The organism is Hymenobacter sp. B1770, assembly GCF_049896385.1.
In the GTDB taxonomy this organism is placed as follows: Bacteria; Bacteroidota; Bacteroidia; order Cytophagales; family Hymenobacteraceae; genus Hymenobacter.
The window spans coordinates 228,953-284,850 of sequence record NZ_JAFCUF010000006.1; the positions used below are offsets into that span (position 1 = coordinate 228,953).

Below are 55,898 nucleotides of genomic sequence, written 5' to 3' on the forward strand. Positions count from 1 at the left end.
TCAAACTGCGGCCCTTCTATTGAATTGCGTTTGCTGCAGCCGGAAACCAAAATAAGGCCTAGGCCCAATGAATATAAAAGTCGCTTCATTTAGAGAAAAAGAGCTGTGGGTAGAACAGGTAAATGTATAAGAGCCTGTTTGGGATACTAAGCCGGGGTAAATAAAAACGAGCCAGTAAGTTGCGGCGGGAGTTCCTAGGCTCCCGGACGCTTTATGGTTGACGGCTATCAACCCCTTACTGACCCGCAGTGGCAAGTTATGCAGCCGCTCTTGCCCGTGCACGGCAACCGGCGCCTGTGCCTGCGGCGCGTGCTTGACGCCGTGCGCTACGTCTGCCGCACCGGCTGCCAATGGCGCGCCCTGCCGGCTACTTTCCCGGCCTGGACGGCCGTGTACTACTATTTCCGGCGCTGGCAGCCCGCCGTGTGGGCGCACCTCAACGAGGCGCTGAACCGGGCCGACCGCCTGGCGGCCGACCGGGCCGCGACGCCCTCGCTCGTGTGCGTCGACAGCCAAAGCGTGAAGCTGGCCCCGCGCATTTTCGAGCACCGGGGCACGGACGGCGGCAAGCACGTCAACGGCCGCAAACGGCAGCTTGTCACCGACGCGGAAGGCCGCGTATTTGCCTGCTACGTGCACGCGGCCAACGGCCACGACGGCACAGCGGCCACGCAGGGCCTGCTGCCGCGACGCCCCGACTGGGGCCACAGCGCCTGGTCACGGTGCTCACCGACAACGGCTGCCGGGGCGGCTTTGCCGCCCACCTGCAGGCCCTGGGCCTGCGCCACGAACTGGCCAGCCGGCCGCCGAGTGCGCGCGGCTTCGTGCCCGTGGCCAAGCGCTGGGTCGTCGAGCGCACGTTTGCGTGGCTGGCCTGTTTTCGGCGCCTGGCCGTCGACTACGAGTTTACCCCGGCCAGCCACCAAGCGTGGTTGCTGATTGCCAACTCAACCATGTGCCTCAACCGATTATGCCCAGCTTAAATCCCAAACACCCTCTTAGCGCACTGGGCAGTTTACCTATGTTCTCTTGTGTGGTGCCACTCGAAAAATTAGACATTATTTAATGTTGAATTAGTAAAGGGCATGCAGGATTTACTTGGTTATGTAACCTTAGCCGGCAAATGCTGCGTTGCTCTATAGATGCGCTTGTTAATCCAGAATAGATTGGACGTGCAAATTAGGTCTCAATCTGGACAGGCAGGACCAAGTATTTCATCTTAAGAACCAGCCTTGACTGGTTCAGCATCAGCCATCGGAGCGGGAGCATCGGCTTTTTCCCGAAATAGAATCTTGTCAATGCGGCTCTTGTCGACGTCAATGACTTCGAATTGGTGGCCCTGCCAGGTAAATTGTTCACCGGCTTTGGGAATGGCGCTCAGGATGTGCAGCACAAAGCCGCCCAGAGTGTGGAAACCCACGAGGCCTTCCTCCCCGGCGGTCGAAATAGCAAAACGCTCCACAAACTCTGCAAAGGGCAGCTGTGCATCGATGAGGTAGCTGCCGTCTTCGCGCTGCACGATGGCCGGCTCGTTTTCGTCGGGCAGGGGCACGTCGCCCACCAGGGCATCAAACAGGTCGTTGATGGTGACCATGCCCATGACGTCGCCGAACTCATCGACTACAATGCCCTGGTGCATTCGGGCCTCTTTGAACTGCTCCAGTGCCTGGTAGGCTTTGCTATTAGTGGGCAAGTACAGCGGGTCTTTCTTTAGCTCGGGCAACCGAGCCAACTGCTCATCGAGGCTGGGCTTTAGCAAGTCGGCCAGAAAGACGACGCCCTGTATATCGTCCAGGGTGCCTTGGCAAAGCGGGTACATCGACGAAACCCGCGACAACACCTTTTGCTTGTTGGTGGCCACGTCATCGTTCAGGTTCAGCCACACAATGTCGTGCCGGGCGGTCATGAGCGAGCCCAGGCGCCGCTCGCCCAGGTTAAAGACGTTGTTGACAATGTTGTTCTCGACTTCCGGAATCGTGCCTTCGGAGGCTCCTTCCCGCACCATCGACCGGATTTCGTCTAGCGTCACTTTGTTGTCTTCAGTGGCTTTGATAGGCAGGATGCGCATTAGCAGGTTGCTGGACGACTCCAGCAGCCAAATGAAAGGGGCGGCCAAGCGGGCCAGCATCGACATGGGCCCGGCCATCGCCTTGGAGATGCCTTCGGGATTGGTGAGGCCAATGCGCTTGGGCAGCAGCTCGCCTACCACCACCGAGAGGTAGGTAATCAGCCCGACGGTGAGTACGACGGCAATGCTGTGGCTGTAGGGGCGCAGCAGCTCGATGCCAGCAACCCAGCGCTGCACGGTGGTAGTGAGGCCCGCCCCGCTGAATACCCCCATCAGGATGCCAATAAGCGTAATTCCGATTTGAACCGCGGACAGGAATCGGTTGGGCTCGTTGCTCAGGTCCAGGGCCGCCTGCGCCCGGGCATTGCCCTGCTGGGCTTCCGTTTCCAGCTTACTCTTCCGGGAGGAAACCAGCGCAATTTCCGACATGGAAAACACGCCGTTCAGAATGGCCAATAGCAAGATGATGAGAATTTCCATGCCGCAGCTCAGTGAATGCTGCAGCCCTATACGAGCCGAAGAAAGGCTGGTACAGAAACGCAGGGCAACTTTTAGGTCTGTTTGGACTTTTTCCAACTATTGTTCTGACTACTGTTCAGGTTGCACTTTGCTGGGGTATTGCGGCAGTAGGGATGATGCGGGAGCTTTTGCGCAGCAGCTGGCTTTGCGCCGCCTGCTCATTTTGCTGCGGAGCGTCCCGCCTTAGGTCTGGGCAACTAGCGCGAGTTTAGCGCAGCGTAACTCGCGCTAGTTGCCATATAGCTTGCTGAAAATCATTTAAACGCCGTCCTAGCTGCACCGTAAAGACTTAACGTCATTACACCGACCGCTATGGAAAACCAGCCCCTTGCCGCCGCGCCTCACACCGGCCAGCCTCTCAACCGCGTAGATGGCCGCCTGAAAGTTACCGGCCAGGCCCGCTACGCGGCCGAGCACCCGGTAGCTGGCTGCGTGCACGGTGTGCTGGTGACCAGCGCCATTGCCCGGGGCCGCATCCGGCGCCTCGACACCGCAGCGGCCGAGCGGGCGCCGGGCGTGCTGGCCATCGTGTCGCACCTGAACTCGCCCAAGGTGCCCGGCTACCAAACGGCCGAAACCAACCACAACCCGCGGGTGGAAGGACAGGAGTTTCGCCTGTTCTTCGACGACCAGATTCATTTCAGCAACCAGCCCATTGCCCTAGCCATTGCCGATACGCTGGAGCGCGCCCAGCACGCCGCCACGCTGGTGCGGGCCGAATACGAGCGGGCCCCCCACCAAACCAACCTGGCCGCCAGCCTCGGCACCAACCTGGTGCCCGCCAAAGAGAAAGACCACGCCCGCGGCCAGGCTAATGCCTACCGCACCGCGCCGGTGAAAGTGGAGCAAGAATACCGCACGCCGGTGCACGTGCACAACCCCCTGGAAACCCACGCCGCCATTGCCCTCTGGCAGGGCGACCGGCTGACCGTGTACAACAAAACCCAAGCCCCCAAACTGGCCCAGGAAGACCTGATGCGCATGTTTCAGTTGCCCGAGGCCAACGTGCGCATTCACTCGCCGTTTGTGGGCGGGGCGTTTGGGGGCTCGTCGCGCGTCTGGCCGCCCGAGATGGCCGCCATTCTGGGTGCCAAAGTGGTGGGGCGCCCCGTGAAGGTGATGGGCCGGCGCGACCAGGAGTTCAACATGGTGGGCTACCGGCCGCAGTCCATCCAGAAGGTGGGCCTGGGCGCCCTGCCCGACGGCACGCTGGTGGGAGTGACTCACGAAGCCTTCGGCATGACTTCGCGCCATGAGCAGTTTGCCGAGCGCATCGTGCACCCCACCAAAACGGCCTACCGCACGCCCAACATCAACACCACCTACCGCCTGGTGCCGCTCGACCTGAGCACGCCCTGCTGGACCCGCGGCCCTGGCGAAACCACCGGCTCTTTCGCCCTCGAATCGGCGATGGACGAGCTGGCCTATGCCTTGAACATGGACCCGCTGGCCCTGCGCCAGAAAAACTACGCCGATACCGACCCCGAAAAAGACCAGCCCTGGAGCAGCAAGCACCTACGCGCCTGCTACGAGCGCGGCGCCGCCCTCTTCGGCTGGAGCAAGCGCACGCCCGCGCCCCGCTCCATGCGGGACGGCGAGTACCTCGTGGGCTGGGGCATGGGCTCGGGCATCTACAAATCCGAGCGGCGGCCCGCCACCGCCCGCGCTCAGCTGCGAGCCGACGGCACCCTGCTGGTGCAAAGCGCCACCGCCGATACGGGCCCCGGCACCGGCACCATTATGACCCAAATTGCCGCCGATGCCAGCGGCGTGGCCCCCGCCAACATCCGCTTCGAGCTGGGCGACTCGGCGCTGCCGCCCGCGCCCATTCAGGCGGGCTCGCACACCACGGCCTCGGTGGGCTCAGCCGTGCACGATGCCTGCGCGGCCTTGAAACAGCAGTTATTGGCCCTGGCCCGGCGAATGCCCAAGTCGGCCCTGAGTAGGGCGAAGGCGGCGGATATGGTGACAGATAATGGCAGCCTGCAGGTAGCCGGCCGCGCCGCCAGCCGCATCACCTACGCCGAGGTGCTGAAGCACCACCAGATGCCTTTGCTGGAAGTCACCAAAGAATCGAAGGGCGGGCCCGAGATGGAGAAGCACTCGGGCAAGTCGTTTTGCGCCAGTTTTGTGGAGGTGCAGGTGCACCCGCTCACCGGTGCGGTGCGCGTGAGCCGGGTGGTGTCGGTGGTAGATGCCGGCAAGCTCATGAACCTAAAAACTGCCCGCAGCCAAGTGTACGGCGCCGTGACCTGGGGCATAGGAATGGCCCTGATGGAAGACGCCCGCCTCGACCACCGCTACGGCCGCTTCGTGAACCATGACCTAGCTGAGTACCACATTCCCGTCAATGCCGACCTGCCGGATATCACCGTCGAGTTCATCGACCGGCCCGACCCGCTGCTCGACCCCATGGGCGCCAAAGGCCTGGGCGAAATCGGCATGATAGGTTTTGCCGCCGCCGTGGCCAATGCCGTGTACCACGCCACGGGCAAACGCATCCGCGAATTGCCCATTACGCCGGATAAGCTGGTGGGGGAGAAGGTGGGAAATAGCAGCCGTAGCTGAGTTCGGCACCGCGAAGACGCACAGCCCGCGTTGCGATTCGTTGCATACCCCTGGCGTATTCGCCATGAAAAGCAACCTTGCTCCCTGATGTATGTTGCCAATGTGCAAAAAAGGTGTTCATGCTTCGCTACGCGCTGTATGACCATACATTAGGCAATACAGCCACCTCGTCTTACAGTTGAGGTTAGTGCCATTGCATCAGACTTCGCGAGGGTTCAATTATTGTGAAAACATAACAATTTGTTATGAATTTAGCAACTATCAGCATATATTCATGTAAAGTGCAGCGGTTGTGCTCACTCATGCGTATGGCGTAAGGATATGAATTATCATATTAAATGAAGCCACTACTATTCCCGAAATCTATGGAGAATCTGTACCAACTTGATAAGCCTTTGACCAGAGCGGCCATTAACAAGGAAGCAGTGCCCGTTGCCCTGTCTCCACTGAAGATTACCAAGTGGTTGTTAGCAATAACATCCCTGCTTTTGTTAGCCAACATTGCAGCAATGGTTTTGAAGCATACGACAGCTAATCAAACCAAAATTTTCTGGTATTTTGATAAATTCTTTAACTTCAATTACGAAAGCAATTTCCCTAGTTTTTTCTCTTCTGTTCTTTTGATAGGAGCTGCGGGATTACTGCTCCTTCTGTACGTTATATGCAAGCATCAAGGAAATAATTACGCGAAGTCCCGGTAGTTCCTGTTGAGCTTGGTATTTGTGTTTCTGGCCATTGATGAAAACACCCAGATTCATGAAGTAGTGGCCGAGGTCGTACGTCCAAAATTGGCTTCTGATTTGTCCGGGCTCCTGTATTGGGCGTGGGTTGTGCCTTATTTTATTGCATTTGTAATAATTGTTGCTTACTTCCTGCCATTCGTAATCCGGCTGCCGAAAAAAACGCGTAGTCTGATTATTTTAGCTGGATTTATGTTCGTTTTTGGAGCCGTTGGCTTGGAGTTAGCTGAAGGTTATTTCTACAAGAAATACGGGTTAGAGCACATTTATAATGAGCTGCTGTATTGTGTAGAGGAGTTGTTGGAAATGACGGGCGTAATTCTTTTTATTTACGCTTTGCTGAATCACATGGCTTCGATGAACACGCCTTTATTGATTGAAAAAGAAGCGAAAACAATTGCATAAAGCTCCCTGCAATTATTGCTTATTCTTTCTTGGTCTCCTGCCATATTAAGGCCATGAGGGTTCAAGCCGCATACAACAAATGGGCGTCTACTTACGACGCTGTTCCCAATAAAACCCGCGACCTCGAGGCCAGGGCCTTGCAGCAGGTACTGGCGCCGCTGTCCTTCGCAAGCGTGCTGGAAATTGGCTGCGGGACCGGCAAAAACACCGACTGGTTAGCGACCCGGGCAACCAAGGTAACCGCAGTGGATTTCTCAGCGGCCATGTTGGAAGCTGCCAAGGCGAAGGTTGTGAATCACAACATTGCCTTTCAGCAGGCAGATATCACCACCGAGTGGGACTTTGTAACTTCTCCGGCTGACTTGATTACGTGTAGCCTGATTCTGGAGCATGTTCCGAACTTGGATTTGGTGTTTCAGCAAGCCAGTCGGGCGCTGCGCTCAGGCGGCTTTTTCTACGTGGGCGAATTGCATCCTTTCAAACAATACCTGGGCAGCCAGGCCCGATTTGAAACGGAGACCGGACGGGTTAAAATAGAAGCCTTTATTCACCACGCTTCGGAGTACATGGCTGCGGCTAGGAGCAATGGGCTAGCGTGCGTTGAATTCCGGGAGTTGTTCGATGATGAGGGCCAGGCCACTACTCCCCCCCCGAATACTGGCCTTGCTTTTTCAGAAGCGTGGTTAATGCACCCAAGGCGAGCCCGTGCAAAACTGAACAGGACTAAATCTCCGGGCGAGTAACCGCTTTCTTCGCGTTAGCCAAGCGGATAACGCACGTTCGTAGTACGCCTGCTACTGAACAAAACCTGCCAACTTACTCTCACATATCGCGACAGACGGTTATGTTTAGACGCTTTTTGGCGGCGCTTAACACTATTGTTTAAGCGAAACAGGCAAAGCACTTCCCCAATGCTCATCATTCAAAGCTGGCGCTGGTACGGCCCCAACGACCCGGTCAGCCTCTCCGACATCCGCCAAGCCGGCGCTACTGATGTCGTCTCGGCCCTGCATCACATCCCCAATGGCGTGGTGTGGCCCGTATCCGAAATCCAGCAGCGCCAGGCCGAGGTAGCCGCTGCTGGCCTCACCTGGAGCGTGGTGGAAAGCGTGCCCGTGCACGAGCAAATCAAGACCCGCACCGGCCATTACCAGCAACACATCGCCAACTACCAGCAGTCGCTGCGCAACCTGGCTGCTTGCGGCATCCGCACCGTCACCTACAATTTTATGCCCGTCCTCGACTGGACCCGCACCGACCTGGCCTACGAGGTAGAAGACGGCTCCAAGGCCCTGCGCTTCGAAAGAGCTGCCTTTGTGGCCTTCGACACGCACCTGCTCAAACGCCCGAACGCGGCGGCAGACTACACCGCTCAGGAACTCGCCCAGGCCGAAGCTCGCCTGGCTGGTATGAGCGACGCGGACCAGCGGCAACTCCAGCGCAACATCATTGCCGGCCTGCCCGGCAGCGAAGAAAGCTTCACCCTAGAGCAGTTTCAGCAGGCTCTTGATGCCTACCAGGGCATCGACGCGGCCAAGCTGCGCGAGCACCTGATTCTGTTTCTGCAGGCTATTATGCCGGTGGCGGAAGAAGTAGGCATCAACCTGGCCATTCACCCCGACGACCCACCTTACCCCATTCTGGGCCTGCCCCGCGTGGTGAGCACGGCCGAAGACGTGGCAGCTTTGGTTGCGGCCGTGCCCTCGCTGAGCAACGGCCTGTGCTTCTGCACGGGCTCTTTCGGTGTGCGCGCCGACAACGACCTGCCCGGCATGGTGCGTCAGTTTGCCGACCGCATCCATTTCATTCATCTGCGCAGCACCCAGCGCGATGCCAACGGCAACTTCTACGAAGCCAATCACCTGGAGGGTGATGTGGACATGTACAGCGTGATGCGCGAGCTCATCGCCGTCATGCGCCAGCGCCAGGTCAGCCTGCCCATGCGCCCCGACCACGGCCACCAAATGCTCGACGACCTGCACAAGCGCACCAATCCGGGCTATTCTGCCATCGGCCGCTTGCGTGGGCTAGCCGAGCTGCGCGGGCTGGAATTGGGTATTACGCGAAGCCTGCAACCCGCTTAGCTCGCCACTTCCTGCGACGTGCAAAAACAGAAAAGCCGCTACCAATTGGTAGCGGCTTTTCTGTTTTTGCACGTCGCAGGAAGGCCTACTTGTTAGCTTTCCTAGCTGATTTGGCAGCTTCTTTATCGGCTTTGGTGCCCTTCACTTTGACTTTGTCGCCTTTGATTTTGACTTTCTCAACGCCGTCGCCCTGGCCAAAGCCCCGGCCGGGGCCACCGCCGCGCTGCATGCGGTCGGCTTGCGTGGCGGTGTACTTGGTGTACTGGTCGGTGGTCAGCACTTCCTTGAACTGGTTGTCGTACTTGGTGCGGTTGGCTTCCATTTGCGTGCGCATCTGGTCGCGGTTGGTGGCGCCGCGGCCTTGGCCCCGCATGGCTTGCCGCTCTTGGCTGCGGGCCAGCAAAATTTGCTGCACGCGGGTGGTTTGGTCTGCACTTAGTCCCAACTCCTGCGCCATGCGCTGGCTTTGGCGGCTGGCCATCTCTTCGGGCGTGCCCTGGCTGCGGCCGTAGCCGCGGCCATCTTGCGAGCCGTTGGCGGGAGCGGTTTGGGTGGTGGTTTGGGCGGCGGCAGTTCCTACGGTGAGGGCGAAAGCGGCCATCAGGGGCATCAAAAAGGATTTCATGATTCGAGAGAGATAATGGGTGGTTGAGATAATTTGGCCTTTCCGGCGCTGAACAAATCGACTCGTTCTGCCGGAGTATTTGCAAACCATCGGCCCGAAATCAGCCCAACAGCTTAAAGCCGGACGGGTAGGGTGGAAGCACCGACCAACGGCCTGAATCCACAGACGGGACCGACAATTTGGCTGCTGGCTTTCCCCCTTTTTATCCCCAAGATTGGCCCATATGCCCTGCCAAGCCGTGGTAAAGGCCCTGTTCAATGCCTACCTTAGGCATCCTAACCCACAGCAATGCTTTTCTCGATGAATAAACTAGTGCTTCTTGCCCTGGCCGGTGCCTGGGCCAGCGGGACGCCCGCCGCGGCGCAATCCACTGAAAAAACAGACGCGGCTGCGCTTGCCAAAATCCGGGACGAGGGCATGAACCGCTCCAAGGTGATGGAAACCGCTTTCTACCTCACCGACGTGAGTGGCCCGCGCCTCGCCAATTCCGACGGCCTGAAGCGCGCCAACGAGTGGGCCAAAAAGCAGCTTACTCAGTACGGCCTCGCCAATGCCAACATTGAGCCCTGGGGCGACTTCGGCCGCGGCTGGGACATCGAGAAGTCGTACGTGGCCATGACCGCGCCCTACTACCACACCATGGTGGGCGCCCCCAAAGCTTGGACGCCCAGTACGCCCGGCACCCTCCGCCTGCCCGTGGTGGTGATGAAATCCGCCACCACCGAAGCCGACCTCGACAAATACAAAGGCCAGGTGCGCGGCAAAATCGTGGTGATGGACGTGCCCGCCCCGCCCAAGCCCAGCACCGACCCCGACCTGCGCCGCTATTCCGACGAGGACCTGCAAAAGATGGCTGACCCCGCCGCGCCGCGCCCGGCTGCCAACATGCCCGATGCCGCCGCCATGGCCGCCCGCCGCGCCCAGGCCGAACTCCGCACCAAAACCGCCGATATGCTCATAAGCGAAGGCGCGGCTGCAGTGCTCAGCGCCCGGGGCGGCATCTACGGCACCTTCAACACCACCAACGGCGCGTCATACGCCGCCGACGCCAAGCCGGTGCTGCCCGAGATTGAAATGACCATCGAAGACCAGTTGCGCCTGATTCGCCTGGTAAACGCCGGAATTCCGGTAGAAGTGGAGATGGAAACCAAAACCCGTTTCCAGGCCCAGGACCTGAAGGGCTATAACGTCATTGCCGAAATCCCTGGCACCGACCGCAAGCTGAAAAGCGAAGTCGTGATGCTCGGTGGCCACATCGACTCTTGGCACGCTGCCACCGGCGCCACCGACAACGCCGCCGGCTGCGCCGTGATGATGGAAGCCGTCCGCATTCTCAAAGCCACTGGCATGAAGCCGCGCCGCACCATTCGCATTGCGCTGTGGGGCGAAGAGGAGCAAGGCCTGCACGGCTCGCGCAACTACGTGAAAAACAACTTTGGTGACCCCGCAACTATGAAGCTGCTGCCCGCCCACGAGAAACTGACGGCCTACTTTAACCTCGACAACGGCGGCGGCAAAATCCGGGGCATCTACGCTCAGGGCAACGAAGCCATTGCGCCCATTTTCAGCGAGTGGCTAAAGCCCTTCAACGACCTCGGGGCCACCACCGTCACGCTGCGCAACACCGGCAGCACCGACCACATCGCCTTCGACGCTGTGGGCCTGCCCGGCTTCCAGTTCATTCAGGATGGCCTCGACTACTTCCCCCAAACCCACCACACCAACCAGGATACCTACGACCGTCTCATTCCCGAAGACCTCAAGCAGGCTTCCGTAGTAGTGGCCTCGTTTGTGTACAACGCCGCCATGCGCGACCAAAAGCTGCCCCGCAAGGCGCTGCCCACACCACCCAAGGCCCAGTAAAAAACGCTCCACGTCTGAAACGTGAAAAGCCCCGCTGACCATTGGTCAGCGGGGCTTTTTCTTGAAGCTATGCTCGCCGCGAAGAGAGCTTGCAGAACGTTGTGTAGGGACGCGACACTTCGCGTCTCGGCGTTGAACGACTTGTATTAGGAAGGTGACTGTAAGTGCAGTTTTTATGGCGCGAACGCCGAGAAGCGACGTGTCGCGTCTCTACACCGTTCCTGTTGGTCCTCATGCCCGGTGTAGTTAAACTACTTCGCTACTCCACCAGCCCCAGAGTGCGGGTTAATTTATTCTTCGGAATGGTGATAATGATGCTTTGGTCTTGCTTTTCGGAGCGAGCCCGGCGCCGGTCCACCAAGTCCTGGATTTTGTCTTTTTTAGAATCTGTCGTAGTTAAAACCTTGGCCACATCCATAATCAGCGAAACGGCGCGCGGCACCGGTACGCTCACTTCCTGATAATCAGGGTCGGGTGGGGGAGCTTGACTGGGGGCAGGGCCCCCCTGTGCCAAGCTACTGGTGACTTTGAGCAACAGCGCAGCAAGTAAAACGGGTAGTTTCTTACTTGACATGAATACCGAGTGTTTGCGACAAAGATGCCGCTAAACCGTCGGTTTACCTTAGTTTTTCCTTGAAAAGTCGAAGGGTGCGGTCCCAGGCCAGCTTCGCGACTTCGGCGTTGTAGCGCGCCGGCGATGTGTCGTTGTTGAAGGCATGGTTCGCGCCTTCGTACACATACAGCTCGTATTTGGTGCCAGCGGCTTTCAATGCCGCTTCGTAAGCTGGAATGCCGGCGTTCACCCGCTCGTCGAGGCCGCCGTAGTGCAGCATCACCGCGGCTTTGATTTTAGATACGTCTTCGGGTTTGGGCTGCGAGCCGTAATAAGCCACGGCAGCGTCCAGCTTGGGGTCGTTCACGGCCAACTGGTTGGCCATGGCACCGCCCCAGCAGAAGCCCACGGCGCCGGTGCGGCCATTGCAGTCGGGCCGGGCGCGCAGGTACTCCAGGGCCTTTAGGTAATTATTCAGGTTTTTGGCCTTATCGAGTTGGCCAATGAGCTCGCGGCCCTTGTCCTCATCGGTAGGGGTGCCGCCGAAGGGCGACAGTGCGTCCACTCCCAGGGCCAAGTATCCCGCCTGCGCCACGCGGCGCGTCACGTCCTTGATGTGCGGCGTGAGCCCCCGGTTTTCGTGAATAACCACCACGGCGCCGCGCTTCCTGCGGCCCTTGGGACGCACCAGGTAGCCGCGCATGGCCGCGCCATCACCAATCCAGGTCACCTCCTCGGCTTCCAGATTATCGGCCTCGGGCGCGATGGTGGCCGCCTGGGCATAGCCCGGCTCCAGCACTGAAAGGGCCGCCAGTGCCAGGCCCGTGCCGCCGGCTAGCTTCGCCAGCCGGTCCAGAAACTCCTTGCGGGTAAGCGGAGCGTGGGTGTATTCATCGAAGAGGTTGATGATGCGTTGGTCCATGAGGCTAAATGTACTGGGTTAGGGTTGAACGTAAGTCCTTCAGCTGCGCCTAGTCCTGGGCCGGAATAGCGTTAGAAGATGGCGCCGCTGCTTGAGCCGATAAAGCTCGGAGGGCGGCCAACACGCGTTCGGCATCAACTTGGGCCACAAACAGATGGTCATGATAGTAAGCAGCCACCACGTTGCAGCTGATGCCTTCCTGAGTAAGGGCAGTGGCAACGGCAGCCGTCAGGCCCACCGCGGCCAGGGAAGAATGCACGTTCAGCGTAATCCAAGCCGACACATAATCATAAGCCAAACCGTGAGCATCGGCCACCTCGCGGGCCATAATCAACGTGAGGCCATCGGATTCCCGAAACGAGCCGAGTGTTTCCGCTACCGGAATAGCCGAATCAGTAGCGACCGTGCAGAAGACAAATTCACCGGCATTGAGCACTGGGTGCATATTGGTCAGCAACTGCCCCAAGTTGGTTTCGCCAGTCATGTTTACTCCGCCTCCCGGTTCACGGTATCGGGGCTGAAGGCCGGCACGCAAATCGACCAGTACGCGCACTCCTCTTCAAAAGGATTGGAGTAGCGCACCCGTGCCCCGCCTTTGATGAGCAGCGCCTGCCCGGCCTGCAGTTCAACTACGTCGCCATCGATTTCGAACCGCTTGCGGCCGCGCACCACAATTGTGAACTCATCGAAGCTAGGGGTTTGGTGGGGCTCGCTCCAATGGGGAGGTGCCACCATGTGAGCCAGGCTATAGGCCGAGGTGCCAGTGCTGGCCCCGCCCACGTGCTCTTCAATGAGCTTGCCGTCGGTGGTCGGAACTACAAAAGGAGTAGGGTTGAGAACGTAGCGTTTTTCAGACATTGTTAGAAGTGCGGTAAAGTAGGAGAAAGAACAAAATACTTCCCTCCTCAGCTGAGGAGGGGATGTTGGAGCCGCAGGCTCGGACTGGGGTGGTTAAACTCGTTGAACAACACCCGAACGACTAGCGTCGGGCTCTTTCTGCCATCGTTGGCTCCGCCGTCCTTCGGTTCAACGACTCAACCACTTCAATTTTGCCTGCGGCAAAATATCTTATCTTTGAAAAGGAGGGGAACTGGTCGTGCCAGTAGCGGTTACGGCTTCAGCTTCTCCAGTAGCTCAAAAGCGCGCGAATTGTATTTCCAGACAAAGAAATACGGCGTCTGCACTGCTCCAAACTGGACCCTAATCCGCTCAACGGCTGGCAGCATGCTCCCCTCAAAATCAAAGCAGTCCAGCCCCAGCACTTCGCTGGCGTAGCGAATGGCCTCCCAAATAAGCAGGATGCCCGCCCCGCTGTCGCGCAGGGCTGGGTCGTCGCCCGAGAGGTGATAGTAGGCCGCTTGTTTGTCCCAAATAAGATAGGCTGCCGAGTGAATCCGGTCCTGCGCGTCCACGGCAAAGAACATTTGCCGGGCTCCATTGGCGGCAAGAGCCGCATCGTGCTGCTCAAACTGGACCCAGGAGTACGGCATGGGCAAGCTCTGGCGGTCAAAACTCATTTTATTGAGCTTGTAGAACTCCTCGGGCGAACGGTTGTGCACCACCCGCACCAGCTGCTGCGCCTTCTGAATGTTGCGGCGAATGTTGCGGTTGATACCCGCCTCTACCCGCGCCAGCTCTTGTAGGCCGCTGAGGCGGTAGGTATAGTAAGTGGTCTGCCGGTACTTATTCCAGTAAAAAGGCAGCCAATTCGTGAAGGTGGGGTAAAAGTTCTGCTTGAAGGCCGCAAATTCGGGCAACTGCTTTAGCAGCTCCTCCAGCAGCAAATGCTCCTTTTTCAGCACCCCCCGATACCCGGGCAGCAGGTAAGGCCCCAGCATCTTCACAAAGGGCGGCATGGTTACGTAGCGAAACGGGCCCTTCTGCTTGTAGAAGTAAGGCAGCGCCGCCACCACCCGGTCTTGCTCATGGGCCAGCACCACGTCCCAGTGGCCGCCGGCAGCGCAGGCATCGAGGTACCACGCCTGAGCGAACACCGGCACATCGGGCGCGATGCGGCAGAAGTCGCGGTAGCGGGCTTTGGCGGGCAATGAGGCGGGCACTTACTTCGGCTTGGCTTCCGGGCAGGGGCCTTTGGTATAGGTGCGTACGCCAGCGTTGTCGGCGACACAGGCGTTGGAGTAGGTCTTGCCATTGCACCCGCACACCGGCTCGTACTGCATGGTGCAGATGGCTTCGGGATTGATTTTACTCGGGTCGATGCACGCAGCACTGGCCGATGCCGTATCCGTGGGAGGGGCCTGGCGCTGGCAGCCCAGGGCCAGCAGCAAAGCGGCAAATACAAGGCGGGGCGTTTTCATAAGCAGGAAGGATTCGGCGAATCTACGCCGAGGCCTCTAAAGTAGCGTTGGTCAACGGCCAAGCAAACGCCGCTGCTTCGGTATGTTACGGAAAATTTACCGCTAAGCTCAACCCCTGGCGTTGCCCGCCGTATAGCTTGCCAGACCAAACGCGGGTCTAAATCAAAAATGCTATTTTTGAATTTCCTCCAGCGCCTCCTCTAGAACATCTTTCACCCCCATTCACCCTTCATTACCCATTACCATGTCGTACCACGAAGAAGACAACAACGCCGGCAAAATTTTGTTAGCCGCTATCGCCGGTGCCGGCGCTGGCATCATTGCCGGTATGCTATTGGCTCCCGACAAAGGTTCGGCCACCCGCGAGAGCTGGAAAGGCGTTGCTACTAAATACAGCGGCCAGCTCGGCGAGCAAGCCACCAAGCTCGGTTCCGACCTAGAAGCTAAATTTAAAGAATACGCTGGCAAGCTCGAAGACCTCGGTCTCACCGGCGCTGGCAGCACCCTGAGCCTGAAAGGCGACTGGAACGACATCAAAGGTCGTTTGAAGCAGCAATATGCCCAGCTCACCGACGAGGACCTGACCTATGCAGAAGGCCAAGGCGACGAGCTAGTAGGCCGCTTGCAAGGCAAGCTCGGCAAAGGCAAATCGGAAATCACGAAAATGCTGAACGATATGTAAGTTGGCTTTTAGCCCACTTGCTGCAAAGCCCCGCACCGCAAGGTGTGGGGCTTTTTTGTTGATATTTTCCGGCACGAGTCAGCAGGATACGTGTTTTATTGCTGCAGGCTAACAACTAGCTCATTTTACCGTTAGATAAAAAACTGCGAACAACCCCATTTTACTCCATGTCATGAAAGACGACAACGGCAAAGTTATTTTCTCGCTCATCGCCGGTGCTACCGCTGGCATTGTGGCCGGCCTGCTGCTGGCTCCCGAAACCGGCGACCAAACCCGCGCCCAGCTGCGGGAATCTGCTTCGAAGTGGGGCGGCGACCTCAGCAAGCTCGTAAAAGACACCCTAGCTAAGGTGCAGGGCCAAGGCCAGGCCGAAGTGCCCGGCCACACCAACCCCAGCGCCGCCGTGAGCGAAGACAAAGAAGCCGCCGACCGCCTCCTGCAAGGCCTTAGTGGTAACACTTCCGCGGGCCACGACTTCAGCGACGACCCTGACTACGACGGTTTTGGCGATGAGCCCCGTCACCAGCCCCGGGGCTAGAACCGAACCGGGAAGAAACATAATTTTGGCATTTTTATCGCAAGCGTAACCTGCCCGCTTTCGTCCCGTAAAATCACACATAATCGCCTTGAAAGAAGGCCGAAACGTGTTTCCAGTAAAATTGCCGACTGTAGGAGCTTCTGTTGAATTAGGTTAAAAAATTCAGTAGTAAAATCAGACGTGTCCATCGCAAGCTTCTGGCAACAACAGCGGTTTGAAGGGTAAGACGATTGTAAAAGAAAAGCCCCGCACGACATTTCGTGTGGGGCTTTTCGATTTAAAGGTTTAAGCGTTCTAAGTTCAACTCAGTTTATACGCTTGTTACACGTCTGTCATCCTGAGCCTGCGAAGGACCTTATCACGTTATGGCAAGTCGTTCAAACATGATAAGGTCCTTCGCAGGCTTAGGATGACAGAGGATTGAGTATTAAGCTACTACTTCTCGCCCTCCTTCTCCTGCTTAGCCTGCTGCACGTTTTCCGGCTTCATCTGCGGGAAGAACAGCACATCCTGAATAGAGTGCGAGTTGGTCATAATCATGCTTAGGCGGTCGATGCCGATGCCCAGGCCGGCCGTGGGCGGCATGCCGTATTCCAGGGCGCGCAGGAAGTCCTCGTCGAGCACCATGGCTTCAGTGTCGCCGCGCTTGCCTAGCTCCAGCTGGTCTTCGAAGCGTTTGCGCTGGTCGATGGGGTCATTGAGCTCCGAGAAAGCGTTGCAGATTTCCTTGCCGTTGCAGATGGCCTCAAACCGCTCTACCATGCCGGGACGGTCGCGGTGCTTCTTAGCCAGCGGCGACATCTCTACTGGGTAATCGGTGATGAAGGTGGGCTGAATCAGCTTGGGCTCCACGTGCTCACCAAAGATTTCGTCGATGATTTTGGCTTTGCCCATGCTGGGGTCCAGGTGCACGTTCAGCTCGTGGGCGGTTTCGCGCAGCTGCGCCTCATCCATCTCGCCTATGGCCTTCCCCGTGTACTTCTCAATGGCCTCGAACATGGTGTAGCGCTGCCAGGGGCGCTGGAAGTTGATGAGGTTGTTGCCCACCTGCACTTCCGTCTGGCCGTGCAGCGTGGTAGCCACGCGCTCCACCATTTCTTCCACCAGGTCCATCATCCAGGCGTAGTCCTTGTAGGCCACGTAGAGCTCCATCTGGGTGAACTCGGGGTTGTGGAAGCGCGACATGCCTTCGTTGCGGAAGTCCTTGCTGAACTCGTACACGCCATCGAAGCCGCCCACGATGAGGCGCTTCAAATACAACTCGTTGGCAATGCGCAAGTACAGCTCCATGTCGAGCGTGTTGTGGTGCGTCTTGAAGGGCCGGGCTGCCGCGCCGCCGTACAATGGCTGCAGAATCGGCGTCTCCACTTCCAGATAGCCTTTGTCGTTGAGGAAATTCCGCATCGACTGCACCAGCTGGGTGCGCTTGATGAAGGTGTCGCGCACGCTGGGGTTCACCACTAGGTCCACGTAGCGCTGGCGGTAGCGCTGCTCGGGGTCGGTGAAGGCGTCGTAGGTCACTTTCTCCCCGGTGGCCTCGTCTACTTTCTCCTTCACGATAGGCAGCGGGCGCAGCGCCTTGGCCAGCAGCTTCAGCTCCGTGACGTGGATGGACGTTTCGCCCACCTGCGTCTTAAATACGCGGCCTTTCACGCCAATAAAGTCGCCCAAGTCGAGCAGCTTCTTGAACACAACGTTGTACAGGGTCTTGTCTTCGCCCGAGCAGATTTCGTCGCGGTTCACATACAGCTGAATGCGGCCCGAAGTGTCCATCAGCTCAGCAAAGGAGGCCTTGCCCATCACCCGCGACGACATCAGCCGGCCAGCCAGCGTCACTTCCTGGAAGTTGTTCAGCTCGGGGTGGTAGTTGTCGTGAATCTCCTTGGCATAAAACGTCACGTCGAACAGTTCCGACGGGTACGCTTCAATGCCCAGCTTTTCCAGTTCTTCGAGTTTTTGGCGGCGCTGTATTTCCTGTTCGCTGAGGTGCTGCATAAAGATTGGACCACAGATTTAACAGACTTCAACGGACGAGTAGGAATTATTGGTGGTTCCGGTCCGCGAGTTGTGTTGTCTGGTGGTGTAAGCCGCGAGGGCGTGTTGATAGTTGAATGAACCGCAAAAGTACGGCACGAAAAAAGCCGCCCCGAAACCGGAACGGCTTTGTAACAAAAATAACGATTCAATGATAGGAGGGGCCCTAAATAATCCGTCCCAATCCATTGAATCCCTCAGCTTAGGCAGCCATGCGGTACTGCGGAGCATCGGCGGCAATAGCAGGGGCCGTGGGCGGCGTGGGCGCCAGCACCGGCTCAACGCGGGTGTGCAGGCGGTCCTCCACAAAGCCTGCCTGCAAATGCACAGGCAGCTCGGCCACCAGCTGGCGGTAGCGCTCCAAGCTCAGGGCCTTGGCCACGTAGGTCTCGTGCACCCCGTTGAGGTAGCTCACGATGTTGAGCAGCGAGGCATGGAACAGACGGAAGTCGATGTCGGCCTCCACGTAGCGCTCAATCTCGCGGCTGGTCTGCGAAATGCGCAGGCGGCCCAGCAGGTCGAAGATGGTGGTGTAGCCCAGGCGCCAAGTAATCTGCTGCCAATGAGCTGCCGTCCACTTGTCGAGGGGGCGGCCCGTCTTCTGGCTGCGGATGGCCGTATTCGGGTTAGCCTGCACTTGCGCGCGGGTCCACTGTGCCTTCATCTTGCGCGTGGTGCGCAGGAACTGGCCAATTTGAGCTTGGGCATCAATTTCCTTGCTGGCAATGTGCAGCCCGGCCTTGTAGCCCGCCAGTGGCAAGCGGTGAATGCTAAAGTCGCCGTAAGAACCGGCCGCGTAGAATGACACCGGACGCGGGTAGGCATTCTTCACCACCAAGCGGCCCACCTCGCGGCGCACCAACTGGCTGTTGTTGCTACGCACCCCTGTGGTATACAGGAACGCCTGTAGGCCCGATAGAATGGCGTGGTACGCTTGCGGGAACGTCCAGTGCAGGGCGTTACGCAGGAAGTTATCGTCGCCCAACTCGGCCGTAGCACGCAGGGCATACTCCGTACTCCAGCTGGTGTGCAGGAGCTTAGTGAGCGCAGCCACGTCGGCGTCGTTCAGCTCGGCCGTGTGGCTGCGGAAAAAGGGTAAGTTCTGGAGACCGCCGAGCACGTCGTCGTTCTCTTGAATGTGATAGTTAATAGCAAAGAAGTAGTTAAGGAAAACCTGCGCCGGAATAGACTTGCGCCAAGTTTCGTCAGCTAGCTTCTGCTGCTGCTCGTCGCCGCTGGATTCCACCTGCGGGTTGAACGGGATAATGCGGGTTTCCTCTGTAGTCTTCATGATTAGTAAACAGCTCAAGGCATGTTTTTAGTTGCCTAATTACTAACTTTCTTGTCAATTTTTACTAACAATAACTGTATTGTAAATCAACTGTTTATAATGCTAATTGTGAAAAACAACAATCATTCTAATCGGAGTCTATTTACTAATTTAGTTGTCATGCCAAAAAAGTGCCAAAAAAAGTCCCCGCACCTACTGGTGCGGGGACTTTTTGTAACAAGTTCGGCTTGAAAGCTCAATCAGCCAGAAGCTGACTGCAAAGCCTTAAGCAACCTATTTTATCTCATCTTGAATCACTGCCACGGCCTCACCGATTGTAATGTCCTTCTTGAGGGCCTTGGTGTAGCGCGAGGCGCGGTTCACTTTCACGGTGTCGCCGCCCACGGCGCGCACATCGGCGGCCAGGGGAGAGAAAGCGAGACCAGTAGCCGTTTTCTGGGCCGCCTCATAGCGGTCCGAAATGGCCTTGGCCTGCTGCTGCTCTGCGCGGTAGGTACTGAGCTTAAGCGAAACAGTGGTTTCGTCCTTGCGCTTGCGCATGCTTTTCACCATTTCCTCCATCACTTTAAAGCTGGGGTTGTTGGCCACGCGGGCCTTGCTGTTAGCGCGCAGCTTGTCGATGGCCGGCGGGTTGTTCCAGGGGCGGAAGCGAGCCGGCTGAATTTCGTCCCACTTCAAGGGGTAGTCCATCTCCTTTTCGCCTTGGTCGAGGTAGGAATACAGGTCCGGAATTACGATGTCTGACATCACGCCCTTGAATTGGGTCGAGCCGCCGTTTACGCGGTAGAATTTCTGAGTAGTGAGTTTGAGCGAACCGATGGGCTTCACGCTGTTCAACTCAGCCGGCAGCGCTTCGTCGAGGTCGAAGATGCGCTGCACAGTGCCTTTGCCGTAGGTGCTGGTCGAGCCCATCACCACGCCGCGGCGGTAGTCCTGCACAGCAGCAGCCAAAATCTCGGAGGCCGAGGCGCTGTATTTGTTCACCAGCACCACCAGCGGGCCGTTGTACTGCACGCGGGGGTCGTTGTCGGTAAGCACCTGCGTGCGGCCCTGGCCGTCGCGCACCTGCACCATGGGGCCGCTTTCCATAAACAGGCCAGCCATCGACACGGCATCGGTAAGCGAGCCGCCACCGTTGAAGCGTAGGTCGAAAATCACACCCTTTACGCCTTCGGCGTTGAGCTTGGCCAGCTCCTTCTTCACATCATCCGACGAGCTGCGGCCACCGTTGTCGTTGAAGTCGGCATAGAACCCAGGCAGGCGCAGGTAGCCAATTTTCTGGCCCTTATCGGTAATAATAGAAGACTGCGCGTACTTCTCATCGACCACTACCACGTCGCGGATGATGGGAATCACCTTCGTGCTGCCGTCGGGTTTTTTTACCGTGAGGCGTACCTCTGAGCCTTTTTTGCCGCGGATTAGGGTCACAGCCTTGGCCGTACGCCAGCCTTCAATACTGACGGGCTCCGCCATACCCTGTGCAACCCGAATAATGGCATCGCCCTTTTTAAGGTCGCCCTGGCGCGACGAAGCCGAGCCGGGAATGATTTCATCAACGTAAATCAGGCCGTCCTTCTCGCGCAGCGTGGCGCCGATGCCCTCGAAGCGGCCGGTCATTTCGTAATCGAAATCTTCCTTGGCTTTGGGCGCGAAGTACTCGGTGTGGGGGTCGTAGGTGTTGGCAATGGTGTTGGCATAGGTGGCCAGCCGTTCATTAGCGTCGGTCTCGCTCAGGTCGGTAAACTGGTCGTCGTAGTACTTCAGCACGCGCTTGCGAGCCTCGGCCTCCATTTGAGCGGGCGTGCGCACGGGCTCAGCGGCCGTGGGGGCCTCAGGGTTAGCGGCACTAGGGGCAGCGGTGGCCGCGCTGAGCTTGGCCTCTTTAGCTTTTTCCTGCGCCTCTATCATTTCCGACATCCGGCTGAGGGTTTCGTACTTCAGCAGCTTGCGCCACATTTCGCGCTGGGCCACCTTATTGACTGGAAATGGCGCTTTTTCAAAGTCGGTCTGGAATGTTTCCTCCACCGTGAAGTCAAAAGGCTTGGCCAGAATCTCCCGGTAGAGGCTCTGCATTTCCTTAGTGCGTTCCGTAATCAGCTTGGTGCTGAGGTCCAGAAATTCGCTGGAACCCCGTTTTACTTGGTCGTCAATTTCGGTCTGGTAACGGCGGAGCTGGTCCACGTCGGTGGCCAGCAGGAACTGCTTGCGGTAATCGAGGTGCTTCAGATAAAGGTCAAAGACACGCTTGGAGAAGTTATCGTCAATCTTTTCGGGCTGGTAATGGGCCTGGGTAAGGCCCTGTAGCATGGTGCCAATCAGCACCTGGCCTTTGCTCGGCACTGCCGAGTCAGCCCGGCGCATGAGCCGATAGGATGCCAGAACAAACACGGCTGCCACCAAAAAGGCATACAAGCCGACTTTCAAGCGTGGGAAAGACATTAGCAAGAATATAAAACAGGTATAAAAATCAAATGTACGGAGCGCGGCAAGCACTTCAAGGAGCTTAATCCTTACGTTAAAAACGCCCCAGGGGGTGAAATAAGTGCCCGAATATGTGAGCCGTTGCTACTCTCGTTATACAGACCAGTTTGGGGAGGGAGAAGTTGCAATAAAAAAGCCTTCCCCGAATGAGGAAGGCTTTTTTCAGTTATAAGGCCGAAGCCTGGGAACAAGACTAGTACTTGTAAATTTTGTCGCCGTTGTGGCGACGGAACTCCTCTTCGAAGTAGCGAGCATCTTCTTCGTTGCGGGGCTTCACGCCCATCACGATGCCGCCTTCTTTGATGCCTTTTTCGTACTCGGCAGCGTGCTCCTCAGGGATGCCCGAGCCTACCAAGGCGCCTACAAGGCCACCCGTGAGGCCACCAGCACCGGCACCAGCCAAAGCGGCGGCCAGCGGGCCAGCGATAACAAGGCCCAAGCCGGGCAGCGCAACCGAAGTGCCAATGGCTGCGATGGCGCCAATTATAGCACCAGCCGTGCCGCCAATGGCCGAACCTACACCAGCACCTTCCATGGCTTTATCGCCAAGCTCAGTGTGGGCGCTATCGTCACCAAAGTGGGTTTTGCGGGTATCATCCGACATGAGTACGTTCACGTCGTCTTTAGAGTAGCCACGCGAAGAGAGCGACTGGTAAGCGCGTTCAGCGCTGTCACGGTCGCGGAACATACCGCTCATGTTCGTGCCACGGCTCGAGTCATAAGGCTGGCCGGTGGCGGCGTGGGCAGCATGGTCGGCGGTATTTTGGATGCCATCAATGCCGCGGCCTACTACTGCACCGGGGGTGCCAGCCATAGCAGCACCTTTAGAAGTTGCGCTGAAGTCGTCGCCTTCAACCGAGTTTACAGGATTGTTGCCGAGCGAAGCGCCGGAATTCGTAGATGTACCCAAGCCGCTGTCGTTGCCGGTGCCAGCGTTGTAGCTGGTGCCTTCGTTACTAGAGCCGACGCTGTTGCCCAGACCGGTGCCTGTGGCACGGGTGCCGAAGTTTGCGCCTGCGCCAGTACCGGTATTCTGCGGGTTGTTTGGATCGTTGGTATTCATGGTGAAAGAAGTGGTAAAGTGGAAAGGATAGCCAACCTAGCGGTTAGTTGAGTTCCTTAACGGGACCACCGCAGTAGAGGTTACATCCTATTTGTTTTCCAGCTTTTCACTCCGCACCCGAAACATTAGCTAAAAGCTATAATTTGAGCCTATGGCACTCTGAAGGTCAGAGGAGCCGGATTAAGCAAAGTTCTGAAAATTGGCTTCGTCGCGCCAGAACTCCCGGCATTCGCTAATGAGGTCTTTCAGAAACTCTTCGTTTTGCTTAAGGGAGCGCCACTCGCCCATGCCCATCTTCTCGCACAGCTTATAAAAGTTATCACCTTGGCCTTTGGAACCTTGCACTTTGACGAGGCAGCTGAGGGGCGGACGGCCCTCTTCGTACTCACTCATGGAGATTTCAGCCAGCATCTCGTTTAGACGAGACTTTTCGTGTGAAATTTCCAGATTTAGCCCCAGTTCAGCTTCCTGCACCAAGGTGAGGTAGCTTACTGTTCCGGATTGTTGACGGGAATAGCGAATTAAATAAGTGCGTATGCGACCAATCATAGCGGGGCATCAAATGAACGAAAACCGTTTTGGGGGCTGAAAAGTAGTGAAATTAAACGGGAAGGCACCGTTAGAAGGCGCTGCACCGACCGGATAATTCATTCCCTCTTGGTAGATGCCGTGCCAGAATCGTTCCTAAATCGAAAAGGGCGGCGGCTAGGGCTTGTTTGTTGATTAATTAGCCTTTAAAAGAGGATGTCAAATCCTTGGTAATTGACAAAGAAATTATCATAAACCAAGAGAAGGATAATGCCTTGCTGACCGCAAGCATTATCCTTTTTTGAATACTTGGTTAACTTTTTGTCTATACCCGAAGCAAGTTCGAATTACCGACCTTGGCGGCGCCGGATTTCTTTCTGAATGAGCAGAAACTCACGGCTGCTCTGGCCGGCAATGGCGGTATTTTCGTCGGCTCGGCGCAGGAGGTAGGGCATCACAGCGGCTACAGGCCCGTAGGGGAGGTACTTGGCGGTGTTGTAGCCGGCATTGGCGAGGTTGTAGGTGAGGTTATCGCTCATGCCGTAAAGCTGGGCAAACCATACCCGGGGGTCGTTGGGGGCCAGGCCGGCTTGCTGCATGAGCTGGGTGAGCAGCAGCGAACTGGCTTCGTTGTGCGTTCCGGCGCAAATGCTGATGCGGTCGATGTGGTCGATGCAGTAGTGCAGCGACTCGTCGTACAGTGCATCGGTGGCGTTCTTGGTGGGGTTGATGGGGTTTTCGTGGCCGCGCTGCTTGGCTACCCGGGCCTCTTTCTCCATGTAAGCACCGCGCACGAGCTTGGCTCCTATAAAGTAGCCAGCTTCCACGGCGGTGTCGTGGGCGGCTTTGAGCGCGTCGAGTCGGTCGTGGCGGTAGAGTTGGTAGGTATTCCAGACGATGGCCGTTTCGCGGTTGTACTTGGCCATCATCTCGTAGGTCAGCAGGTCGATGGTGTGCTGAAACCAGCTTTCCTCGGCATCGACAAACAGGCGCACGCCGTGCTGGTGGGCCCGGGCACATAGAGCATCGACGCGGGCCACGGCGCGGGCGTGCGAGGCTTCTTCCTCGGCGGTGAGGAGCTTGCCGGCCTGGATTTTCTCGAGAATGGCCACGTTGGCCACGCCCGTGACTTTGAATACCGAAAAGGGTATGTGCCTGGAGCGGTGGGCCTCGTCGATGGTGGCCAGGATTTCGTCGCGGGTGTGGTCGTAGCTGCGGTCGCTGCCTTCGCCTTCCACCGAATAGTCGAGGATGGTGCCGATGTTGTATTTGCCCAGCTCTTCGGTAACGGAGCGGCATTCGGCAATGGTTTCGCCGCCGCAGAACTGCTCGAAGATGGAGTGCTTGATGAGGAACTTGGTGCCGGGCAGGCCCCACTTCAGGGCCGATTTCATCAGACCGCTGCCGGTTTTCACCAGCGTTCCGTTGTTCATGGCCGCAAACAAGGCGTAGACTTTACGAAGTTGGGCGTCGGACTTGGAAGCAAAAGCCACGCGGGTGTCTTCGAAGGAAATGGGCGGGGCCTGAGTGGGGGAAGCGGGCGACATAAGAAACAGCTGGTGGGTGGGAATGGGGCGAAACCAATAAGGCGGGCGAAGGTAACCGGTAAACAACGTTTCGAGGAAACGAGTTACGTTTGCTGCGCTTTTCGGCACGAGCCAGGAACGCGCCCTCATTTGTTGCCTATCAAAAAATGCTCCCAGTTACTGATACGTTCTTTACCAGAATGTTGGCCACGAAAGGTCAGCCCCTTCTCATTGCGGGCCCGTGCTCAGCCGAAACCGAGGAGCAGGTAATGGCTACGGCCCACGGCCTGAAGGCCCTGGGAAAAATCGATTTGTTTCGGGCGGGTATCTGGAAGCCCCGCACCCGGCCGGGGTCTTTTGAAGGCATGGGAGCCGCTGCGCTGCCTTGGCTGCAGCGTGTGAAGGCCGAAACCGGCATTCCCACCACCGTTGAGGTGGCCACTCCGCGCCACGTAGAACAGGCCCTGCGCCACGGCATCGACGTGCTTTGGATTGGGGCGCGGACGACGGTGAACCCGTTTGCGGTGCAGGAACTGGCCGATGCCCTGGCCGGTACCGGCGTGCCCGTGATGGTGAAGAACCCCGTGAACCCCGACGTTGCCCTCTGGGCCGGAGCGCTGGAGCGTATGGAGCGGGCCGGCATTACCGACTTGGCGGCCATCCACCGCGGGTTCAGCACGTTTGCGCCCAGCCGCTACCGCAACGCGCCCACCTGGATTCTGCCCATCGAGCTGAAAACCCGCTTTCCGCACATTCCGCTTATCTGCGACCCCAGCCACATTGGCGGCCGCCGCGACCTGCTGCTACCCATCGCCCAAAAAGCTCTGGACCTGGACTACGATGGCCTCATCATCGAATCGCACCCCGACCCCGACCACGCCCTAAGCGACGCCGAACAGCAGGTGACGCCCGTGCGCCTGGGCGAAATTCTCGATGCGCTGCAGTACCGTCGCAAGGCTTCCGAGAGCTCGGAAGAATTCTTGAACCACGCCGAGGAGCTACGCCAGAAAATGGACGTGGCCGACCGCGAAATAGTGGAGGCCCTGGCCCGCCGCATGGCGTTGGTAGAAGAGCTGGCCGAATACAAAAAGGAAAACAACGTAAAGATTCTCCAGCTCGACCGCTGGCAGGAGATTTTCAAAACACGCCAGGAATGGGCTTCTCGGCTGCACATTAACGAGAAATTTGTGGGCGAACTCTACAAGTTGATTCACATCGAGAGCATTCGCAAGCAAACCGAAGTGCTCAATGGCCGCCCCGTGGATGGGCCTACACATTTGGGGCCCGGCTTGTAGGCCGAGCGTTTTAGGGCACGCGTTGGTAGGTGTCAACCGGAGAGTCGGAGATACAACGGTTGCGGTAGTCCAGCACTAGCTTTTGATTATTGAGCGCGAAGGGAACATTTCTTAGCGACTGATTAACAACGTCAGTGAAGGCTAGTACCGGAATCAGGGCGGTGGTGCCACACGCTGCCGCCGTAGCCTGCGCATAGGTTCCCTGCCTAACAATCAGGCCATCCCTCACAAACGTGAAGCTGGTGGCTGTAAAGGCGACCGTCTCATCGTACACTTGCCCGGCAGGGCAATAGCATTCCTCGCGGCTGGTAAGTTTCCAGGTGCCGACCAGCCCAGTGGCAAGGTCTGCGTCCTTTTTGCAGCTTATCAGCCCAAGGGTCACTACTGCAAGCAATAGGAAGTGGGTAAGAAGTCGTTTCATGGGAACTCTGGTGGCTGGAACCTGGGGAAACAGCAGATTATTGCTTCGTACTCGTGCGCTTGTAGGTTTCTCGCGGGGCATCGCAGGCAATGCCGTAGTCCAGCACCAGCGTATTGCCAGCTACCGTCACAACCACATCTGTCGGCGGATTATTGAGAGTGGCGTAAGTCAGGCGAGCCACGGGTATAAGGGTTGAGCCCCCGCAGGTTTTGCCTTCAGTAAAGGCGTAAGTGCCGCTCGCTGATAGCTGACCTTCCTTGTAAAAGGAAAATTCGCTGTTGGTAAATGTCGCCGTCTCGTTGGGTACCGGGGCCGGCACGCAGAAGCACTCCCGGTTGGTGAGTTTCCAGGTGCCTGCCAAGCCGGATAAAGAGTCCGATTCTTTTTCGCAGCCGGTGAGCATGCTGCCCGACGCCAACAGGCTAAGCAGATAGGGACGGAGGGAGCGTGGCATGATTAGAAACGAAAAAATGGAATTAGCGGCGCGTATAGTAGTAGCCGAGGCCATTGGCATAATCTTCCACGATGACCAGCTCAGTCGGGCTGATTCGCTCGATAAACTCTTTTTCCTGCCCGCTCCGGCGGCCGTAAGCCAGGAAGGTTTGGGGGCAGCGATTAACGTAGGAATTCGCTTGAAACAGAGAGTACGTTGATGAGGCCGTGGCTACTCCATTGCGTATGAACGTGGCCTTGTTGCTGGTGAAGACAAGCTCATGCTTTTCGGCAGGCGCGGCGGGCTGGAGGCCGCCCGTTGGCCCGCCGTCAGTTTGGGTGAGCTCCCAATGCCCGACCAGCAGCTCTGCTTTGGCAGCTTCGGGTGAAACCGGCGCTTTGGAACAGGCCCCTAAATAAAGCCCCGCAACGAGTAGAAAAAGGTGGCGTGCCCGAGGGTATGAGCGTGGCATGACGGCAGAGCTTGAAGTACAAATACAGCTTTTATAGTCGCATGACCTGCCACACCGCTAGAAGGTTGCTCGGGAAAATAGCCACCCGCAAAAATTTCTGCTGACTTTTGTGCCATGGATAGTTCTGTTTTAATCGGGCCCGAAGCCCTGCCGGCGCTCGCCGAGCTGCTGTATCGCCCGGCCGTGACCCGCGTGTTTGTGCTGGCCGATAGTAACACTTCCCGCCTGTGTTTGCCCCTGCTGGAGAAACACCTGCCCGCGGATTATTGCCTCATTCAGATTCCGGCCGGCGAAGAATATAAAACACTGGAAAGCAGTGCCATCGTATGGGCTACGCTCACCGAGGAGCGCGCCGACCGCCACGCCGTGCTGGTGAATATTGGCGGGGGCGTGGTTACCGACCTGGGCGGCTTTGCGGCGGCGCTATACAAGCGCGGCATTCGCTTTGTGCAGGTGCCCACCACACTGCTGGCACAGGTAGATGCCAGTGTGGGTGGCAAAACCGGCGTCGATTTTCAGGGCTACAAAAACCAGCTGGGCGTGTTTCAGGCGCCGGCTGCTGTGTTTATCGAGCCGCAGTTTCTGCAAACGCTCGACCCGCGGCAGCTAAAGTCGGGCTATGCCGAAGTGCTCAAGCATTGGCTAATTGCCGATGCCGACGCCTTCAATCAGCATCGGCGCCTGGGCTGGCTCACCGACGACTGGACCAGCATCATCCGCGAGTCGGTGGCGCTCAAGCAGCGCATCGTGGCCCAGGACCCTCTGGAAAGCGGCCCGCGCAAGCTGCTTAACTTCGGCCATACCGTGGGCCACGCGCTGGAAAGCCACCTGCTGACCCAGCCCGGCCGCGAAGCCCTGCACGGCGAGGCCGTAGCCGCGGGCTTGGTCTGCGAAAGCTGGCTGTCGGTGCAGCGCGGCCTGCTGAGCGCCGACGAGTTAGACAAAATCGAAACGTTCGTGTTCTCGGTATTCGACAAACTGACGTTTGTGAGTCTGGAGACCGCAGCCATTGCCGAGCTAGCGCTGCAGGACAAGAAAAATTCGGGCAGCACCATCAATTGCACCTTGCTCAACGGCATTGGCAACGGTGTATTTGACCAGCCCGTGACCGTAGACGAAATTGCCGAATCATTGCGGTACTACCACCGGTTGTAGCGCGCTTTCAGTTGCGCCCGTCAGTAAATTTCACCGCTAATTCACTAAGGCGTCAGCTCAAGTAGGCGCTATACTTCTTTATGCACTTATCCTGGCTTGGTGGCCCGCTCCGCGGCACCGCCCAACTTCCAGCTTCCAAAAGCGAAGCCAACCGCGCCCTTATTCTGCAGGCCCTGGCCGGTGGCGGCACGCTAGGCAACCTCTCCGACGCCCACGATACCCAGCTCATGCGTCGCCTGCTGGCCGCTGCGCCCGGCACCGACGCACTCGATGCCGAGGATGCCGGCACCGTCATGCGCTTCCTCACAGCTTACCTCAGCGTTACGAACTGGCGCGGCCAACTCACGGGCACCGCCCGGATGCAGGAGCGCCCCATTGCCGTACTGGTCGATGCGCTGCGCCAAGCCGGTGCGAGCATCAGTTACCTCAACCACGAGGGCTATCCGCCGCTGGAACTGGCTGGTTTTGCCGCTGCCCCCGACGTGGCCGAACCCACGACGCTAGCCGTGCGCGGCGATATTAGCAGCCAGTATATCTCGGCGCTGCTGATGGTGGGCCCGCGGCTACCGGGTGGGCTGCGCTTGCAGCTCACCGGCCACGTTGGCTCGCGCCCCTACATCAACATGACGGTGGCGCTCATGCAGCTGTTCGGGGCTGATTATACGGCCGAAGCCGACACCTACGTGGTGCGCCCCAGCGCTTATCGACCCACTGACTACACGGTGGAATCTGACTGGTCGGCGGCCAGCTACTGGTACTCGCTGGTAGCCTTGGCGCCTGCCGGCTCTGAAATTACGTTGCCGTGGTTGCGAGAGCAGTCGTTGCAGGGCGACCAGGCCATTGTGGGCATGATGACCCATTTTGGCGTGGAAACCACGTTTTTGCCAGATGGCATTCACCTCAGGCAGCAGTTGGTTGGCGAAGCATCAAAGTCATTGGCCTTTGACTTTACTGACTGCCCGGACTTGGCGCAAACCGTTGCCGTGGTAGCTGCCGCTCGGGGCCTGCCCGTGGAAATGACCGGTCTGGAAAGCCTGCGCATTAAGGAAACTGACCGCATTGCGGCGCTGCAAACGGAGCTGGCCAAGTTTGGCGGCGACCTGCGCGACCTGGGCGAGGGACGCTTCCGGGCTGAGTCAAGCGGATTCATAGTCAACAACCAATCGGTTGCTACCTACCATGACCACCGCATGGCCATGGCTTTCGCCCCGCTGGCGATGCTGGGGGACCTCACCATTGAGTCGCCCGGGGTAGTGAAAAAATCTTATCCTCAGTTTTGGAAAGAGCTGGCCAATAGCGGTTTTCTGATTAGCGAAGCTGTGTGAAATAAGCAGCCGACTCCCGTAGTCGGCTGCCATACCAGCTGAATAGTTCGCCGTCGACCACTTCAATCCTCGCGCTGGGGCAGAGCTGCTGAAATTCAGCAATGTGTTTCTCTCCAAACGGGTACGGCTCGGATGATAGAAAAATGCGCTGGGGGCCAGCAGCGGCCACTTGCTCGGCGCTTACTTCCGGGTAGCGCGTCAGGCCGGCGAAGACATTGCTGAAGCCGGCGCGGTGCAGCAGGTCATTGATAAATGTGCCGGTGGCGGCTACCATGTAGGGCTTCCTCCAGATAAAGTAGGCCACGGGTACTGTTGCTTCAGGAGAGGCTAGCATCGAAAAACAGGCTTCAATTTCCGCCGCTAGTGCCACCGCCTTGTCTTTAGCCCCAACAATGAAGCCAACCCTCCGAATCATGTCGAGGGCTTCTGGCAGCGTGCTAATGTCGCTCAACCACACGGGGTACTGAGTTGCCAGTTCCTCAATGCCGGCTTGATAATTCTCCTCTTTGTTACCGATAATTAGGTCCGGTTTTAACGCCGCTATTTTCTCGAAATCAAAGTTCTTGGTGCCCCCAATGACTGTAGCTCCTTTCCGGGCTTCGGCAGGATGAATGCAAAACTTGGTTAACCCAACCACTTTGTCACCTAGCCCTAAATCAAACAACAGCTCAGTTTGCGAGGGCACCAAGGACACAATACGCTGCGGGGGAAAAGGCACCGCCACGCGCCGCCCCATTTGGTCGGTTACGGTAAGCGGCAGGACCGAAATCGGAGGCAAGTCCATGGAGAGTTATCACAGGTTGGTCTTATAACACTAAAGGCCCCTCTCACCTCCGGGTTAAGTAGTCCGGTGTAAGAAGGGCCTGATAGTAATCAGACCAGTAAGTTTCGAAAGGAACCCTAGTTAAAATAGCGGAAGTCGTGTCCGTCTTCTATGCGGAGCAACGTTTCGTAAATCAGGCGAATTACGTTGTCTACGTCGTCGCGGTGCACGGTTTCTACAGTGGTGTGCATGTACTTCAGCGGCAGCGAAATCAGGGCCGAGGCCACGCCCGCGCCGGAATAGGCGAAGGCATCGGTGTCGGTGCCGGTAGCCCGGGTCGCGGAGGCGCGCTGGAACGGTATGTCGCGCATCTTGGCCGTGTCGATGATGAGCTCGCGCAGGTTGTTTTGCACAGCCGGGCCGTAGGTGACCACCGGACCTTTGCCGCAGGCAATGTCGCCGGAAGTCTTTTTCTCATACATCGGCGCCTGGCTGTCATGCGTCACGTCCGTCACGATGGCCACGTCGGGCTTGATGCGTTCGGCCACCATTTCGGCTCCTCGCAGGCCGACTTCCTCCTGCACGGCATTTGCGATATACAAGCCAAAGGGCAGTTTTTGGTCGTTCTCTTTCAGCATGCGGGCTACTTCGGCAATCATGAAGCCGCCCATGCGGTTGTCAAGCGCCCGGCCTACGTATAACTTCTCGTTCATCACCGAAAACTCGTCTTCGAACGTGACGACGGAGCCAACGTGGATGCCAAGCTCTTCTACCTCGTCTCGGTTGCTGGCGCCGCAGTCCAGAAACACGGTTTCAATGGTGGGCGCTTTGTCCTGGTCAGGCTTGCGCACGTGGATGGCCGGCCAGCCAAACACGGCCTTCACAATGCCTTTCTCGCCGAAAATATTAACGCGTTTGCTGGGTGCTACCAAGGGGTCGGAGCCGCCGTTCTTGCGCACGTAGATGTAGCCTTCCTTGGTGATATAATTCACGAAGTAAGAAATCTCATCGGCGTGGGCTTCGATGACGACCTTGTATTTCGCATCTGGATTAATCACGCCTACTACAGTGCCGTAAGTATCCACGAAATACTCGTCGATATATGGCTTGATGTATTCCAGCCACAGCTTTTGGCCTTCTTTCTCAAAGCCGGTAGGGGAGGGGTTGTTGAGGTAGGTCTGGAGGAATTCGAAGGACTCGGGACGCATAGTAACTGTCATTCTGAGCGCAGCGAAGAATCATAATCACGTCTGCGCTGCGGGAAATAGTAAGTTGAACGAAGGCAGCCGTGAGAAGATGCTTCCTGCGTCAGCATAACAAACGATTTTAGAGCGGAATGTTGCCGTGCTTTTTGCGCGGCAGTACGTCCACTTTGTTTTCAAGCATTTTGAAAGCACGAATGAGCTTCTGCCGGGTTTGTGAGGGCAGAATTACTTCATCTACGAAGCCCCGGTGTGCGGCGCGGTAGGGAGTAGCAAATTTTTCCTGATACTCGTCTACTTTCTCCTGCAATTTGGCCGCAGGGTCGTCGGCAGTGGCGATTTCGCGCTTGAAAATAATTTCGGCGGCGCCCTTGGCACCCATCACAGCGATTTCGGCGGTGGGCCAAGCATAGTTCATATCGGCGCCGATGTGCTTGGAGTTCATCACGTCGTAGGCCCCGCCATACGCTTTGCGGGTAATGACCGTGATGCGCGGCACGGTGGCTTCGCAGAAAGCGTACAGCAGCTTGGCACCATTGGTGATGATGCCGCGCCACTCCTGGTCGGTGCCGGGCAGGAAGCCGGGTACGTCTTCAAGCACCAGCAGCGGAATGTTGAAGCAGTCACAGAAACGCACGAAGCGCGCCGCTTTGGTGCTGGCGTTAATGTCGAGTACGCCCGCCAAAACGGCCGGCTGGTTGCCCACAATGCCGATGCTGCGACCTGCCAAACGGGCAAAGCCCACAACAATGTTTTCGGCAAAGTTCTGATGAACCTCGAGGAAAGAGTTGGTGTCGATGATGCCTTCGATTACCTCGCGGATATCGTAGGGCTGGTTGGCATTGTCCGGAATCAACCGGTCGAGCGCGGGACGACTTTCGTCGCCGCTGGCTTCGTAAGGCTGAGCAGGGGCCGTTTCTTCGCAGTTCTGCGGCATGTAGCTCAGCAGCTGCTTGATGTGCGTGATACAGGCCACTTCATTGGCGCAGCTAAAGTGCGTAACCCCACTTTTGGCCGAGTGAGTGCTGGCACCGCCGAGCTCCTCACTCGTAACTTCCTCATGGGTCACAGTCTTCACCACGTTGGGGCCAGTCACGAACATGTAGCTCGTGTGTTCCACCATCAGAATAAAGTCGGTGATGGCCGGCGAGTACACCGCGCCGCCCGCGCATGGCCCCATGATGGCCGACAGCTGCGGCACCACGCCCGAGGCGAGGGTGTTTTTGTAGAAGATGTCGGCGTAGCCGCCGAGGCTCACCACGCCTTCCTGAATACGGGCTCCGCCCGAGTCGTTCAGGCCAATAACGGGCGCGCCGTTCTTCATGGCCAAGTCCATGATTTTAACGATTTTCTCGGCGTGCGTTTCGCTCAACGAGCCGCCAAAAACCGTGAAGTCCTGGGAGAAAACGTACACCAAGCGGCCATTTACGGTGCCGTAGCCCGTTACTACGCCATCGCCGAGGTAGTGCTCTTTGTCGAGGCCGAAGTCCTTGGCCCGGTGCATCACAAACTTGCCAATTTCTTCAAACGAGCCTTCGTCCATCAGCAGGTCGATGCGTTCGCGGGCGGTGAGCTTGCCTTTTTTGTGTTGGGAATCGATGCGGGCCTGGCCGCCGCCGAGCAGAGCTTCTTCGTTTTTGCGGGCCAGCAGTTCGGTTTTAGACAGGTGGGCGTGAGCGTGCGGGTCGGGCATAAGTGAGGGTAAGCGCGCTGGTGGGAATGAAGCGCAGAGTGGGAGGCCAAAGGTAGGTTACGGGTAGATTATGGCCGCGTTATTCTGAAAGGGTAATAATCAAAAGAACAAACGTCCAGCTGATAAACACGGAACGTCATGCGGAGCTTGCCGAAGCATCTTTACCGCGTGACTAAAAGATTTACTCTCGTGGTAGAGATGCTTCGGCAAGCTCCGCATGACGTTCTTGGATAGTAACAGGCATTTGTGCCGATAGAACTGCTTACAGGTTCTTGCCCAGCAGCATAAGCATAAACGCGTACTGCCGTGCCGTGTCGTCGATGGACTTAAAGCGGCCCGACGCCCCGCCATGCCCGGCGCTCATGTCGGTGTGCAGCAGCAATTGGTTTTTATCGGTTTTTAGGGCGCGCAGCTTGGCCACCCACTTCGCCGGCTCGTAGTACTGTACCTGCGAGTCGTAGAGGCCGGTCGTAACCAGAATGTTGGGGTAAGCCTGGGCCTTCACGTTGTCGTAGGGCGAATACGAGAGCATGTAGTTAAAGTAATCTTCATCGGCAGGGTTGCCCCACTGGTCGTATTCGCTGGTGGTGAGAGGGATGGTAGGGTCTGACATGGTCGTGACCACATCGACGAACGGCACGGCGGCAATCACACCCTTGTAAAGGTCGGGGCGCATGTTCAGCACGGCGCCCATGAGCAGGCCGCCCGCGCTGCCGCCCATGGCAAAGAGCTTATCGGTGGCGGTGTACTGCTGCTTGGTTTTGTTGCCAGCTAACGTGGCTTCCTGAGGCTTGGTGAGGTAGAGTGAGCAGTCGATAAAGTCATTGAAGCTGTTCTTCTTGTTCAGCATGCGGCCGTTTTCAAACCACTGGCGGCCCATTTCCTGCCCCCCGCGGATGTTGCACAGTGCGTAGATGAAACCTTGGTTCAGTAGGCTCAGGCGAGCGGCGCTGAAGGTGGGGTCCTGCGAAGAGCCGTAGGAGCCGTAAGCGTATTGCAGCAGCGGCGCTGTGCCGTCTAGCTTGGTGCCTTTCTTGTATACCAAGGACATGGGGATGAATACATTATCGCGCGACTTTACGAAAATGCGCTCCGTCACGTAGTCGCGCTTGTTGAAGCCTCCCAGCACCGGTTGTTCCTTCAGCAGCGTGCTGGTGCGCGTGCCCATGTCGTACTCAAATATGGACGCCGGCGTCGTCAGCGAGGTATAGTTGTAGCGAAGCAAGGGAGTGTCCTGCTCCACATTGGTGCCGATGGTGGCCGTGTAGGCCGGCTCCTCAAACGGTAGGTAATGCTCCTGCTTGTCTTTGAAGCTCACTACATGTAGTTGGCGCAGACCGCCCTTGCGCTCATTCAGTACCAAGTACTCGCGGAACAGTGTGAAGTTGTCAAGAAAAATCTCGGGGTGGCGGGTAATGGCGTCACGCCAGGCGGTCTTAGCAGTGTTGGTTATGGGCGTCACCATCAGCCGGTAGTTGGGCGCCTCCCAGTTGGTGCGCACGTAGAATTTGTCGCCCAGGTGCTCTACATGGTAGAGGTGGTCTTTCTCCCGGCGTAAAAACGTGTTAAACTTAGCCTTTGGGGTCACGGCATCGACGTAGCGGTATTCTGATGACAGCGAACTGGCCAACTCGATGGCAACGAACTTCCGCGACTTCGAGCGGCTCACTCGCACGTTGAACGTGTTGTCGTGCTCCTCATACACCACGGCATCAGTTTTGGGGTCGGTGCCCACTGTGTGCCGGTACACTTGGTATGGCAGCAGGGTGGCCACATCTTTTTTGGTGTAGAAGACCGTTTTGTTGTCGGCGGCCCACACCACTTCACCCCCGGTATTGGCAATGCGCTCCGGAAAGAGTTGGCCAGTGAGCAGGTTCTTAAACCTTAGCGTGTAGAGGCGCCGGCTCACCGTATCGGCCGTAAAAGCCAGAAACTGGTTGTTGTCGCTCACGGCCCAGTCGCCAATCTGGAAGTAGGGGCGGCCCGTGCCCATCTCATCCCCATTCAGCAGCACTTCTTCCGATTCAATGGTGCTGCCCTTCTTGCGGCAATAAATGGGGTACTCGCTGCCGAACTCGAAGCGGGTGTAGTAGTAATAACCATTGTCTCGATACGGTACCGACGCATCTTCTTGCTTTATGCGGCCTTTGATTTCAGCCACAAGCTTCTTTTTCGTAGCCTGCGCGCCAGCCATCTGCTTATCAAAATAAGCATTTTCCGCGTTGAGGTACTTTAGCACTTCAGCATTGGTGGGTTGGTTTAGCCAGTAGTAGTTGTCGGTGCGCGTGACGCCAAAATTTATGAATACTTTGGGCTTTATTGGCGCTACCGGAGCCAATTGCGCCAATGCGCCACCACTAAACAGGGCCATACTAACTCCAGCCAAGATTGCCTTGTGCAGAAAATTCATGATAAGAATTAGAATTGTTTCAAATCGATTAAAATTGGTCAAAACCAAGACTCAAGGTAATAGATAGGCAACAAAAAAGCCAGCTCCATTCCTGGAACCGGCTTACGGGATGAGGCAGATGACTCTACTACAGATAATATCCAACCGCCGAAATCTCTCCAGTTTTCCGGTTTATTTCTGCATGTCCTTTTTTCGCTGTGAATAGGAAAAGCACTTCGGAACTCAGGGCCAGTTTTTGAATTTCGGTCTGGCCAATAAGCTTTTGAAAAGCTTTTGCTATGTCGGCCTTCCATTGCAGCTGGCCATTCTGATAGGCTGAGAGCGATTTGCCATCGGCAGCAACCCAGTACACGGTGCCTCCGGCTCCGCTTACTCCACGCACCTGCGGGGTAAAAGTGTGAATGCCTTTTGATGTTCCGTAGGCCTTGTCAGTTTCTTGGTCGGCTTCAAGAAGGGCTTTGTTGTATGGGGACGCTTTTTCTAATTGTTGGGCAAGTCCAACAATCGGAATCAAGAGCGGCAAGGTAAGTTTGAGTGACCAGGAATATGCAGTTTTGATAAGCCGTAGGGTGATGATATCGGATATAATAAAAACGGCTGATTCCTTTATGGAAACCAGCCGTTTTCGTTACCTCTTACCTAATTACTTCTTCGAGTCCGTGTCAGGCGCTTCGGGTTTGTCGGCCGGGCGCTCGTCACTCGCAAGGTTCTGGGCTTCGCCGCTCTTGCTCACAGCAAAAGTCAGCTCTTCTGCACCTTCGGCGTAGTCGGCGGTGATGACGTCGCCATGCACCACTTGCGCTTTCAGGATTTCCTCAGCAATCGGGTCTTCGATATACTTCTGGATGGCGCGGTTCAGCGGGCGAGCACCATATTTCGGGTCGTAGCCTTTATCTGCCACATAATCCTTGGCAGCGTCGGTCAGCTCGACACGGTAGCCCAGGGCCTGCACCCGCGAGAGGAGCTTGCTGAGGCTGATGTCGATGATGCGGTGAATGTCCTTCTTGTCGAGCGAGTTGAAGACAATGACGTCATCCAAACGGTTCAGGAACTCGGGCGAGAAGGTTTTCTTCAGGGCGTTGGTGATGGTGCCCTTGGTCAACTCGTCCATGTTCTCCTGCCGGGCCTTGGTGCCGAAGCCGATGCCGGCGCCGAAATCCTGCAGGTCACGTGCCCCAATGTTCGAGGTCATGATGATGATGGTGTTCCGGAAGTCCACCTTGCGGCCGAGGCCGTCGGTCAAGATACCGTCGTCCAGTACCTGCAGAAGCAGGTTGTACACGTCTGGGTGAGCCTTCTCAATCTCGTCGAGCAGGATAACGGAGTACGGCTTGCGGCGAATTTTCTCCGTCAGCTGGCCGCCCTCTTCGTAGCCCACGTAGCCGGGAGGCGCGCCCACCAGGCGCGATACGCTGAACTTCTCCATGTACTCCGACATGTCGACGCGCACTAGCGCATCTTCCTTGTCGAAGAGATAAGTGGCAAGCACCTTAGCCAACTCCGTCTTACCCACACCCGTCGGGCCGAGGAACACGAACGAGCCAATGGGCTTCTTGGGGTCCTTCAAGCCTACGCGGGTGCGCTGAATAGCTTTTACCAACTGCTTGATGGCTTTGTCCTGGCCAATCACTTTGCCCTGCAGCTCCTCGTTCATATTGAGCAGCTTCTGGCTTTCGTTCTGGGCCACGCGCGAAACGGGAATGCCGGTCATCATGGCGATAACCTCGGCCACGTTCTCCTCTTTCACCGTGTAGCGCTTCTTCTTGGTTTCCTCTTCCCAGCTCTTCTTAGCGGTTTCGAGTTGGTCCAGTAGCTTCTTCTCAGTGTCGCGGAGCTTGGCGGCTTCCTCGTATTTCTGCGATTTTACCACGCGGTTCTTCTCGCCTTTAATGTTCTCAATCTGCTCTTCGAGCGTGAGAATATCCTCGGGCACCACGATGTTGTTGATGTGAACGCGGGCACCGGCCTCGTCGAGAATGTCGATGGCCTTGTCCGGCAGGAAACGGTCAGACATGTAGCGGTCCGATAGCATCACGCACTGCTCAATAGCTTTATCGGTGTACACCACGTGGTGGTGGTCCTGATACTTGTCCTTGATGTTGTGCAGGATTTCGATGGTTTCCTCGGGCGTGGTGGGGTCTACCATCACCATCTGGAAACGACGGGCCAAGGCGCCGTCTTTCTCGATGTACTGACGGTACTCGTCCAGCGTTGTGGCGCCGATGCATTGAATCTCGCCGCGGGCCAAAGCTGGCTTGAACATGTTGGAAGCGTCGAGCGAGCCCGAAGCACCGCCGGCGCCCACGATGGTGTGCAGCTCGTCAATGAACAGAATCACGTCGGGCGACTTCTCCAGCTCGTTCATCACGGCCTTCATGCGCTCCTCAAACTGGCCGCGGTACTTGGTGCCAGCCACCAGCGAAGCCAAATCGAGAGTCACTACGCGCTTGTTGAACAGCACGCGGCTTACTTTCTTCTGAATGATGCGCAGGGCGAGGCCTTCAGCGATAGCCGTTTTACCTACACCGGGCTCACCAATGAGAATGGGGTTGTTCTTTTTGCGGCGGCTCAGGATTTGGGCCACACGCTCAATTTCTTTTTCGCGGCCTACAATAGGGTCGAGCTTGTCGTCTTCGGCCAGCTTGGTGAGGTCGCGGCCGAAGTTATCAAGCACCGGGGTGCGCGATTTTTCGCCGGGCTTCTTGGCAGCTGCACTACCGGCGCTGCCGCGCCCACCGGGGCCCGACGAGCCGAACAGCTTGTCGTTATCGTCGTCGTCGGTATCTGGGCCGGCTTTGGGGCTCGGCGAGGCGTTACCGTGGTAGTCCAGCGAGTCGCGCACAGTTTCGTAGTTCACGTTAAACTTGGAAAGAATTTGAGAAGATATGTTGTCTTCGTCCCGCAGAATAGACAACAGCAGGTGTTCGGTGCCGATGATTTCGGATTTGAAGATTTTAGCCTCCAAATAGGTTATTTTCAACACTTTCTCGGTCTGCTTCGTGAGCGGAATCGAGCCGGTGATGCTGGTGCCCTGGGTCGCGGTGTTGCGCGTGGCCTGCTCCAACGAGAACTTAAGCTCGTCGATGCTCACGCCCAGCTTGCGCAGCAGGCCAAGGGCCGTACCCTCTGCCTCGCGAATCATGCCGAGCAGCAAGTGCTCGGTACCAATATAGTCGTGGCCGAGACGGATGGCCTCTTCCCGACTGAGGGAAATAACCTCTTTGACGCGGTTTGAGAATTTAGCTTCCATGCCAATAAACGTAGTAAAAAATTCAAATAGCCCCGCGTCGGGAATAATACACGCAAAACGGGTTGGGCCGATGTAGCTTGAAAACAAGCAGTCTCGGGCGAAGGTTCGGGCCGGCTACGGCACGTAAGCACTTAATCTAACGTCAGCGGAAAAATACAGGTTGCTGAAAAAAGGCAGTTTACTGTAAAAAAGCGCCGGCAGCCGGGCCCTGCGAGAAAAGCAGGTCCAGAACACTCAGCCCAGGCTCAAAACCTGGGCCAAACACCTGGGGGTAGGGCCGCACCAGCAGAGGGGCTGTCGGACTGTCAGGTTCCGCCGTTTTCAAGTTGGTTTTGGGTGTCAACCAGTCGCGCTGGTCGGCGATGACTGATTGGCTATCAGTAAGACCAAATTTCTCCGAAGAAGGTTGCGCGGAGTAGTTGAGAAGGTACTCGTCGGTGAGGTGGAGGGGCAGGGTCAGTCGGAAACAGCGCAGCAATAACTGAAGGAATTGCAGGTTCAGGTCGAAGAGCAAGTTAGGCTTACGTACATAAATATCATGCAAGTAGTCCGCATAATACTCAAAATACGGGCTGTTGCCGTAAGCGGTTTGCAAGGTGCGCCAATGCCGGTGAATCCAATTCTGACAGTAATCAATCTCAATGGCCGAAATGCTGACTTTCTCGGCCCGGTTGCCGTCGATGACCGGCACCGTGAGCGGCTGCACACCCTGTGCCGTGCGGATAAGGCAGCGGTTGCGGTAGGTTTGCTTGCGGTAGTGCTCGTGGGCTTCCAGCAAAATGCCATCGGCACGAAGCAGCTCGGCGAAAAGCGCGGCAGGGGGGTGGTAGTGAAGCTCGGTTAATAGTATCACGGAGTGTATAAGATGGCGCAGGGGGCTACGCGTGGCGGGCAGTTTGGGCTGAAAGTTGCAACTGTTTGGGTAAGCAGGTTGCTTTGGGTGGGTAGCGCTTGATATTGGCACCCGCTCGGGCCTGTTATTATGTCTCAGCAGCACAAACTACAGCGGGTGACTTTTGCTGGACATGCCAATTTGCACTTCCTTACCTTTGCTTGCCATGTTAAAAAGCCCAATTCTCGTTGTTTTTGCCCTGCTGCTGCACTTAGCGGCCTACGCGGGCCCACCACAGATTCTGCTGGACGTGGCCCGCTTCCGCAACCTGAACAAGGTAGAGAAAGGCGCAGAGGTAGAAATCTATGTAACGGTTCCCACGCAGTCGCTTACCTATCGGCAGCGGGCGCCGAAGTCGTTTCAGTCGGCAGCTACCGTAACGCTGGAAGTGCTGAAAGCTGACGGAACGCCCGCCTACCGTGAAGTGGTGACGCTGAAACCGCCGGTGCTTAACGACACCACCATCGCCATCAAAAACCCACAGAGCTTCCTGAAGCGGATTCTGCTACCCGACGGCAAATACACCCTGCGCGGTACCGTGCGCGACCAATATCGCACCGCCAACGGTGAAACCACTGTGGAGAAGCCCTTGGTGCTGGAGGCACCCGCGGGGCCGTTTTTCAGCGATATTGTGCTGCTGGCCCGGCCTGCGGTCCGCGGTGTGGGTGTCGATAACTTCTCCCGGGGCGGCTATCGGCTCACGCGAACGCCGGGTAACGTTTATGCTCGGGGCGCCGAAAACATCTTCTTTTATACGGAACTGCACAACGCGCCCACCGGCCACCCCCTGCGCGTGCATTATCACCTCACCACCCCGGATGGCTCGGCCGCCGATGCCGACGCTGTTCTCAACGCCCAAAGCGGGCGTCCTACTGCCATAGCAGGCCAGCTGCCGTTGGGCCCGCTGCCGGACGGGCCCTTCACCTTGTTTGTAGAAGTATACGGCGGGCCGGGTAATAAAACGCTGCTGACTGGGCACCGGGTAATTGGTGAGCGAAACTCTCCAGAATACGCGCCGGCGGGCGCGGCCGTGCCGCGATGAGCAGAACCGTAACCGACGCAAACGCCCCGCTCGCTTCCCGCTCTTATCCTTGGTATTACGAGCCTCTGCGGTGGGTGCTGCTGGGCGTGGCCCACCTGCCTTGGCCCGTGCTCTATGCAAAAGCGGAGGTTATTTATCTCCTGCTCGCCTACGTGGTGCGCTACCGGTGGAAGGTGGTGCGTACCAACCTGCAGAAGTCCTTCCCCGAGAAATCTTCGGCTGAAATTGAGCGCATTGGCAAAGCGTTCTACCGGCACTTTTCTCAGGTGATGGTGGAGACGCTGAAGCTGGCCGTAATGCCCGACGCCGAACTCAAGCAGCGGGTAAATGTGCGCAACCCCGAAGTGTTCGAGCGCCATTTTCGGGCCGGCCGTATGGCGTTGGGACTTTCCTCGCACGCCGGCAACTGGGAGTGGGTCCTTACCTCAGGGGCCGTGTGGCTATCGGCGGAAGTGAGCGGAATATACAAGCCGCTCAACAATCCGTTTTTCGAGTATTTCATGACTTACCTGCGCACCCGAACGGGCGCTAGCCTCGTGCCCATGCGCGATACCTTGCGCCACATGGTGCAAAGCCGAGGGCAGAAGCGCGTAGTGAGCCTGCTTTCGGACCAAGCGGCCGGGCCGGAAGACCGGCCCTACTGGACTACGTTCATGAACCAAGACTCGGGGTTTTACACCAGCGCCGACCGGCTGGCGGCCAAATTCAAGTGCCCGGTAGTGTACGTGAGCATCCGGCGCCTGCGGCGGGGCTACTACGAAATGGTGCTCACGGAGCTTTACGACGGCGACTCTCCTTTGCCCACCGATTCATTCCCCATTACCGACGCTTTTGTGCGGCACCTGGAGCAGGATATCCGGAAGTCGCCCGAGCAGTACCTCTGGACGCACCGCCGCTGGAAGCATAAGCGGGCATAGCAGCCAATAGCAATAAGCAAAAAAAGAACGTCCTGCAGAGCAGGACGTTCTTTTTTATACAGAGCAAAATAGGCAGCTGCCTACTACAAATACTGCTCGATGTCGCCAGCGCCCTGGCGGATGAGGTCAAAGTCGTCGTTGGTGCAGTCGACAATGGTGCTTGGCACGTTACCACCGAAGCCGCCGTCGATAACGAGGTCGACCAAGAGGCGGTATTTCTCGAAAATCAGGTCGGGGTCGGTTACGTATTCTTCCAGGGTGTTCTCATCTTCGCGCACCGAGGTGCTGACGATGGGGTTGCCCAGTTCCTTCACCAACTGCAAAGTAATCTGATTGTCGGGCACCCTAATGCCGACCGTCTTGCGCTTCACCCCGCCAAAGCGGGGGGCCTTGGGGCTGGCTTCGAATATGAAAGTGAAGGGCCCGGGCAGAGCTTTCTTGATAACCTTGTAGGTGGAAGTAGTGATGCCGTGGGCGTAGTCGGAGATGTGCGACAGGTCGGAGCAGATGAAGCTCAGGTTGGCTTTTTCGGGAAAAAGCTTTTTGATGCGGCAGACCTTGTCGACGGCCTTGGCATTGGTTACGTCGCAGCCGATGCCGTAAACGGTGTCGGTGGGGTAAATAATGACTCCGCCCCGACGTAGTACCTCAACTGCTTGCTGGATACGGCTATGAGGTGGGTTTTCGGGGTGAATGCGAAGCAGCGTGGCGGGCATATGGTGGAATGAGAAGTTGAAAACTTACGGCTTGCGAAGGCCGGCTGATGACGGGCTGGGGCAGCAACAAGTTGCCGGCCGGGGTCGAAGGCGCGGGCAAGGTACTACGTCTGGCCGAAATGAAGCAACAACGGCGCAGCATGTGGTTCGCGGTAGCGGCCTTTCGTACTTTTGGCGTCGTCCCCTCCGAATCATTACAACTTCTCATGTCTCAGCCTGCCAAAAAGACGGTCCTCGAGCGCCGCGACCAATCCCTGAAACGCCGTCGGCGCTGGGCTACAGTAAGTGTCATCTTCACCCTTGGCCTGGTGTGTTTCTCTTACTATTTCTACCAGGTATTCTTCACCGCTAACATCGAAACCAAGGGCAAGCCCACCCACGTCATCATCCGCCGCGGCGACGACTGGAAAGCGGCCCTGAAGACCATCGACGAAACCGGCGTGGTGGTCGACAAGCTGTCGCTGCACTTTGTGGCCAAGCTCATGAAGTACCCCGAGCACGTGAAGCCCGGCCGCTACGAGCTGAAGGAAGGCTACACCAACCGCCAGCTCATCAACGTGCTAAAGGCCGGGTTGCAGTCGCCGCTCAAGCTCACCTTTACCAATGTGCGGTTGCGCAGCGAGCTGGCCGAAAAGCTCTCGAATCAGATTGACGCCCGCCCCACCCAAATCGACTCGCTGCTGAGCAGCCCCAGCTACACCCGCAGCCTGGGCTTCGACACCACCACCGTGCTCAGCATGTTCATCCCCAATACCTACGAGCTTTATTGGAACACTTCCGCCGATAATTTAATGAAGCGGATGAAGAAGGAGTACGAGAAGTTCTGGACCCCGGCCCGCGACGCCCAACGCGAAAAGCTTAACCTGACTCGTGCACAGGTGAGCACCCTGGCCAGCATTGTGGAGGCCGAGCAGCAGCAGCACGCCGACGAGCGGCCCCGCATTGCGGGCGTCTATCTGAACCGCTTGAAAAAGGGTATGAAGCTGCAGGCCGACCCCACTGTGGTGTACGCCAACCGCGACTTCACCATCAAGCGGGTGCTCAATGTGCATTTGAAAAAAGACTCCCCCTACAATACCTATAAGTACGCCGGCCTGCCGCCCGGCCCCATCAACCTGCCCAGCATCGCCAGCATCGACGCGGTGCTGCAGCCGGAAAGCAACAACTACCTCTACTTCTGCGCCAAGGAAGATTTTAGTGGCTACCACGCCTTTGCTACCAACGAGCGCGACCACATTCTCAACGCCCGCCGCTACCAGGCGGCGCTGACGCGGGCCGGAATCCGGTAGCGGGCCTATGACCCGGGTGCCGGGGCCTTGGCAAGCGGCTGCTTTGGGGCGCTAAGCTTTGGCTGTTTCCAGCCCTTGAGGGATTGCGTAATCGCCGCTAGGACGCCCGGGTCGGCATTGAACGACCAGTCCAGGGCCTTGTAAGTCGTGGTGATGTCCTGGGAGTTATTAAAGAACACCACGGCTTTCACCGCCGGAAATTTTACTGGCAGGGCCGTGAGCGCCTCGCGGAACCAAGTCGCCCGGTCGCCGCCAACGCTCAGCGAACCCATTTCGCTAACCATAAGGGGTTTGCTGTACAAGGAGAGTTCCGAATAGGCCTTGCCGAGCGTTTCCTCGAAGGAATACCACTTGCTCCACGGGGCTACTGTTCCGTAGTTCAGGGCCGTGGTGCCTATCCAGTCTACGTAGCCGTGGCCGGGGTAGAATTCGGCGTAATTCGCATAGGCTGGATGCGGCGACCACACCCAAACGGCGTTGGTAGCGTTATGGGCCCGGAAGCGGCCCACAACGTGCCGCCAAGCGGCAATGAAGTCTTCAGGCTTGTTGTTTTGGGGTCCCCAGGGATAGCGGTACGGGTCATTCATCTCGTGGCCGAAGCGCAGAAAGAACGGCTTGCCGTAGGCTTTGGCATCCTGCGCCCACTTGTCGAGGTAAGCGTCGTATTTGCCGGAGGCAATGGCCTTCAGACCGCCGACATTGGCTTGGTCGGGACTGCTGGCGCTGGGGAAGCTTTCCGGGTCGAAATCATTGAGCCAAGGCTCCCAGGTGATGAGGGCGATGGAACCCAGGTCGGAGATGGCCTGCGCCCGCAGCATGGGAAACACCTGTTCTTTCTTGCTTCCCCAAGCCGTATAAAACTGAATAATGGGCAGCTTCAAACCCATCGAATCTTCCAGGGACACGATGCGCTCGTACGACTCCACGGTGTTGTTATCGTAGGCTCCTATCAGAAGGGTATCTGTGTTGTTGAGAAACAGCTTGTTTTCGCGATACGGCTTGAACCAGCCGAGGGCAGCCGAGCGGCTGGCGCGCGAATCGCCGTTAATCATCCTTTTTTCAAAGCTGGCCACCTGGCTGCCAATGCTGCCCACCAAGGATTCGAGCGGGCCCCGGCCTTTGTTGCCGGCTAGCAGCAGCAGGCTAAAGAGACTGACGCCCATGATAACAATGAGCACAACAGCTAAGGCCCGGTATATGATGGTTCGTACGGATTTTGAGGAGATGCTCATAAAAAACAGGTTGCGATGGGGGAGGCCGGTCGGTGCGGGAGAAGTCGCTTTAAGCCTTGATGTGGTTTAAATCAACTTTCACCCAGGGGTCTTCCGGCCGGATGGTGGTGGACTGGTAGGCCGCGTACAAGCCGCCCACCGTCATGGCGAAGGCAATGGCCGCAAAGGAGACCATGCCCCAGGTATCGACGCTGCTGAGCGCCAGCCGGGATTCGGGCGTGTAGTACACGCGCTGCACCACCACGTAAATCAGAGTCAGAAAAAACAGGGCCTGGTGCAGAAACAAGGGCCGCGCAAATGCCGTGAACTGCTTCACCGCCCGCTTGGCCGTGGGGATGTAGGGAATCTCGCCGTTCCAGATAGAGAGGACGCAGCCCAGCGCAAACACCGGCCAGCACGCAAACTTCAGGCACATACCGCGCCAGTGCAGCCCGGTTTCCTGGTCGGGGTGGCACATCCAGCGTTGCACGTACCCGTAGATGCCGAGGCTGATGAGGCCAACGGGAATCCACCGGCCCAGAAACTCGATGAAGTCCATATTGGCTGGCAGCAGTCCAAACCAGAAATACAGGTAGGGAATCAGTAAAAACAGAAAGGTGGTGATTCCCGACATGTAGTAGGTGCCCACCGTGAGGTACGACAGCCGCTGCCAGTAGCTGAGCTTGGTCCAGAGGCGCGGCAACTCGGCAAACAGCACCTCCTGCACCCCGCGGGCCCACTTCAGCTGCTGCTTGCAGAAGGAGCCCAGGTCTTCGGGCACCAGGCCGCGGCTGACGATAACGGGAGAGTACACCGATTTCCAGCGGGCGGCGTGGATGCGAATGGCCGTGATGAGGTCTTCGGCCAGGCCAATGCCGTGACCGCCAATGCTCTCCAGGGCCGCGCGCCGAAACGTGCAATTGGCCCCGATGGCCACGGCGCAGTTCAGGCCATGCATGCCCATTTGCGTAGGGCCGTAAAAGCCATAGGTCTGCTCGGCCGCGCCGGCTGCCGTGAACGAGCGGTACTGGTTGTAATAGGCCTGGGCCACTTGCACAAAGCCCACCTGGGCGTCTTTGAAGTAGCCCAGCACCTCGTCCAGAAAATTGGGAAAAGGAATGTGGTCGGGGTCCAGCACCAAGATAAACTCTTCGGTGGTTTGCTGCAGCGCGGCGTTGATTTTGCCGGCTTTGGCTCCCGGCAGGCCCACCAGCTCGAGCCACACGGCGCCGTGCCGGGCCGCCGCCTCCCGGAAGCGTCCGTCCTGGGTGTCGTCGAGCAGGTAGGTGGTGTGGGGGTAGCGGATGCGGGCACACGCGGCCAGCGTCTTCTCGAACATCCCCAGGGGCTCGCCCGGCGAGCTGGTGGTGAAAATGGCCACCCGCAGGCCGGATGCGGGCGGCACCCACTGCGGCTTGCGAATGCGCAGGTACGATATCCAGACAATGACCGTGCGAATGAGCCCCCACCAGAAAACAAAGGTGAGAAGCATGAACAGCGGCCACGATGCGACGTGCTCGGGCCGGAACCACCAGTTGCCCAGCCGCCCAATGCTGATGCAGCCGGCCACCACCAGCACCGCCAGTACTATTTTTCGCGCCGGCCTAGACGAGGTCGCCGCCCGGTACTGCCACAGGGCAGACTTATCGATTCTTTTCACGAACAAGGTGGTAGTTGAGCTGCAGGCTTACTTGCTGGCTGGTGTAGAAGAGGAGGTTGGCGTAGTCGTAGGCGGCAGTCACTGTGAACCAAGGCGAGGCCCGCAGCGCTACTTCGCCGTGCACCTCTACCGGGCGGTAGGATTGCGCGGCAAAGCCCTGTTCGAGGTACAGAGGTCCGTTTGCTCTGCGGTTGAGGTAGAAGTAGGGCACGTCGGCCGTGCCCAACACCCCGAGGCTGGCGCGGGTAGACAAGTCCACGGCTTGGAAGGGTGACACTTTCAGCGACAGCAGCAGCGCGCCAACGTATTGGTTCAGCGGCGTGAAGTAGGGGGCGTATCTGGCCTGCACCAAGCTGCCGCTGGCCGTGCCCGCGGTGTAGGTGCTCCGCGCCGCGTCGCCGTAGCTGAGCGAAAGGCCGCTTTTGATGCTGGCCGTTTTGGACGCGGCCACCGGGGCCAGCAGCCAGGCATAGGCCGTTTGAATGAGATTGTCATCGCCGTAGCGCCGCTGGTCATAGCCGGCTTTGCCCAGCCAGCCGCCGCTGCGGCTATAGCGTAGCGCAGCGCCCGCCACCTGCTCAAACACCGGCTGCCGCACGCTGGCCAGCACAAACTGATAGGGCTGCCGGGCCACGGTAGCGTCCACGTCCAGCTGGCTGCTCAGTTTTTTGGTGAGCAACACGGCGCCCGTCGCGGCGCTGGTGCGGGTGGGCTGGTGCTGAAAAAGGCCGGCGGTAACACTCACTCCCAGGCCGGCGCGTAGCAGGCTGACCTTGTTGCCGGCCTGAAACCAAGTTGAGCGGTACGGCACCTGCGTGTCGGGCAACTCGAAACTGTTGGCCTGCAGCTGCACCGTAGGCGACAGCAGCCACGACTGAAACCACGCCGCTTCGGCTCGCAGCGCTAGCGTTTGCAGGGGCTGGTCGTCGCTCGCGTAGCTGCTGCTCACCTTAAAATACGGGGACGTGGCCTGGTTGATGTCCTTTAGCAAGGCCGTGGCTACCGCGTTGCCCGGGTAGGCAGTTAGCAAAGCAGCCAGGTCTCTTCTGGCCGTGGTGGGGCGCAGGTTCTGGTAGCCAATCTGGGCCAGCAGCAGGTTAGCTTCGGCGTGCTGGCTGTCGTGGGCCACAAAATCACGCAGGAGTTGTTGCGCCAGGGGCAACTGGCCGGTTTCATACAGCAGGCGGGCGTAGTCGAGCTTGAGAACGGGCTGGTCCGGAAAAGCGTCGATGGCGCGGCCGTGCACCGCCGCGGCGCGGGCGAATTGCTTGTCCCAGTACAGCACCTGTGCCTGCAGGCGCAGTCCATCGACAGTTGCCCGGGTGGCGTTATAGGCCGTCAGCAGTCTGTCGGCTTCGGCAAAGTCTTTAGCATACGCCTTGGTGCGGGCATGCTCCAGGGTATCCATGGGTTGTTCGGCTGCAGAGTCTGGTAGCAGCTGGGTCTGGGCTTGTAAGGCAGGGCTAAACAACAGCAGAAGCAGGAGCGGCGCTAGTTTTTTGAAGAGCTTTCCAGCGTGGAGTAAACTTAGAATCATCGAGTCAGGTGGTCGCAGAGGTTCCGGCGCCGGACGGGGGAGGGGGCATAGGATGGGAGGAATTCCGCAGGCTCTGCAATGCCGGGCCAGGCGCTGGTGTACCGCAGAGCAAGCGGCAGCACAATTGCGGCGAGGCGGGCAGTACCCTGAAGAATAATGGCAAACCTAGACCTGCTACATGATGCCAACATGATGAAAGCAGCGCTCGGTGACCCGGCCAGCGGCCTGGGGCAAGCCGCTAATCCAGCCCCGACCACGGGGCGCCCCGTGCCAGCCGAACCGCGTTATCTTTACCCCAGCACCGGCCGGTCCGGTTGGCGCTCGAGGCAGTCCCGTTAGCGTTTAAACCACGAATTCTCTCCCCGTAAAAAGCGAACAGTCAGCAGCTCCATCATGTATTCTTCCGACATCCAAATCCGAGTGCGCTATGCCGAAACCGACCAGATGGGCTACGTCTACCACGGCAACTACGCGGCGTATTTCGAAGTAGCCCGTACCGAGGCGTTTCGCAAGCTGGGCATCAACTACAAGGACCTGGAAGCCGACGGCGTGGGCATGCCGGTGGGCGAAATCCGGACCCGATTCCGGCGCCCGGCCCGCTACGACGACCTGCTAACGGTGCGGCTGCTGCTGCGCCAGCCGCCCGAGGGTACCCGGGTTGTGTTTGAATATGAGATTTATAACGAAGCCGGCGACTTGCTCACCGAAGGCCACACGCTGATGGTGTTTGTGAAAACAACCACGGGCCGCCCCGTCACCATGCCCGAAAGTATTCAGGAGCGACTGGCTCCGTACTTTAGCGAAGAAGACCTGGACAGCCCCGTGCTGCCTGCGCCCGGCACGATTCCGCCCGACGCACCCGCCCCGGCTGCGTTTCGTAAGTAATAAAAAGAAGGAACGTCATGCTGAGCTTGCCGAAGTATCTCTACTGCGTAACTAATCCAAACAAAAAGAATAGTGTTGCGGTAGAGATGCTTCGGCAAGCTTAGCATGACGTGCTACTATTTTTCTTTACCTCCCGCCCTTGAAAGCCCCTGCCGCCATTCGTCGTGCCCGCTTCCCCGATGTGCGCAAACAGCGGCCTTACCGGCGGCTGATTGTGGGGTTGAAGCGGCTGCGGCTGCCCGGCGGCCAGGCGTCGCTCTACGACGTACTCGACCGCATCATGCACGAGCTGCGCCTCGACAGCCTCGAAAAGCGCGCTGCCTACATGGCCTTCAACCTTACGGTGGCCTTGTTCCCTACCATCATTTTCCTGTTCACACTCATTCCGTACATCCCCGTACCGAACCTGAACGTGGACATCCTGCAATTTCTGAGCGACTTCATGCCGCGCGAGCTGTACGCGGCTACGGCGTCGACCATTGAGGACATTGTGAACATTCCACATGGGGGCTTGCTCTCTTTCGGTTTTGTTACGGCCTTGGTGCTCAGCTCCAACGGCATCATGGCGCTGCTCGATGCCTTCGAGAAAAAGTACCCATGGTTCAAGCACCGCAGCTACCTGCGCAAGCGCATGATTGCCACGGCGCTCACCTTTGTGCTCTCGTTGATTCTGGTATTGGCCATCGTAGGTATCTTTTTCGGTACCTACCTCATGGACTGGCTGGTGTTCTATGAAGTCGTACCTGAGCGGTTCACCGACTTGGTGCTTACCCTCATTCGCTATGGTTCGCTGGTCGGCTTGTTTTTGAGCACCACCTGCGTGATTTATTACTTCGTGCCTCCAGTGCAGGACAAGTGGCCGCTGCTCTCGGCGGGGGCCATTGTGGCCACGCTACTCATCTTTCTGGTGTCGTTTCTGTTCACGCTTTACGTCCGCATCTTCAACTCCTACAATACCTTCTACGGCTCTATTGGGGCGCTGGTGGGTTTTATGGTGTGGCTCGAATTTGTGTGTATGACGCTGATTATCGGCTTCGAGGTGAACGTGAGCATGGATGCCGTCACGGGCCGTCGCCAGCAGATGCTGAAGGAGCAACTGGCCGAGAAGGTCCGGCAGGAAGGGCGCCCGGTGAGGGGCTAATGCTATTATGTGTCAGCATCGTAGGGCTTGCGTTTTGAGCGGCCCAGCAGAAATTTTCAAACTATTCCGCATTCTTTATTCCTCATTCCGCATTCCTTCCTACTTTTGCACTCCCCAATCACTCGGGGAGCCTGTTAGAGAGGTGGCAGAGTGGTCGAATGCGACGGTTTCGAAAACCGTTATACCGGTAACGGTATCGGGGGTTCGAATCCCCCCTTCTCTACAAAATGCTTTTCTGCGCTGGGAAAAGCATTTTTTGTTGTTTTGCGTACACAGCGTAAGTGTGATTGACCCAGAGAGCTGGCAGAGTGGTCGATTGCGGCGGTCTTGAAAACCGTTGAGGGTCAAACCTCCGGGGGTTCGAATCCCTCGCTCTCTACATAAAAGCCCCGTTTCCGATTTGGAAGCGGGGCTTTTGCTTTTTAGCTAAAATTTTTCTTTACTGCTTGGTTGAGGCGCAGCGCCACGTAACGCCAACTTTGTAGTTCGCGTCCCGGAACGAAACCCGAACAGTATCCAAACGATTCGCAAACGGCGCTGGGACGCGAACCACAAAGTTCGCGCTACGGGCTGTGGTGATTGGACGTTTTTGCCTTCCTGCCAAAGCCAGCGGGCTGAACTACCTTGTGTTATGAGCTTACATTCAGAGCCTGCAGCCGACGGTCAGTGTGCCTGGGCCAATCAAAGCGAGCTGCTGCGCGCTTTTCACGACCACGAATGGGGCGAGCCCGTGGCGGAACCGGCGATACTGTTTGAGTACCTGGTGCTGCACACGTTTCAGCTTGGTTTCGATTTTCCAGTGGTGCTGAAGCGGCGAGAGGGCTTTCGGGAACTGCTGGAGAACTTCGACCCCGAGCGACTGGCCCGGTGGGGAGAGGCCGAAATAGAGGAGGTAATCGTCAATCCGCGCATACTGCGGAACCGACGTAAGCTGGAAGCCACGGTGCGCAACGCCCAAGCCTGGCTGCAACTGCGCGCCGAAGTGGGCGAAGAGGAACTTTTGCCGTTTTTCTACGCCTATGTGGGCGGGCGCACCGTGGATGGGCAGCGGAGTGCGGCCAGCCCCGCGCCGCTCTCGACTCCGGAAAGCATCGCCATGAGCCAGGACTTAAAGCGGCGGGGCTTTGTGATGACCGGGCCCATGACGTGCTATAACATCCTGCAGACGGCCGGCATGGTCAACGACCATTGGCTGACTTGTAGGCGGCACGCTGAGTGCGCGGCGCTGTCAGCTGACTGGGGGCGATAAACCTGTTGCCGATAGGCTAGCTTTTCTTGTCGGTCCCAGCAGGTGGGCCCAGCACTTTTACCTTATCGCTCTTGGCCACGTCAAACTCTTTTTCCACGCCGTTTCGGAAGCCCCGGCCCGCGCCCAGCAGCAGCACGAATATCCCTTAGTACACGCCAAAAGCCGTCAGGAACGTGCGCAGCTTGTTGCGGCGCATCGTGCCCAAAATCTCCTGCCCTTTGTCGAGGTCAAACATTTGTAATGCAGAGCGCAGGGAACAGCATGACGGTCTTTCTTTTAGTTTTTGATTTAAGAACAGGTTCAATGCTGGCAGCGCTGGCGCACTTTTTCAAGGCGGGCGGTTACGTCTTTCACCACGGCTTCGTTGGTGGTGAAGAGCGGGAGGGAGAAGCTGGTGTTGCTGCCTTTCTTCTGGTTGTTTAGCTTGATGTTGAAGTGTTTTTGGCCTTTGTCGTTGGTGGTCGGCTCATAGGTGAGGGCGGTGACGTTGGCCCACTCGAAGCTCATTTTCATTTCGAATACCCCGTTGTCCATTTTCATGGCCCAGCCCGAGTCGCCGCGGTTGAAGCTTACGGCCAGAGGTTGGCTGGTTTGCACGTCGGCGCCCCGGTCGCGAATGAGCTGCTCGGCGTGGCAGCCGGCGAGGGTAAGCGTCAGCTCCTGCTTGGGCTTTTGCGGGTCGCGCATCAGCTGGTTGATTTGCCGGGCCAGGGCCTGGGTTTCCGTGGTCGGCGTTGTTTGAGCCTGCGCTACTGAGCAAATCGACCCAGACAGGATAAGTAGGAGCGTTTTCATATGAGTTGGGATTGGGGTTATTTGGGATTGGGGTTATTTCTTCACAATCAGGCCGTCGCGCACGCGAATCATGCGTTGGGTTTGGGCGGCAATGTCGTTTTCGTGGGTTACGATGACGACCGTCATGCCGGCGCCATGCACCTGCTTGAAGATGTCCATCACTTCCTGCGTGGTCTGGGTGTCGAGGGCGCAGGTGGGCTCGTCGGCCAGAATGAGCTTGGGTTGGCTAATGAGGGCGCGGGCAATGGCCACGCGCTGCTTCTGCCCGCCCGAAAGCTCACTGGGCAGGTGTTCGGCGCGGTCGGCCAGGGCCAGCCGGTTGCGCTCGCGGCGGCTCACCTTCTGGTAGTAGAGGGGCAGGGCCACGTTCTCCAGTGCGCTCTTGAAGCTGAGCAGGTTGAAGGATTGGAAGACAAACCCGAGAAACTGGTTGCGGTAGTGCGCGGCCCGGGTCTGCGACAGGTTCCGGTCGATGCGGGTGCCGGCCAGCGTGTATTCGCCTTGGTCAAAATCGTCGAGAATGCCCAGGATTTTGAGCAGCGTGCTCTTGCCCGACCCCGATGACCCCCTGATGCTCACCAGCTCGCCCGCCCCAATGTGCAAGTCGATGCCCTTGAGCACTTCCAGGCGCTGGGTGCCCACTGCGAAGCTCTTGCGAATGTTGCGCAACTCTATCATAATGCCAAACCCGGGTAAATGTGCTTCGAAACTATGTAGTTAGCGATATGTACTTTGTTAATCATCGGGAGGCGGTACTTGCAGGGTTTCGGGTGATTGATGCAGCCATTGCTGGCGAGGTTGCCTAGGGCGAGACAATTATCTCACTGGGTATTGAATTGATTGTATCAGACCTGTGGGCCAACTACCGGGCGGTGCTTTGTCGCCTAGACAAGCGGCAGCGGGGGAGGAGCATTTCAGAAGAGTACAGGACAGTTGGCGCGGTCAAGGAATGGTCCTTGCAACGGTGCGCCGCTCGCTTGCGCTTTTCCGTCATGCATGGCATTGGTTGGAGGAATCTTGAAGGCGTGGGCAACCTGATGGTGCAAGGCAGTGAGCCCTTGAAAAACGGGACGCTGCAACAGCTCAAATCAAAAGCCTTTTAACGTGATAGCCACTCGCTGACTATGAAAAATGGGATGATGCTGGCAGCCCTCGGCTGCACTCTTTTATTGGCTGGAACGGCGGAAGCGCAGATTGGGCGCCGGTTTCCCTCGGAGCGGAAAGTGGTGAAAGACCCCGTGACGGGTACCCCGCTCACCTTCCTGACCAGCTCGGCGAGCGGCGATTCCAAGATTTACCAAACCCACAACCAGTGGACTTCCGACGGGCATTGGCTCATTTTCCGGTCGGGCCGGGTGAGGGGAGAGGCCATGGCGGTGCACGAAAAAACGGGCCAGATGGTGCAGGTGACGGAAGGCGGCTTCACGGGCATGCTCAACATTGCGCGCAACACCATGAAGCTGTATTTCATGCGGCGCCCGCCCGGCGAAACGGCTCAGCAGCCCGGGGCATCGGCTGGCGCACGGGCCTCGGCTGGGCTGCAGATTGTGGAGGTAGACTTGGCCAAGCTGTTTGCCGACAGCAAAGCCGGCCGGCTGCAGGCCGCCAGCGAATACCAGCGGGTGTGCGGCACCACGCCGCCCGAGCTGCAGGCTGGCGGCGACATGGCCCTGGACGGCGACGAGGCCTGGGCCTACTTCCGGGTAGGCCGTGAGGAGGCAACCCGGTACCTGGCGCCGGGTGCCAAGCTGGAACAAAATTTCGGCCCACGCAACATGGGCGCCGGGCCTTCGGGCATTGCCGCGATGAACGTGCGCACGGGCGCCCTGAAGCACGTGGTGTCGGTGCCTTTCCAAATTGGGCACATCCAAACCAACCCCTGGGTGCCGGGAGAGCTGGTGTTTTGCTGGGAAACCGGCGGCAAGTCGCCCCAACGCACCTGGACGGTGCAAGCCGACGGCCGCGACCTGCGGCCCCTGTACCCGGAGGCGGAATACGAGTGGGTAACGCACGAGGCCGTGATTACGCGGGATGAAACCGCCATTGCCATCATGGGCCACCGCAAAATTCCGGGTTCAACCAAAGACGTGGCCGCGGGCACGCCCGTGAGCGGCGCCAACCCGGGGCAGGAGGTTGCCTGGGGCCCTTCGGGCACCCGCGAAAAGCCCACGGGCCTGGGCATTATCAACCACCGCACCCGCGAAATGACCATTGTAGGCCAGACGCCGAGCGGCAGCGGCCTATGGCACGTGGGCGGCTCGTCGGACGGCCGGTGGGCCGTGGGCGACGATTTTGCCCGCAACATCTACCTGATTGACCGGCACACCCGCGAAATGCTGCTGCTCTCGGCAGGCCACAAGCAAACCGCTGCCGACCACCCGCACCCCACCATGAGCCCCGACGGCACCCGAATTCAGATTCAGTCGGCCATGCTCTCGGCCGATGGCCGGAGCATGAACATCTGCATTATTCCGGTGCCGAGGGCGTGGCTGAAGCGGAAGTATTGAGATTGGTTGGGTAAAGCTCGCAGCCGTGGAACCTCACCCCCAGCCCTACCGGGTACGACCCCTCTCCAAAAGAGAGGGGAGCCACGGCGGTGCGAGCCTCTGTTAGTTAAAAGTTAGCGCTGCTATCCACCGACTTCGAGTACGCTTAAATCGTGAAAATCCGAATAAACACAGTGAAATCTTTATTTCAATCACTCGGCTCCCCTCTCTTTTGGAGAGGGGTCGTACCCGGTAGGGCTGGGGGTGAGGTTCCACGGCTGGCAAGATGCTTCGCTACGCTCTGCATGACGGTCTTATGTATTGCCATTACCCAATCTGCCCGTGCGCAGGAGGACCGGGGCTTTAAAGTCTATCAGTTTCCGCCTAACATGATTCCGCGTATCGATGGCAAGGCCGACGATTGGGCCACGTTCCCGCGGGAGTACATTGTGGGCACCAATGAGCTTCGTGAAGACTCCGGCCGCTACCCCAAGCCCGATTCTACCAACCTCGATGTGAAGGTGCGGGTGGCCTGGGTAGCGGGCCTGAATCGCCTATATTTCCTCTACGAAGCCTACGACAACTACTGGGATTTCGCCCTGCCCTGCCTGCACCACGACACCTTCGAAATCGTGGTGGACGGCGACCTCTCCGGCGGCCCGCTCACCGCCGAACTGCACCCCAACCAGGACCTGCCGTTGATGGAGCGCTACTTCGCCTTTCACGGCGTGCACGCGCAGAACTACCACATTTTCATGCCTGCCGAGGGCAAGGACTGGGCCCTGGCCTGGGGTAGCCAGCCCTGGATAAAGCGCCTGCCCTATGCCAACATCGCCTACTCCTACGATTTC

The 55,898-nt window shown here is 57.8% G+C and carries 52 protein-coding genes and 2 tRNA genes (2 of these 54 running past the window's edge); 23 read left to right on the forward strand and 31 right to left on the reverse strand.

The annotated features are described in order from the left end of the window. Nucleotides 1–89, reverse strand: the 5' end (the start) of a protein-coding gene (locus ACP7AJ_RS13930) for a hypothetical protein (RefSeq protein ID WP_426060817.1). It extends 643 nt beyond the left edge of the window; only the first 89 of its 732 coding nucleotides appear in the window; its start codon is at nucleotides 87–89; the stop codon falls past the left edge of the window. A gap of 124 nt (nucleotides 90–213) precedes the next feature. Here ACP7AJ_RS13930 and ACP7AJ_RS13935 point away from each other — a divergent pair, with 124 nt between their 5' ends. Further along, complete coding sequence (locus tag ACP7AJ_RS13935; RefSeq protein ID WP_426060818.1) at nucleotides 214–939, forward strand: IS5 family transposase; 726 nt, start codon at nucleotides 214–216, stop codon at nucleotides 937–939. 280 nt (nucleotides 940–1,219) lie between these two features. On the opposite strand, the gene ACP7AJ_RS13940 is transcribed toward ACP7AJ_RS13935, so the two are convergent. Then, nucleotides 1,220–2,548 carry a hemolysin family protein gene (locus tag ACP7AJ_RS13940; RefSeq protein WP_426060819.1) on the reverse strand — a complete coding sequence of 443 codons (1,329 nt, stop codon included), beginning with the start codon at nucleotides 2,546–2,548 and terminating at the stop codon, nucleotides 1,220–1,222. A 351-nt stretch (nucleotides 2,549–2,899) separates the two neighbouring features. Between ACP7AJ_RS13940 and ACP7AJ_RS13945 the strand changes: the two genes are divergently transcribed. From ACP7AJ_RS13945 to uxuA, 5 genes are all read left to right on the forward strand, one after another. Then, nucleotides 2,900–5,155, forward strand: coding sequence for a xanthine dehydrogenase family protein molybdopterin-binding subunit (locus ACP7AJ_RS13945; protein WP_426060820.1), 2,256 nt, complete (start codon nucleotides 2,900–2,902; stop codon nucleotides 5,153–5,155). A 338-nt stretch (nucleotides 5,156–5,493) separates the two neighbouring features. Continuing rightward, nucleotides 5,494–5,856: a hypothetical protein gene (locus ACP7AJ_RS13950; RefSeq protein WP_426060821.1), complete on the forward strand. Its 363-nt coding sequence runs from the start codon at nucleotides 5,494–5,496 to the stop codon at nucleotides 5,854–5,856. 21 nt (nucleotides 5,857–5,877) lie between these two features. Beyond that, nucleotides 5,878–6,300 carry a hypothetical protein gene (locus ACP7AJ_RS13955; protein WP_426060822.1) on the forward strand — a complete coding sequence of 141 codons (423 nt, stop codon included), beginning with the start codon at nucleotides 5,878–5,880 and terminating at the stop codon, nucleotides 6,298–6,300. A 29-nt stretch (nucleotides 6,301–6,329) separates the two neighbouring features. Then, the gene (locus ACP7AJ_RS13960; RefSeq protein WP_426060823.1) at nucleotides 6,330–7,043 is read left to right on the forward strand and encodes a class I SAM-dependent DNA methyltransferase; all 714 of its coding nucleotides are present in this window, start codon (nucleotides 6,330–6,332) and stop codon (nucleotides 7,041–7,043) included. Nucleotides 7,044–7,211: 168 nt separating this feature from the next. After that, entirely contained in the window at nucleotides 7,212–8,384 is a 1,173-nt protein-coding gene (gene uxuA / locus ACP7AJ_RS13965; protein WP_426060824.1) for a mannonate dehydratase, read from the forward strand. 85 nt (nucleotides 8,385–8,469) lie between these two features. Here uxuA and ACP7AJ_RS13970 read toward each other — a convergent pair whose 3' ends face one another. Then, nucleotides 8,470–9,009: a hypothetical protein gene (locus ACP7AJ_RS13970; protein ID WP_426060825.1), complete on the reverse strand. Its 540-nt coding sequence runs from the start codon at nucleotides 9,007–9,009 to the stop codon at nucleotides 8,470–8,472. A gap of 300 nt (nucleotides 9,010–9,309) precedes the next feature. Here ACP7AJ_RS13970 and ACP7AJ_RS13975 point away from each other — a divergent pair, with 300 nt between their 5' ends. Continuing rightward, nucleotides 9,310–10,872: a M28 family metallopeptidase gene (locus tag ACP7AJ_RS13975; RefSeq protein WP_426060826.1), complete on the forward strand. Its 1,563-nt coding sequence runs from the start codon at nucleotides 9,310–9,312 to the stop codon at nucleotides 10,870–10,872. A 259-nt stretch (nucleotides 10,873–11,131) separates the two neighbouring features. Here the strand turns inward: ACP7AJ_RS13975 and ACP7AJ_RS13980 are convergent, their stop codons facing one another. From ACP7AJ_RS13980 to ACP7AJ_RS14005, 6 genes are all read right to left on the reverse strand, one after another. Beyond that, on the reverse strand, nucleotides 11,132–11,446 hold the full coding sequence (locus ACP7AJ_RS13980) for a hypothetical protein (protein ID WP_426060827.1): 315 nt from the start codon (nucleotides 11,444–11,446) through the stop codon (nucleotides 11,132–11,134). A gap of 43 nt (nucleotides 11,447–11,489) precedes the next feature. After that, entirely contained in the window at nucleotides 11,490–12,347 is an 858-nt protein-coding gene (locus ACP7AJ_RS13985; RefSeq protein ID WP_426060828.1) for a dienelactone hydrolase family protein, read from the reverse strand. Between the two features lie 49 nt (nucleotides 12,348–12,396). After that, nucleotides 12,397–12,831 (reverse strand): ACT domain-containing protein, encoded by a 435-nt coding sequence (locus ACP7AJ_RS13990; protein ID WP_426060829.1) that lies wholly within the window; start codon nucleotides 12,829–12,831, stop codon nucleotides 12,397–12,399. Between the two features lie 2 nt (nucleotides 12,832–12,833). After that, nucleotides 12,834–13,205, reverse strand: coding sequence for a cupin domain-containing protein (locus ACP7AJ_RS13995; RefSeq protein WP_426060830.1), 372 nt, complete (start codon nucleotides 13,203–13,205; stop codon nucleotides 12,834–12,836). Nucleotides 13,206–13,456: 251 nt separating this feature from the next. Beyond that, nucleotides 13,457–14,407, reverse strand: coding sequence for a GNAT family N-acetyltransferase (locus tag ACP7AJ_RS14000; RefSeq protein ID WP_426060831.1), 951 nt, complete (start codon nucleotides 14,405–14,407; stop codon nucleotides 13,457–13,459). Next, on the reverse strand, nucleotides 14,408–14,665 hold the full coding sequence (locus tag ACP7AJ_RS14005; protein ID WP_426060832.1) for a Kazal-type serine protease inhibitor domain-containing protein: 258 nt from the start codon (nucleotides 14,663–14,665) through the stop codon (nucleotides 14,408–14,410). Between the two features lie 244 nt (nucleotides 14,666–14,909). Between ACP7AJ_RS14005 and ACP7AJ_RS14010 the strand changes: the two genes are divergently transcribed. Together ACP7AJ_RS14010 and ACP7AJ_RS14015 are read left to right on the forward strand one after the other, a co-directional pair. Continuing rightward, on the forward strand, nucleotides 14,910–15,347 hold the full coding sequence (locus ACP7AJ_RS14010; RefSeq protein WP_092673350.1) for a CsbD family protein: 438 nt from the start codon (nucleotides 14,910–14,912) through the stop codon (nucleotides 15,345–15,347). 172 nt (nucleotides 15,348–15,519) lie between these two features. After that, nucleotides 15,520–15,885 (forward strand): YtxH domain-containing protein, encoded by a 366-nt coding sequence (locus tag ACP7AJ_RS14015; protein WP_426060833.1) that lies wholly within the window; start codon nucleotides 15,520–15,522, stop codon nucleotides 15,883–15,885. A 435-nt stretch (nucleotides 15,886–16,320) separates the two neighbouring features. Here the strand turns inward: ACP7AJ_RS14015 and lysS are convergent, their stop codons facing one another. From lysS to ACP7AJ_RS14045, 6 genes are all read right to left on the reverse strand, one after another. After that, entirely contained in the window at nucleotides 16,321–17,880 is a 1,560-nt protein-coding gene (gene lysS / locus ACP7AJ_RS14020; protein ID WP_426060834.1) for a lysine--tRNA ligase, read from the reverse strand. Nucleotides 17,881–18,121: 241 nt separating this feature from the next. Continuing rightward, on the reverse strand, nucleotides 18,122–19,210 hold the full coding sequence (locus ACP7AJ_RS14025) for a hypothetical protein (protein WP_426060835.1): 1,089 nt from the start codon (nucleotides 19,208–19,210) through the stop codon (nucleotides 18,122–18,124). 273 nt (nucleotides 19,211–19,483) lie between these two features. Beyond that, nucleotides 19,484–21,649: a carboxy terminal-processing peptidase gene (locus ACP7AJ_RS14030; protein WP_426060836.1), complete on the reverse strand. Its 2,166-nt coding sequence runs from the start codon at nucleotides 21,647–21,649 to the stop codon at nucleotides 19,484–19,486. Nucleotides 21,650–21,884: 235 nt separating this feature from the next. Next, complete coding sequence (locus tag ACP7AJ_RS14035) at nucleotides 21,885–22,379, reverse strand: hypothetical protein (protein ID WP_426060938.1); 495 nt, start codon at nucleotides 22,377–22,379, stop codon at nucleotides 21,885–21,887. Nucleotides 22,380–22,934: 555 nt separating this feature from the next. Further along, nucleotides 22,935–23,303: a hypothetical protein gene (locus tag ACP7AJ_RS14040; protein ID WP_426060837.1), complete on the reverse strand. Its 369-nt coding sequence runs from the start codon at nucleotides 23,301–23,303 to the stop codon at nucleotides 22,935–22,937. Between the two features lie 326 nt (nucleotides 23,304–23,629). Continuing rightward, nucleotides 23,630–24,829, reverse strand: coding sequence for a proline dehydrogenase family protein (locus ACP7AJ_RS14045; RefSeq protein ID WP_426060838.1), 1,200 nt, complete (start codon nucleotides 24,827–24,829; stop codon nucleotides 23,630–23,632). A 179-nt stretch (nucleotides 24,830–25,008) separates the two neighbouring features. Between ACP7AJ_RS14045 and ACP7AJ_RS14050 the strand changes: the two genes are divergently transcribed. Further along, complete coding sequence (locus ACP7AJ_RS14050) at nucleotides 25,009–26,103, forward strand: chorismate mutase (RefSeq protein ID WP_426060839.1); 1,095 nt, start codon at nucleotides 25,009–25,011, stop codon at nucleotides 26,101–26,103. Between the two features lie 10 nt (nucleotides 26,104–26,113). On the opposite strand, the gene ACP7AJ_RS14055 is transcribed toward ACP7AJ_RS14050, so the two are convergent. The 3 genes from ACP7AJ_RS14055 to ACP7AJ_RS14065 are packed head-to-tail and all read right to left on the reverse strand — an operon-like array spanning nucleotide 26,114 to nucleotide 27,429. Then, nucleotides 26,114–26,524 (reverse strand): hypothetical protein, encoded by a 411-nt coding sequence (locus ACP7AJ_RS14055; RefSeq protein ID WP_426060840.1) that lies wholly within the window; start codon nucleotides 26,522–26,524, stop codon nucleotides 26,114–26,116. 37 nt (nucleotides 26,525–26,561) lie between these two features. Continuing rightward, entirely contained in the window at nucleotides 26,562–26,978 is a 417-nt protein-coding gene (locus ACP7AJ_RS14060; RefSeq protein WP_426060841.1) for a hypothetical protein, read from the reverse strand. Nucleotides 26,979–27,000: 22 nt separating this feature from the next. Continuing rightward, nucleotides 27,001–27,429, reverse strand: a complete 429-nt coding sequence (locus tag ACP7AJ_RS14065; protein ID WP_426060842.1) for a hypothetical protein — start codon at nucleotides 27,427–27,429, stop codon at nucleotides 27,001–27,003. A gap of 114 nt (nucleotides 27,430–27,543) precedes the next feature. Between ACP7AJ_RS14065 and aroB the strand changes: the two genes are divergently transcribed. Next, nucleotides 27,544–28,584: a 3-dehydroquinate synthase gene (aroB, locus tag ACP7AJ_RS14070; RefSeq protein WP_426060843.1), complete on the forward strand. Its 1,041-nt coding sequence runs from the start codon at nucleotides 27,544–27,546 to the stop codon at nucleotides 28,582–28,584. An 80-nt stretch (nucleotides 28,585–28,664) separates the two neighbouring features. Beyond that, nucleotides 28,665–29,909 carry a 3-phosphoshikimate 1-carboxyvinyltransferase gene (locus ACP7AJ_RS14075; protein ID WP_426060844.1) on the forward strand — a complete coding sequence of 415 codons (1,245 nt, stop codon included), beginning with the start codon at nucleotides 28,665–28,667 and terminating at the stop codon, nucleotides 29,907–29,909. Here ACP7AJ_RS14075 and ACP7AJ_RS14080 read toward each other — a convergent pair. The 7 genes from ACP7AJ_RS14080 to ACP7AJ_RS14110 all read right to left on the reverse strand — a co-directional run bounded on the left by ACP7AJ_RS14080 (nucleotide 29,893) and on the right by ACP7AJ_RS14110 (nucleotide 40,080). After that, nucleotides 29,893–30,693, reverse strand: a complete 801-nt coding sequence (locus ACP7AJ_RS14080; protein ID WP_426060845.1) for an ABC transporter substrate-binding protein — start codon at nucleotides 30,691–30,693, stop codon at nucleotides 29,893–29,895. The two genes, ACP7AJ_RS14075 and ACP7AJ_RS14080, sit on opposite strands and share 17 nt — an antisense overlap. Before the next feature lie 116 nt (nucleotides 30,694–30,809). After that, entirely contained in the window at nucleotides 30,810–31,880 is a 1,071-nt protein-coding gene (locus ACP7AJ_RS14085) for a M42 family metallopeptidase (RefSeq protein WP_426060846.1), read from the reverse strand. Between the two features lie 118 nt (nucleotides 31,881–31,998). After that, on the reverse strand, nucleotides 31,999–33,567 hold the full coding sequence (locus tag ACP7AJ_RS14090) for an acyl-CoA carboxylase subunit beta (protein ID WP_426060847.1): 1,569 nt from the start codon (nucleotides 33,565–33,567) through the stop codon (nucleotides 31,999–32,001). 262 nt (nucleotides 33,568–33,829) lie between these two features. Further along, nucleotides 33,830–35,938: a S9 family peptidase gene (locus ACP7AJ_RS14095; protein ID WP_426060848.1), complete on the reverse strand. Its 2,109-nt coding sequence runs from the start codon at nucleotides 35,936–35,938 to the stop codon at nucleotides 33,830–33,832. Nucleotides 35,939–36,104: 166 nt separating this feature from the next. Further along, the gene (locus ACP7AJ_RS14100; protein ID WP_426060849.1) at nucleotides 36,105–36,491 is read right to left on the reverse strand and encodes a hypothetical protein; all 387 of its coding nucleotides are present in this window, start codon (nucleotides 36,489–36,491) and stop codon (nucleotides 36,105–36,107) included. A 129-nt stretch (nucleotides 36,492–36,620) separates the two neighbouring features. Then, on the reverse strand, nucleotides 36,621–39,227 hold the full coding sequence (locus ACP7AJ_RS14105) for an ATP-dependent Clp protease ATP-binding subunit (RefSeq protein WP_426060850.1): 2,607 nt from the start codon (nucleotides 39,225–39,227) through the stop codon (nucleotides 36,621–36,623). Nucleotides 39,228–39,405: 178 nt separating this feature from the next. Next, entirely contained in the window at nucleotides 39,406–40,080 is a 675-nt protein-coding gene (locus tag ACP7AJ_RS14110; protein ID WP_426060851.1) for a WbqC family protein, read from the reverse strand. Between the two features lie 205 nt (nucleotides 40,081–40,285). Here ACP7AJ_RS14110 and ACP7AJ_RS14115 point away from each other — a divergent pair, with 205 nt between their 5' ends. Then, nucleotides 40,286–41,161 carry a hypothetical protein gene (locus ACP7AJ_RS14115; RefSeq protein WP_426060852.1) on the forward strand — a complete coding sequence of 292 codons (876 nt, stop codon included), beginning with the start codon at nucleotides 40,286–40,288 and terminating at the stop codon, nucleotides 41,159–41,161. Continuing rightward, a complete protein-coding gene (locus ACP7AJ_RS14120; protein WP_426060853.1) occupies nucleotides 41,158–42,078 on the forward strand; it encodes a lysophospholipid acyltransferase family protein in 921 nt (306 codons plus the stop codon). Before ACP7AJ_RS14115 ends, ACP7AJ_RS14120 begins: the two co-directional genes overlap by 4 nt. A gap of 83 nt (nucleotides 42,079–42,161) precedes the next feature. On the opposite strand, the gene ACP7AJ_RS14125 is transcribed toward ACP7AJ_RS14120, so the two are convergent. After that, on the reverse strand, nucleotides 42,162–42,794 hold the full coding sequence (locus ACP7AJ_RS14125; protein ID WP_426060854.1) for an L-threonylcarbamoyladenylate synthase: 633 nt from the start codon (nucleotides 42,792–42,794) through the stop codon (nucleotides 42,162–42,164). A gap of 206 nt (nucleotides 42,795–43,000) precedes the next feature. Here ACP7AJ_RS14125 and mltG point away from each other — a divergent pair, with 206 nt between their 5' ends. Then, nucleotides 43,001–44,083 carry an endolytic transglycosylase MltG gene (mltG, locus tag ACP7AJ_RS14130; RefSeq protein ID WP_426060855.1) on the forward strand — a complete coding sequence of 361 codons (1,083 nt, stop codon included), beginning with the start codon at nucleotides 43,001–43,003 and terminating at the stop codon, nucleotides 44,081–44,083. Between the two features lie 5 nt (nucleotides 44,084–44,088). Here mltG and ACP7AJ_RS14135 read toward each other — a convergent pair whose 3' ends face one another. From ACP7AJ_RS14135 to ACP7AJ_RS14145, 3 genes are read right to left on the reverse strand one after another with little or no spacing between them, the layout of a single operon-like run. After that, on the reverse strand, nucleotides 44,089–45,315 hold the full coding sequence (locus tag ACP7AJ_RS14135; protein WP_426060856.1) for a glycoside hydrolase family 26 protein: 1,227 nt from the start codon (nucleotides 45,313–45,315) through the stop codon (nucleotides 44,089–44,091). Between the two features lie 49 nt (nucleotides 45,316–45,364). Next, entirely contained in the window at nucleotides 45,365–46,954 is a 1,590-nt protein-coding gene (locus tag ACP7AJ_RS14140; RefSeq protein WP_426060857.1) for a glycosyltransferase family 2 protein, read from the reverse strand. Next, a complete protein-coding gene (locus ACP7AJ_RS14145) occupies nucleotides 46,938–48,362 on the reverse strand; it encodes a tetratricopeptide repeat protein (RefSeq protein ID WP_426060858.1) in 1,425 nt (474 codons plus the stop codon). The genes ACP7AJ_RS14140 and ACP7AJ_RS14145 overlap by 17 nt, the downstream gene beginning before the upstream one ends. A 522-nt stretch (nucleotides 48,363–48,884) precedes the next feature. On the opposite strand from ACP7AJ_RS14145, the gene ACP7AJ_RS14150 reads away from it, so the two are divergent. From ACP7AJ_RS14150 to ACP7AJ_RS14170, 5 genes are all read left to right on the forward strand, one after another. Further along, nucleotides 48,885–49,376: an acyl-CoA thioesterase gene (locus ACP7AJ_RS14150; protein WP_426060859.1), complete on the forward strand. Its 492-nt coding sequence runs from the start codon at nucleotides 48,885–48,887 to the stop codon at nucleotides 49,374–49,376. Between the two features lie 139 nt (nucleotides 49,377–49,515). Next, entirely contained in the window at nucleotides 49,516–50,517 is a 1,002-nt protein-coding gene (locus ACP7AJ_RS14155; RefSeq protein ID WP_426060860.1) for a YihY/virulence factor BrkB family protein, read from the forward strand. A 136-nt stretch (nucleotides 50,518–50,653) separates the two neighbouring features. Then, nucleotides 50,654–50,740: transfer RNA gene (locus tag ACP7AJ_RS14160), tRNA-Ser, on the forward strand. A gap of 71 nt (nucleotides 50,741–50,811) precedes the next feature. Beyond that, nucleotides 50,812–50,896: transfer RNA gene (locus ACP7AJ_RS14165), tRNA-Ser, on the forward strand. Between the two features lie 252 nt (nucleotides 50,897–51,148). Beyond that, entirely contained in the window at nucleotides 51,149–51,766 is a 618-nt protein-coding gene (locus tag ACP7AJ_RS14170; protein WP_426060861.1) for a DNA-3-methyladenine glycosylase I, read from the forward strand. A 300-nt stretch (nucleotides 51,767–52,066) separates the two neighbouring features. Here the strand turns inward: ACP7AJ_RS14170 and ACP7AJ_RS14175 are convergent, their stop codons facing one another. Together ACP7AJ_RS14175 and ACP7AJ_RS14180 are read right to left on the reverse strand one after the other, a co-directional pair. Next, entirely contained in the window at nucleotides 52,067–52,561 is a 495-nt protein-coding gene (locus ACP7AJ_RS14175; RefSeq protein ID WP_426060862.1) for a hypothetical protein, read from the reverse strand. A gap of 33 nt (nucleotides 52,562–52,594) precedes the next feature. Beyond that, nucleotides 52,595–53,239 carry an ABC transporter ATP-binding protein gene (locus tag ACP7AJ_RS14180; protein WP_426060863.1) on the reverse strand — a complete coding sequence of 215 codons (645 nt, stop codon included), beginning with the start codon at nucleotides 53,237–53,239 and terminating at the stop codon, nucleotides 52,595–52,597. A gap of 158 nt (nucleotides 53,240–53,397) precedes the next feature. On the opposite strand from ACP7AJ_RS14180, the gene ACP7AJ_RS14185 reads away from it, so the two are divergent. The 3 genes from ACP7AJ_RS14185 to ACP7AJ_RS14195 form a co-directional block, all read left to right on the forward strand. Further along, nucleotides 53,398–53,664, forward strand: a complete 267-nt coding sequence (locus ACP7AJ_RS14185; protein WP_426060864.1) for a hypothetical protein — start codon at nucleotides 53,398–53,400, stop codon at nucleotides 53,662–53,664. A gap of 21 nt (nucleotides 53,665–53,685) precedes the next feature. After that, a complete protein-coding gene (locus ACP7AJ_RS14190) occupies nucleotides 53,686–55,068 on the forward strand; it encodes a hypothetical protein (RefSeq protein WP_426060865.1) in 1,383 nt (460 codons plus the stop codon). A 284-nt stretch (nucleotides 55,069–55,352) separates the two neighbouring features. Then, nucleotides 55,353–55,898: the 5' portion of a PKD domain-containing protein gene (locus ACP7AJ_RS14195; RefSeq protein ID WP_426060866.1), read on the forward strand. 510 nt of this gene lie beyond the right edge of the window; 546 of the gene's 1,056 nt are visible here — the first part of the coding sequence; the start codon lies at nucleotides 55,353–55,355; its stop codon lies beyond the right edge, outside the window.

What these genes read in the sequence shown, in the direction of transcription:
- ACP7AJ_RS14015 (WP_426060833.1), top strand. Translation starts at nt 15,520, where the DNA reads ATGAAAGACGACAACGGCAAAGTTATTTTCTCGCTCATCGCCGGTGCT.
- ACP7AJ_RS14095 (WP_426060848.1), bottom strand. Translation starts at nt 35,938, where the DNA reads ATGGCCCTGTTTAGTGGTGGCGCATTGGCGCAATTGGCTCCGGTAGCG.
- ACP7AJ_RS14085 (WP_426060846.1), bottom strand. Translation starts at nt 31,880, where the DNA reads ATGCGTCCCGAGTCCTTCGAATTCCTCCAGACCTACCTCAACAACCCC.
- ACP7AJ_RS14090 (WP_426060847.1), bottom strand. Translation starts at nt 33,567, where the DNA reads ATGCCCGACCCGCACGCTCACGCCCACCTGTCTAAAACCGAACTGCTG.
- ACP7AJ_RS14050 (WP_426060839.1), top strand. Translation starts at nt 25,009, where the DNA reads ATGTTGGCCACGAAAGGTCAGCCCCTTCTCATTGCGGGCCCGTGCTCA.
- ACP7AJ_RS13990 (WP_426060829.1), bottom strand. Translation starts at nt 12,831, where the DNA reads ATGACTGGCGAAACCAACTTGGGGCAGTTGCTGACCAATATGCACCCA.
- ACP7AJ_RS14025 (WP_426060835.1), bottom strand. Translation starts at nt 19,210, where the DNA reads ATGAAGACTACAGAGGAAACCCGCATTATCCCGTTCAACCCGCAGGTG.
- ACP7AJ_RS14105 (WP_426060850.1), bottom strand. Translation starts at nt 39,227, where the DNA reads ATGGAAGCTAAATTCTCAAACCGCGTCAAAGAGGTTATTTCCCTCAGT.
- ACP7AJ_RS14045 (WP_426060838.1), bottom strand. Translation starts at nt 24,829, where the DNA reads ATGTCGCCCGCTTCCCCCACTCAGGCCCCGCCCATTTCCTTCGAAGAC.
- ACP7AJ_RS14180 (WP_426060863.1), bottom strand. Translation starts at nt 53,239, where the DNA reads ATGATAGAGTTGCGCAACATTCGCAAGAGCTTCGCAGTGGGCACCCAG.
- ACP7AJ_RS14175 (WP_426060862.1), bottom strand. Translation starts at nt 52,561, where the DNA reads ATGAAAACGCTCCTACTTATCCTGTCTGGGTCGATTTGCTCAGTAGCG.
- ACP7AJ_RS13985 (WP_426060828.1), bottom strand. Translation starts at nt 12,347, where the DNA reads ATGGACCAACGCATCATCAACCTCTTCGATGAATACACCCACGCTCCG.
- ACP7AJ_RS14115 (WP_426060852.1), top strand. Translation starts at nt 40,286, where the DNA reads ATGTTAAAAAGCCCAATTCTCGTTGTTTTTGCCCTGCTGCTGCACTTA.
- ACP7AJ_RS13975 (WP_426060826.1), top strand. Translation starts at nt 9,310, where the DNA reads ATGAATAAACTAGTGCTTCTTGCCCTGGCCGGTGCCTGGGCCAGCGGG.
- aroB (WP_426060843.1), top strand. Translation starts at nt 27,544, where the DNA reads ATGGATAGTTCTGTTTTAATCGGGCCCGAAGCCCTGCCGGCGCTCGCC.
- ACP7AJ_RS14080 (WP_426060845.1), bottom strand. Translation starts at nt 30,693, where the DNA reads ATGGACTTGCCTCCGATTTCGGTCCTGCCGCTTACCGTAACCGACCAA.
- ACP7AJ_RS13935 (WP_426060818.1), top strand. Translation starts at nt 214, where the DNA reads ATGGTTGACGGCTATCAACCCCTTACTGACCCGCAGTGGCAAGTTATG.
- ACP7AJ_RS14040 (WP_426060837.1), bottom strand. Translation starts at nt 23,303, where the DNA reads ATGATTGGTCGCATACGCACTTATTTAATTCGCTATTCCCGTCAACAA.
- ACP7AJ_RS13995 (WP_426060830.1), bottom strand. Translation starts at nt 13,205, where the DNA reads ATGTCTGAAAAACGCTACGTTCTCAACCCTACTCCTTTTGTAGTTCCG.
- ACP7AJ_RS13945 (WP_426060820.1), top strand. Translation starts at nt 2,900, where the DNA reads ATGGAAAACCAGCCCCTTGCCGCCGCGCCTCACACCGGCCAGCCTCTC.
- ACP7AJ_RS14170 (WP_426060861.1), top strand. Translation starts at nt 51,149, where the DNA reads ATGAGCTTACATTCAGAGCCTGCAGCCGACGGTCAGTGTGCCTGGGCC.
- ACP7AJ_RS14035 (WP_426060938.1), bottom strand. Translation starts at nt 22,379, where the DNA reads ATGTTCCGCGACCGTGACAGCGCTGAACGCGCTTACCAGTCGCTCTCT.
- ACP7AJ_RS14125 (WP_426060854.1), bottom strand. Translation starts at nt 42,794, where the DNA reads ATGCCCGCCACGCTGCTTCGCATTCACCCCGAAAACCCACCTCATAGC.
- uxuA (WP_426060824.1), top strand. Translation starts at nt 7,212, where the DNA reads ATGCTCATCATTCAAAGCTGGCGCTGGTACGGCCCCAACGACCCGGTC.
- ACP7AJ_RS14030 (WP_426060836.1), bottom strand. Translation starts at nt 21,649, where the DNA reads ATGTCTTTCCCACGCTTGAAAGTCGGCTTGTATGCCTTTTTGGTGGCA.
- mltG (WP_426060855.1), top strand. Translation starts at nt 43,001, where the DNA reads ATGTCTCAGCCTGCCAAAAAGACGGTCCTCGAGCGCCGCGACCAATCC.
- ACP7AJ_RS14190 (WP_426060865.1), top strand. Translation starts at nt 53,686, where the DNA reads ATGAAAAATGGGATGATGCTGGCAGCCCTCGGCTGCACTCTTTTATTG.
- ACP7AJ_RS14150 (WP_426060859.1), top strand. Translation starts at nt 48,885, where the DNA reads ATGTATTCTTCCGACATCCAAATCCGAGTGCGCTATGCCGAAACCGAC.
- ACP7AJ_RS14055 (WP_426060840.1), bottom strand. Translation starts at nt 26,524, where the DNA reads ATGAAACGACTTCTTACCCACTTCCTATTGCTTGCAGTAGTGACCCTT.
- ACP7AJ_RS13950 (WP_426060821.1), top strand. Translation starts at nt 5,494, where the DNA reads ATGAAGCCACTACTATTCCCGAAATCTATGGAGAATCTGTACCAACTT.
- ACP7AJ_RS14135 (WP_426060856.1), bottom strand. Translation starts at nt 45,315, where the DNA reads ATGAGCATCTCCTCAAAATCCGTACGAACCATCATATACCGGGCCTTA.
- ACP7AJ_RS14010 (WP_092673350.1), top strand. Translation starts at nt 14,910, where the DNA reads ATGTCGTACCACGAAGAAGACAACAACGCCGGCAAAATTTTGTTAGCC.
- ACP7AJ_RS13970 (WP_426060825.1), bottom strand. Translation starts at nt 9,009, where the DNA reads ATGAAATCCTTTTTGATGCCCCTGATGGCCGCTTTCGCCCTCACCGTA.
- ACP7AJ_RS14145 (WP_426060858.1), bottom strand. Translation starts at nt 48,362, where the DNA reads ATGGATACCCTGGAGCATGCCCGCACCAAGGCGTATGCTAAAGACTTT.
- ACP7AJ_RS13940 (WP_426060819.1), bottom strand. Translation starts at nt 2,548, where the DNA reads ATGGAAATTCTCATCATCTTGCTATTGGCCATTCTGAACGGCGTGTTT.
- ACP7AJ_RS13980 (WP_426060827.1), bottom strand. Translation starts at nt 11,446, where the DNA reads ATGTCAAGTAAGAAACTACCCGTTTTACTTGCTGCGCTGTTGCTCAAA.
- ACP7AJ_RS14120 (WP_426060853.1), top strand. Translation starts at nt 41,158, where the DNA reads ATGAGCAGAACCGTAACCGACGCAAACGCCCCGCTCGCTTCCCGCTCT.
- ACP7AJ_RS14065 (WP_426060842.1), bottom strand. Translation starts at nt 27,429, where the DNA reads ATGCCACGCTCATACCCTCGGGCACGCCACCTTTTTCTACTCGTTGCG.
- lysS (WP_426060834.1), bottom strand. Translation starts at nt 17,880, where the DNA reads ATGCAGCACCTCAGCGAACAGGAAATACAGCGCCGCCAAAAACTCGAA.
- ACP7AJ_RS14060 (WP_426060841.1), bottom strand. Translation starts at nt 26,978, where the DNA reads ATGCCACGCTCCCTCCGTCCCTATCTGCTTAGCCTGTTGGCGTCGGGC.
- ACP7AJ_RS14075 (WP_426060844.1), top strand. Translation starts at nt 28,665, where the DNA reads ATGCACTTATCCTGGCTTGGTGGCCCGCTCCGCGGCACCGCCCAACTT.
- ACP7AJ_RS14005 (WP_426060832.1), bottom strand. Translation starts at nt 14,665, where the DNA reads ATGAAAACGCCCCGCCTTGTATTTGCCGCTTTGCTGCTGGCCCTGGGC.